Consider the following 57671-nt stretch of genomic DNA (forward strand, 5'->3'; position numbering starts at 1 on the left):
CTGGGCGCACCAAGAAAAAAAAGACGGGTGCTCCCGTCTTTTTCCTGCTCTGATATGGTTAGGCCCTAGTAGCCGCGTTTTGCGTTCTTTTTGTTGATCGTAGCAAGGTTCTCCTCACTGTGCTTCAACCATTTTTTCATCTTGTCCTCGAAGGAAGCTGCGCTATCGCGTCTTGAATTGCCCCCGCGGTCGCCTCCACGAAATCCACCCCCGCGACGCTCTTCACGCTCTGGACGCTCCGGCGCAGGCAGTGCGGCGCGAACCGAAAGCGAGATCTTACCTGCATCATCAATGGAGAGGACTTTTACTTTGACCTGATCTCCTACGGAAAAGTGATCGTTGATATCTTTGACAAAACCGTTTGCTACTTGGGAAATGTGGACTAGCCCCTGCTCGGTTTCGCTGACTGCTACGAACATCCCAAACGGTTTAATTGCTGTCACTTTTCCCTCGATGATGCTTCCCACTTGTACTGCCATTCAGTTTGCACTCCTTTTATCATTTCCCAAAAATGGTGAGAACCTCTACTAGAAGCCTCATTACATTAGTATAGCAGAGATAATCAATGACTGAAAAGCCTATTCTTTCTAGGAACGCTCTATTACCAGCTTACCCCGTCTGGGATGATCGGTAGAATGCTCCTGCTATTCCGATCTCCGCTATTTTTTTATTTGGCAGCAGATGCAATCATTGGTTCCACTCCCATCTTTTCCTCCAGTCTGTCCTTCATCCTAGGATGGATAACACTTTGCCATTTTATCACCTTGTTTTTCGGCTTCTCCAAAGCGACCATACGGCAATGATCAGCAGCATCGTACTCACGCCGATCCCATCCAGGACTACATCGGCGACCTGTCCGGTCCTGTCAGGGGTAAACGTTTGATGCCATTCGTCCAGCACGGCCACAGCCAGGCTTAAAAAAGCGCTCCAGGGCAAAGCCACCATAGCAGTCAAGCGCTGACGCAATACCCGATACCACGCCGCCGCCAAAATGGCAAATACAGAAAAATGCGTTCCCTTGCGGAGAAAGAACTCAATAACCCCTGCTACTCCATTATTGTCAATACTGATCTCTTTTTTTCCATACTGAAAGGAAAAATCCTGCCAATTTTCTGAAACCGTCCCTTCATCGACAAACTTTGAAATCGTACCGCGAATATCCTGCTTCCCGTACGGTGTCGATGATGAGATGAACAATCCCGCAAGTATGCCCACCAGCAGGATGATCTCAAGCACTCGTTTCGCTCTTCCCACTTGCCTCCTCCTTAACGCCGCTGCCTGTCTTATGCTGCTTTTCTTTCTTTTATCATAACAAAATATAGCAGCGGTCTGCCGCCAGCATGCAAGTTGTTTGTGAAAACGAGAAAATGCCAACCGCTATTGGTTGGCATCTCGCGGCGAAGCCGACAAGGGCAAGAAATCTTCTTTGGACAGCTCTCTCGGTCTCTCCGAAGCCGGCTGTTGCACCGAGTCTTCATACGAGTAAGGCTGCCCGTCCGGACTCTTTCGTTTCCGACCTCGGCTATCCAGACGGCGCACCTTTTCATTTTCCCACCAGGTGTGCAGATGCTGCCGGATGGCGGGAACGCTCAATGGCTGACTGTACAATCGTCGATACTCGGAACCGAGATAGATGGCCGGTGTCAGGACGATGACGGCGTAGATGGCCAATAGCGTTCCGATCAAAAGAGCAGCCGCGAAGGGCGCGTGCAGATCATCCCCGTTGCCAAGTCCGCAGGCAAACGGCAGGCAGGCAACTGTCAGCGCTGCGAAAACACTGATCAGACCCGGGACAGACCTCGCAGCCTGGGCTCTGATTCCATCCAGAAGCGTTTCAGCGTCCTCTTTTGTTTCAGCAAGCCGGTTCAGGAAGATCACGGCTTGCTGCACCATGATCGCGGCCGCGGCAGCAATGCCGTAAAAGCCCATCACGTTCAGCGGCCGGTCAAACAGCAACAGGCCGAACATCACGCCGCCGGACAGCACAGGCAAAAGGGCAAGCGCAATGATACCGTCACGCATTCTGCGCAGAAGCAGCATGCTTGCCACTAGTATCGTCGCGATGGCGGCAAAGCCGGCGAGGAAACGTCCGGTCGCGTCTGTGTCATTTGTTGCCTCTTCCTGCTCTTTTTTCAATTCGGAAGCGCTTAAAATGCGATACCCCTCCGGAATCGGCGTTTCTTCCTCCATCTGGTGCGAAATCGAGTACGAGATGCCCTCAATCCAACTCTGTACGGAAACGGCGCTGCTTACCAGAAATACGTAATCGCCGTCCTCTCGCTGATAAACAGGCGGTTCATCCGTAAGCGACCAGTCGGCCAGCTCCTGCAGGCGAACGGCTCCCGCCGGAGTGCGGATCAAGATGTTTTTGACCTGGTCGGCATGCTCCATCCAGTTGTCGGGAAAGCGGACTGTCACCGGAACGCTCTGGCTGTTCCAGGTCATATTTCCCGCCGTCTGCTTTCCAAGATAGCTCTCCATCTGCCGCCGTACTTCGGCCTCCGTCACGCGGTAACGGGCAAGCACATCCTGTTTCGGTTTGATCGCGATATACGTACCTGTCGTACCGGAACCGAGACGCTCATCCGTGATGATTTCCTTGCCGTCTTTATCCAGCCAGCGCATTTCCTGCAAAAAGCTGACGACCTGCATCGCGATGCCTTTGGTCGTATGGAGAGACGGCCCCTTTACCGTGACCTCCAGGCGGGTCTTTTGATCATCCGAGACGACCATGGCAAACGGATCGGTACGGGGAATCTCCCTCAAGCTTTTCTCCAGCTCTTTTTCCAGGTCAATGCGGGTCCGCGTCCATTCGTCCTTCTCTTCCAGCTGAAGATGGAAAATTAGATTTTCCTTGGACGCCACCGTATAGACATCCCGTACCTCCTCGAGAGCCAGCAGACGCTCTTCCGCTGCTTTGGCAGCCTGCATGGCTTCATCGATGGTGCTGCCCTTGATCATCGCCAGGGAGAGTGTCTTTTTATGTCCGTCTGTTTTGCTGTACGGATCGACCGGCACAAATGAATGGAACAGAACCACTGCAATCAAGGAGACAGCCAACGCTATTCCAAATGGCAAAAATCTTTGCCCGACGGTTCGCTCCCAGCGGGAAACCAGATACTTTGTCCACTTGCCGCCTCTCCCCTGACGTGCTGGTCCAAAACCTTCGGGAAGCCAGGCAGCAATCAGGATCGGAACGATAAAGCCGTAGACGCCCAGCATTACCACCGTACCAATCAGCGTTACCGGCAGCACGTCATGCAGGAGCGGCAGGTCAGCAGACTTCATGATATCTGTCGTCATCAGCCCGGTCAGGCAGGCTGCGAGAATCACAATCGCAAGCAAGACCGGCTTCATCAACTCTCTTGCGTGATTCAGGCAATTCTCCTGGGAAGGAACCCCTTCCTGTCCGATCCGGTGAAAAAGCGGTACGCCCGCTCCTGCAAACAAAACGGCAAACAGCGCAACCGGCCCGATCGAGGTGAGCGTGAGCGGTATGCCGCAAAGCCACATGCCTCCCAGCAAGGCTCCCGTGGCCATAAGCTGGGACAGAAGAGACAGGCTTCCTGCCATCAGGCTGCGGAGGATGATGCCCACAGCAAGCGCGGTGCCGAGTGTGAGCAGCATAACCAGCCAGCCTGTATCACGAACAGCCGCGGTCAATTTGGCGGCAAAGTCATCCGCCAGGTCAATCTGGTACCGCCCTTTCGCCGCATTGTTCAATTCGCTGACCGTATTCATCACTTCAGCCCGGATCGAGGGAAGCTGGGAGCCTGCTGCTCCGTACACCGTGATACCGACAGCAGGCTCTCCTCTGTATACGTACACGGATTCCCCCTTGCTTCCTCTGAGGTCGCGGATGTCAACGAGCGTCTTCAAGGGGATGTAGCCCCGTTCGGTAGAGATGAGCTGTTTCCCCAGTTCCTGTGGACTCGTCCACTCCGCAGACCATTGAAGGTGAGTCTGATCCGTTCCTGTTCCGACGCTGCCGACTTGTTCCCGGGCAGCTTTTCCCTGCATCTGGCCGATCACATCTCCGGGGGTCAGTCCGTATACCTGCAGCATCGATGGACGGAATACCAGCTCCATTTCCTGACGGAGGCTGGTATTGTCTACTTCCACACGCGCCACTCCCGGAATCGCCCCGATTTTTTCGGCCACTTCATACCGGGCCGCGTCAGAGATCGTTTGTACATCGGAGCCATGCACAAGATAGTAGCCAACGCGATCATCCGCCAGGTTGGACTGGCTAAGCTTCCAGTCGCTTACGGGGAGAGAGGCGGCCAATTCCCGCAGCTTGCTCTCCAGCTTTTCCCGGTCGTCCCCAAACAGACTGTTGCGTGTCTTGACCGTGATCATTGCTGAACCGGCCTGTGCTCTTGCCGATATTTTCAGGGCGAGACCTGTGGAGCGGATCGCCTCCTCAGCGGGTCTCGCCACTTTTTCATCGACCATCTCCGCGCTCATGCCTGAAGCGGTAAAACGAACCGTATACTCCGGCAGTGGCCGGTCGGGGAAAAGCCTGATCTCCATGCGGAGCGCGGCCCCCACGGCCAAAAGACAACAAACCAGCGCCAAAAGCTTGGCCAACGCAGGCCATGTAGAAGCAAACGTCCGGTTATTCATCTTCCACCTTCACCGCCTCGCCGTCCACCACGTAGGATAGTCCGGAGGAGACGATCTGATCCCCCTGCTGCAATCCTTCCAAGACCTCGTAATGGGTTCCGTACAAATTGCCAACCTTGACAGGCTGCTTTTTAATCGTGTTTTCTACAATTTTCATGACGTAGTAGGACTCCTCGGCAACACCTACGCTTGTGACGGGTACAAACAAGGAGTTGTTGGTCTTTACCTGGTAGACGCAGGTTACGGCCATTCCGCCTCTCCAGTGGTCCGCTTTTTCCCGGACAGTCACTTCCACCGGATAGGTGCCGGTCGCCGTATCCATCACAGGCGCGACAAAGGAGACGACCCCCTCCGCCTCCGTACCGTCCGCTGCCTTGACCACCACCGTCTTGCCTTTCTGCCAACTGCCGATCTGCCCGCTGTCCACTTGCAGCTTGACCAGCCACTGCGATGTATCCACCAGACGGATGACTTCGCTTCCCGGTCCGGTCTGCTCCGACTCGGTCTGCGCAATCGACGCAACCACTCCGTTAAAAGGAGCCTTCAGCACCGCGTCAGCCGCTTCCTGACGAGCTCGCGTCAACTGGACATTGGCCTGCTGGACTTCTGCGTTGGCCGCTTCGATCTCCAGCTTGTCGGCGCCTTTTTTCAGCTCGTCATAGCGAATCTGCTGTTCCTGGAAAGCAATTGCGGCCTGCCTGTCGGCAAGTGCCAATCGATCCAGCTCATCCTTGGCAATCGCGCCATTTGCATACAAAAGCTGTGCCTGGGCGTGCTCTTCGGCAGCCTTGGCAGCGTTCTGCTTTGCTTTTTCCACCTGCAGCCGCTGCGTCTCCAGCTCATGCTGCTCGGGTCCCTGCAAGGTCTTGGCGCGGCGGACGCTGGCACTGGCTACTTGCCCCTGAGCGGCAGACACTTCCTGCTGGAATACCGACGTATCGAGAGAAGCCAGGGTTTGTCCCGCTTTGACCTCGCTGCCCTTTTGCACAAATATTTGCGCGATTTTTCCCGAACGTGCAAATGAAAGCGAGAGTTCTTTCAAAGGCGAGATCACGCCGGAAATTTCCTGTGTCAATCCGTCTTGCGGCGGTTCAACTGTATAAGCGTTTACGGTCTTTACCTTGATGACTGTCTCTTCTTCCAGCCGCTTCAAACTTTGTACGCTCTCACTCAGCTTCCCGCACCCCGTCAGCAACAGCGCAACCAGCGTGAGCCCGATCCATTTTTTCATTCCATCAGCTCCTGCTCAAAACTTTTTTTCCCTAAAATGAACATAAAATGACAAAATATATTTTACAGAAGGGTCGGACTATTTGTACCACTTTTCTGTCATTTTTTATTTTTCTTTATTAATCTCCGGCTGCGTTCGTCACTCGTTTGTAACTCTTCCTGTTATTATAGTAGAAAAAGTGGAAATCCTCACGCTTTTCAGTTCGCAGCATCTCCGTTTTCAGAGGGATTCCATTTTTGACAACGCTTTCAGCTGTGTGCAGTTCAATTTTGATGGTGGGAGTGAGCTTCATGGCAAAAATCTACACGTCCTACGCGGACATCGTGGCTGACATCCACGACGGAGCCACCCTTTTGGTCGGCGGCTTCGGTCTCGTCGGAATTCCTGAGAATCTGATCATTGCTTTGCGAGACAAGGGCGTGAAGGACCTGACTGTCGTCTCCAACAACTGCGGCGTGGACGACTGGGGTCTTGGCCTTTTGCTCAAGGAAAAGCAGATCAAAAAGATGGTCTCTTCATACGTTGGCGAAAACAAGGAATTCGAGCGGCAGTTCCTCTCGGGAGAGCTGGAAGTGGAGCTGACGCCGCAGGGTACACTCGCTGAACGGATTCGGGCAGGCGGTGCCGGAATTCCCGCCTTCTACACCCCTGCTGGAGTAGGAACACCAGTCGCAGAGGGCAGAGAGACCCGCGACTTTGGCGGCAAGGAATACTTGCTCGAATATGGCATCACAGGCGATTTCGCCTTGGTCAAGGCGTGGAAGGCAGACAAGATGGGCAACCTCGTCTTCCGCAAAACGGCTCGCAACTTCAACCCGATGATGGCAGCTGCGGGGAAAATAACGATCGTCGAGGTAGAGGAAATCGTGGAGACGGGCGAGCTTGATCCCGATCACATTCACACGCCGAGCATTTACGTGCAGCGCCTGATCCAGGCCCCCTCTTTTGAAAAGCGGATCGAGCGCAGAACGGTGCGTCAATAACGGGAGCCACCCAGTATGAACGAAGGAGGACAACGCTATGTCTCTTACGCGTGAACAAATTGCGATGCGCGCCGCCCAGGAAGTGCAGGACGGCTTTTATGTAAATCTGGGAATCGGCATGCCGACGCTTGTGGCCAACTACATTCCCGAGGGGATGACCGTCGTGCTGCAGTCTGAAAACGGACTGCTCGGGATCGGTCCCTACCCCACTGAGTCCGAGGTAGACCCCGATCTGATCAACGCCGGAAAAGAAACGGTCACGGCAATACCGGGCGCCGCTTACTTCTCCAGTGCCGAATCGTTTGCCATGATCCGCGGCGGCCACATCGATCTGGCCATCCTCGGCGCGATGGAAGTATCCGCTGCCGGCGACCTCGCCAACTGGATGATCCCCGGCAAGATGATCAAGGGCATGGGCGGCGCCATGGATCTGGTGCACGGCGCCAAGAAAATCGTCGTGATCATGGATCATGTGAACAAGCACGGCGAGCCGAAAATTTTAAACGAGTGCGCCCTGCCATTGACCGGAAAAAGAGTGGTCAATCGGATCATCACCGACCGGGCCGTGCTGGACGTGACCCCGGAAGGTCTGCTGCTGGTGGAAGTAGCGGAAGGCTACACGCCGGAGGATATTCAGGCCTGCACGCAGCCAAAGCTGTTGGTGTCCAGCGTGTTAAAAACAGTCAAGGTCTAGGCAAAGTGAAAGCCGCCGTGAACATATCCCGGCGGTTTTTTCTTGGCAAAATGGATGCGATTTCTACGGGGCTGCCGCGCCGTCAGCGGGCAAACGGAAGAAATGAATCCGACCTTGTACTTACGCTAAACCAAAAAGCGGTTTTCCATTATGTGTATAATAACAAGAGAAAAACATTCGCTTTTTACCGGATCGGAAAGGAGAATTCCCGATGATGCCTGCTGTCGGTTGTCTTGTTTTGCACGGATTCGCTGGAGATATCCGCGATGTACTCCCCCTGGCCAACGCTCTGCGCGCCGAAGGGTATCACGTAGAATGCCCCACACTGGAAGGACACGGGCTGGACAGACGGGTACTTGCCAAAAGCACGCGCAAGGACTGGCTGCGTTCCGCAGACGAAGCCTACAAACGCCTTTCCCTGCGCGCCCAGGAGATCATCGTGATCGGTTTTTCCATGGGCGGCCTGCTCGCCATCAACCTCGTCCACCGCTATCCGGCGCGGCTTTTGATTACCATCAATACGCCTTACGCCTACTGGGATGTCGAACAGGCGCTTGCTTATTTGCGCGAGGATTTTTCTTCCCACTCGCGCAGGTATGTACAGGGACTGGTCAAAATTCCTGTCCGCAGCATGCTGCAGTTCCGTCAGTTGCTTGCCGAGACGAAAGCGATTCTGCCGCAGGTTTCGATCCCTTACGTCCTGCTGCAGTCGCGCCGGGATGACACTGTTCAGGCTCGCAGCGCCGAGCATTTGGCCAGCAGCGTTTCCCCCTCTTGCGCTCCACATATCACCTGGTATGATCGTTCCGGTCATATGATTTTTCACGATGCCGACCGGGATGACGCCATTGCCCGGGTTCTAGCTGCGGTACGCGAGCACTCTCCTGCTCCGCCACCCGAGGGAAACGAGAAGCAATGAGACGCCCATGCCCGTGAACAGCAACGGCAAGCCTGCCCTTTCCTCTACCCAGAAGGCAAGCATTGGCCCTAGCGCCGCCCCCAAATCGGTCATGACCGAATAGACCATCATCGCTGACGAACTGTTTTCCCGGCGAGACGCGTCATCCGCCGCCAGTGTGTCCATGACTGTGGTCAAAATGGTGGCGGTTACCTGTATTCCAAGCAGAGCCAGCAAAAAAAGCGGCAAGGAAAGGCCCTCTGCGACACAGATGAAAAGAATGGACGCTGCCAGCATCGAAATGACAAACAGCTTGCCGCGTCCGTATCGATCCGACAGCCTTCCAAACCAGGGCGCCAGCCACGGTTCCCACAGCCAGCGAGCTCCCTGCACCGCTCCGGAGATCACCGCCGAGCCGATCAGAATTCCGCCTATCACCATCGCCGGATGAAAAAGCTCAATCAGCCTGCTGAGGGTAGCCGTAAACATGCCCTGGTAGCACATCGCGACAAATAAGCCGGTCAACATCGTTGCCGCCATCCCCTTTGGCCAACGAAAAAGAGAGACAGCCTCAGACGATGGGGCCGAAGACATCCGCGGTTCTTTCACGAACGATGGCCGAATGGAGAAAAGCACCGGGAAAAACGCAAGCAATGAGGCACCTGCAAACACGAGCGCAGCCGTCTGAATGCCGCCCCATGCCGCCAAAATGGCTCCGAGGACCATCCCGACCAGACTGCCCAATCGATACAATCCGTTGTAAAGCCCCATGAAATGCCCTCTGTTGCCGTTATCTGCGACCTCCACGATGAGCGCAAATGCCCCCAGCCTCAGAAACGTCCAGGCAAGCCCCCATACCCCCCGCATGATCAGCCAGAGCCAAAAGCCTTGAAGCGAATAGGCAGCGGTGCTGACAAAGGTGAGCGCGACAGCCAGCAGCAAGCCGGAGCGTCCGCCGGAGCGCTCGTACCATTTGCTGACCAGCGGATTCAGCGGCACGCGCACCAGGCGATTGATCGAAAGAAGCACCCCTACTTCCCAAAGAGATTCCAGCCCTGCCTCTTTCCAATACAGCGGGAGAACGACGTACAGCATCGAGTCTCCCAACAAACAGAGAGCCGTCACGATTGAGAGCATGACGACTTCTTTTTTTCCTGTTTCTCTACTCCTTGAATGATCCATGCCGTTCCCCTTTACTTTCTCTGTCTTCTCTCTATACACTACGAGGTAGAATCAATCAGTTCCAATACATATTTTCGCCTGATTCATAAACAAAATGGATGATTGGAGAGAGAGCGTATGAATCTGCATGCCCTGCGCATCTTTGTCGAGGTGGCTTCCAAAGGAAACGTGACAACTGCGGCCGCTTCCCTGTCGATTAGCCAACCGGCGGTATCCGCACAGATTCGCAAGCTGGAAGCAGAGCTGGGAAAACGGCTCCTGGCCCCGAAAGGCAGAGGCATCGTCCTTACTCAGGAAGGACAATTTTTGTATGCGCGGGCACGCCGCATCTTTGATTGGGAAAAAGAGCTGGAAGCGGAGTGGGAAGACGTCAAGTCTGGCATGCGCGGCCGGCTGCGGGTCGCCTCAACCTTTCTGCCCTCGCTGTATTTTGTTCCCGCCTGGCTGGCCTCTTTTAAACGACGTTATGAGCAGGTGGAGGTGGAAATGCGCACGGGCAATTCCCAGCAATCGCTCCAGCGCCTGCTCCGCAATCAAGCTGACGTCGCCGTGATCACGAACGAGTCCTGGGACGACCACCCTGTCAGAAAAGAGCTGATCACGAATGTAGAATACTGGTTTGTCGTGCCTCGCGACCATCCTCTCGCCGGTCAGGAGGTTCCCCTGAAGGTTTTGATGCGGGAGCCGTTTCTGCTGAGAGAAACGGGCAGCTCTACACGCGAAAAGCTGTTCTCGCTCTGCCGGGAGCATGGGGTCGCCCCGCCGAGAGTCGGGCTGCAGTACCACGGCTTGGTTGAATCCATTCAATCCGTCAAGGCCGGGTATGGCGCCATGCTGGCACCAGAACCGGCTGTCAGCGATTTGGCGCAGCGAGGGGAGGTTGGCCGCGTCCGTATTACCGGCGTTGAGATCGAGCGTCCGGTATACATATGTACACGGCTGGAGGATGAAGAGATTGGTCCCATTGCTGCGCGCTTTCTTGACCTGGTTCTTGGCAGGAATGTTGACCACTAGCTTTAAGTTTGACTGAGCTGGATTTTGCAGGCACCACAAAAAGTTGCACGATGTTCCTTTCATCCTATTTATCGCTTTATGTACGGAGAGAGTTGCAAGCATATTTGAAAAAACTGCCAGGAAATCAACATAACAAAAAACAGGTCTATTATGGCGGTATCTGACCATCATTGACCTGTTTTTTGTTATGCTATTGAATAACTTTCTTTTGTTCTGGATTAAAATAGAACTTGTCAGCCACATCAATCGATCCTCCGGTTGCGGACCACTGGGAGGTCGTGTTGGTCACGACAGCAGGTGTCGCCCTCACGGTGGGCGGCGTGTTCTTTCCACCGCTGCTGCCGTTTGGCGTCTCGATCCTGGTCGGCGAAGGGATATCCGGTGTGATCGGGTACGCCTTTGGCATGCGCGGCGACGAGCTGCTGCCCCATTTTCCCGCATCGACGACCGCGTCAACGACGGTGGTAGTCGCGACGTCTTTCACAGTATCTACAACGGTGTCAATGGCCGCCGCTGAGCGAAGACAACAAAAACAGGTCTATTATTGCGGTATCTGACCATAATTGACCTGTTTCGTGTAACGCTATTACGTTAAATAGGGATACTTTTTCCAAACATTCTGTACGTACATCAATATTCGTGAATACTTCCTACAGATAGAACAAAGATTATGTTGGTGATGATGAGGTAAAGTGGTTCGTTCGGCACTGGGTAGCCGCCCCTCTATGCTAGGGAGTAATGATTATGACTCAAATGTAGCTTTATCTGGAAATACTCCCCCTTCTTTATACAAACATCTAGCCAGTCTTTGAGCCGCCCTGTCAAAATAAAATTTCGATTCGTGGGTTGAGTTTAATACTGGTTCAATTTCCCTAATAGTTTCGCTCTTTTTGTTCAATTCAATTTTTCCCAATATTTGCTCGTTCGGCCCAAAATGATAAACAACCTTCTCCTCATCCTCATAATCTTTCAGCAATAGTACAAATGACGCCATATTGATACCTCCTAAGGTCTCCATACTCTCCCTGATTTTTCAGCGGCAGAATGTGCTTTTTCGTAATCCGTCTTAAACATACCTTCAAATTTTGATTCAAAAATTTCGTGATTAAGTAGTTCAATATCCTTTTGAGTATGTGTACCATTCTGTAACCTCTGCCATGCTTGAGCAATTTCATAATCAGGGTCGAATCGTCCATACCCACTTGATTTTGCATGTTCTTTAATAAATACATGTTCCTTAATCCGTTGAATACGCCACTCCGGTATACCAGTATTCTTCGCAATGGTACTAACATCTGATGTAGAATTTCTTATTGAGTCATACATTTTGATAGCTTCTTCTTCTTGACGAAGCCATTCTTTCAGGGACAGTTCTCTACCACCAGTCTGAATTTCACTCGTCCCCTTGGAAGAAAAATACTGTAAATCAATAGGTAACAAGAATTTTGATCCACTCTGCTCAGCACCACTCTTCACCACAGCCTGCGCCGTTTCCTGCCCGGTAGAATACGCTTTGTTTAGTCCAATCGATCCGCCGGTCACCAGCAGCGCCCCGATGGCCGCAGCAATTACCGCCTTGCGGTAATTCACCTTTTCCCCACGCGCCCGGTCATCCATCACGCTGACCGCAAAGCCTTCGCCTGCTCCCGCCGTTTTGCTCCGCAAGACCGTCGTTGCCAAGCTGCGGGAGATCGCACTGCCGATTTGCAGGAAGCCCTGGCTGATTTGTGTGCCTGCTTTTCTCGTGAACCCTGCGACAGCCCGGACAGGTGCCGTCATATTTTTCATCGTCAAAAAATGGTGCATTTCGGTATAAAAAGAGGCTCATTCCTTCTCATTGTTCAAGTTGGAATGCGCCTTTGAAAATTAATCTGCATTTTCTTCCCCGTCTAGATATAGAAAGTATGAATTCACCAGTTCAGTTTAATTTATTTAGGGATTCTATTGCCGATCCAGCAACCTCTATAACATACCAATTTACAGCAATTAGGAAATCCGATTTTTCATTCGATACAAAGTACTCCATACCATATGAGTTTTCCATTAATTCTCCAACCAATTTGGCATCCTTTACTACAACAACTGTATTCCTATCACGACTTTCTTGATCAAAGAAAATGTAAGCAGGTTCACTCTTTAAGTATTTTGAGTATGAAAACTCGTTTCCCTCCAACGGAATAGTCAGAGTTTCTTTCCCAATCGATAAGTGTCCCGTAATTTTAAAAGGAGTAAAAATGTCTATTACTCTGTTAATGTATTGTTTAGAATCTTTCTCATCCAATATAACTACTTCTATACCTAAATTTTTACCAACTTCAGCTAATTCCTGAGTATTTGGTTTAACATTCATAAACTCATCTCCTTGTTGCTGGAACATCATCTATAAAGATATGTCCCCTAATTCTATTAGCGCCTTTTCCGGGTGTTTGATAACCTATGTGAGGTTGATGAGGGCCTTCCCCCAAAGCTCCATTAGGTTTAACATTATTCCATTCTGGTATATCCATGTTTACACTTGCACCTCCAGGTCCTGACCACTCTACAGGCACACTTTTTCCGTTTATATCTTTCCCCCACTTTGTTACTGTAAATTGATCTCTAGAAAGACCTGTACGCTTAAATGCTTCATCAAGTCCATCTTTATAAGTTTTGCCAGACCCACGTAAATCTACATCTTTTTCCGGATCAAACTTCCAGTTATTACCGGTTAAATCTTCCCCCGTCCCTTTGAGCTGCATCCGCAAATCCACAGCTCTTGCCGCCGCAATCTCTTCATCCGTCAAAGTCGTCGGTACGCCATGTTGTCTCAGAAGATCGTAAGGGTCGCCCGTTCCCTCACCTCGCAGCACAGCCTTCAGACTATCCTCGGCCTGCTCAGCACCACTCTTCACCACAGCCTGCGCCGTTTCCTGCCCGGTAGAATACGCTTTGTTTAGTCCAATCGATCCTCCGGTCACCAGCAGCGCCCCGATAGCTGCCGCAATCACCGCTTTGCGGTAATCCACCTTTTCCCCACGCGCCCGGTCACCCATCACGCTGACCGCAAAGCCTTCGCCTGCTCCCGCCGTTTTGCTCCGCAGGACCGTCGTTGCCAAACTGCGGGAGATCGCACTGCCGATTTGCCGGAAGCCCTGGCTGATTTGTGTGCCCGCTTTTCTCGTGAACCCTGCGACAGCCCGGACAGGTGCCGTCTTTTTCACTGTCTGCATGGATAAAAAACAATGGACAATATAAAAAAGAGGCTTTCCCCCTCATGGTGTAAGTTGGAATAAGCCTTTGAAAGTTTATTAAGTGTTTGGAAGTCTTTATGGTTTGTTAGTCGTATTGTATGATCTACCCTTAGTGATGTTAAGGGCTTGCGTATCTGAGTGTATTCCTTAAATTCTACTCTCATTATTCAAACTATTATCTTGTAGCCATTTCCTGGCTTCTTCACCTACTAGAATTACTGGTTGTTCTGGCGTCCCAATATTGATGCTTTTTATAAACGCCTCTTCTATTCCCCGAATTCCAGTTAATTTAGCTCCTTTTAATAATACTCTTTCAAACGTAGCTAATCTTATATCAGCATTACTTAAAATTGCGCTACGAAAATCCGTCTCATCAAAAAGACCAGCTATTAAATTAGCGTCTGATAAATCAGCTTTAACAAACAGCGTTTCAATACATTCACTATCAGCAAGTCTAGCAGCTTTAATATTGGCATTTGTGAAATTCACATACGAAACATTAGATTTACAGAAATCTGCTCCTTCTAAATTTGCTGATATAAAAGTTGATGAACATAGTAAAGATGATGAGAGATCTTTATGATTTAAATCCATGCCATCAAAGATACAAGCTGTAATATATGCTTGGTCTAGTGGGTACTGGGTTAAATCCATATTTCGCAAATCTATCTCATCCAAACCCAGTTTTTCACCTTGTTCTCCAATAGTTTCAATCCAAAGACGGTGCGATTCTAATTGAACGAGAATTTCTCTTTTATCAGTTGTCATACCTAACCTCCCTTATGGATACCAAATAATCCTATCTGATATTCCAGCTTCCTCTACTGCCCCTTTTAATTGCGCAACATGTTCGGGAATCATGTCACGCGTATCCACAATTACATTATAATTTTTATCCAGTTCTTTATTAATAGCCTTCATTCCGTTACTTACTGTAAATGCCCCTTTCTTAGGTGATGTATGACCATTCGGATAAGATACGAAACTTTTAACATCCCATTTTACATTATTTGTTATATCAATAAATTCTGCCCCACCATTACCTTGTGGATCACGTATAATCTTCCCTAATTTGCCTTGTTGCTCCAACTCGAGTCCTATCTCTCTTTCTTTCAAACCTTGATCCCTAATTTTACCACCATGAGAAGGATCGCCTGCTAAATCGTCAAGTTCCTTCTGAGTTCTTCCTCCGGTATAATTTCCAGCTTCATCATAAAGGCTTACCTTACTACCACCATTATCTGTCCCTTTAAGCTCCATCCGCAAATCCACAGCTCTTGCCGCCGCAATCTCTTCATCCGTCAAAGTCGTCGGTACGCCATGTTGTCTCAGAAGATCGTAAGGGTCGCCCGTTCCCTCACCTCGCAGCACAGCCTTCAGACTATCCTCGGCCTGCTCAGCACCACTCTTCACCACAGCCTGCGCCGTTTCCTGCCCGGTAGAATACGCTTTGTTTAGTCCAATCGATCCGCCGGTCACCAGCAGCGCCCCGATGGCTGCCGCAATCGTCGCCTTGCGGTAATCCACCTTTTTCCCGCGCGCCCGGTCATCCATCACACTGACGGCAAAGCCTTCGCCAGCCCCCGCCGTTTTGCTCCGCAGGACTGTCGTTGCCAAACTGCGGGAGATCGCACTGCCGATTTGCCGAAAGCCCTGGCTGATTTGTGTGCCCGCTTTTTGTGTGAAGCCTGCGACAGCCCGGACAGGTGCCGTCTTTTTCACAGTCTGGACGATGGACTGCATTTTGCTGCCCGTCGTCTTCGCTACTGTTCGCAAGCCGCTTCCCACGTTGCTTGCCAGCTTCCCGATGCCTTTCCCCGTATTTCGTCCGAGGCTGGCCACTGCCCGGTACACACTGCTGTTTTTCACGGCATTTCCTGCGCTGCTGGCGGCACTTCTTACATTCTTCGCCACAGACGCTGCGCTCTGGGCCAGGCGCGTTTGCCCGATGCGTGCTGTAACTGCTCTCAGAGCGCCGCCTGCTTGCTTCGCTGTGCTTGCCAGAGCGCTGCGAAGAGCATTCACCGCCTTGCCTGCCGCGCTCGTTGCCGACCGTACCGCATTTCCTGCTTGTGTTCCCAAGCGGGCTGCGGCACGGCCAACCGAGGTTTGCCGCACCCATCTGGCTGCCGCCCCTGCCGCTTGCGCTCCTTTGCCAACGGCGGTCCGGACAGCGCTGGTAGCCCGGCTCGTCAAGGCGGACGCTTTGCCAAGGGCATTTGCCACCGGTTTGAGGCGAGCGACTGCCGTGGCCGCTTTGCCGATTAAAGCGCCAGCACCAAAGCCCGCTGCCGACAGTACGCCGCCAAGCGCCATTTCCCGCAGCAGCTCATCGCCGCGCATGCCAAAGGCGTACCCGATCACACCGGATATCCCTTCGCCGACCAGGATCGAGACGCCAAACGGCAGCAGCGGCGGAAAGAACACGCCGCCCACGGTGAGGGCGACACCTGCTGTCGTGACCAACACGACCTCCCAGTGGTCCGCAACCCATTTTCCTGCATCGACGACCGCGTCAACGACGGTAGTCGCGACGTCTTTCACAGTATCTACGACGGTGTCAATAGCGTCCTTTACTGTTTCCTTTACGCTGTCCACGGTGGACTCCCAAAGCTCCAAGCCTTTGTCGAGCGCTTCGGAGGCTCCGCCGATCAGCCAGTCCCAAAAGCCTGGCTTGCCCTCTTTTGCTTTCAGTTCGTCGCCTTTCCCAACGGGGTCGCCGCTTTTTGGGTCAAGATCGCTGGCTGTAGGATCAAAAGGAGCGCGGGTGTTTTCATGGGCTGGAGTACCGTGCTCCGGGTCTCCGCCTTTGCCTCGGTCATCTCCACCTTTGCCTAGGTCGTCTCCACCTTTGCCCAGGTTGTCTCCACCTTTGCCCCGGTCGTCTCCGCCTCTGCCCAGGTTGTCTCCGCCTTTGCCCAGGTTGTCTCCGCCTTTGCCCCGGTCGTCTCCGCCTCTGCCTAGGTCATCCCCATCCCCGCGCAAATGGCCCGGTATCCGCCCGTCCCACATACTTTCCGCATATGTCGCGTACATGATCCTGAATCTCATCAGCTCGTCGGGAGGTGCCCCAGCTCTTGCTGTTCCGCCCGAAATCGCATCATTTCGCTCATCTGCGCGCAGCATGTTTGGCTTTGGCTTGTCTGCCGCATACGTGGCCAGCGGCAGACAAAGAATCATTGCCAGAATCAATAACAAATAGTGCTTCCGAATCACCAGTGCTCCTCCTTATTTCTCCGGACATTCCTTTTTCTGCAATCGTTTCTTTTCCATATGGTAGTATTTGGATGAAAAGGCCACATGCAGCAAAAGTATGAAAATCCAGTGGGTACAACGGAGCAAGAGGAGGGCTCTTATGCCTGCGAAACAGGAAAAAGGCCGGAGATTAGTCTAACGGGTTCGGTTTTGGGGTGCAAAAATAGAAATGACGTGGCTTTTGGTAATTCATTTGGTAGAATTGTTGGAGTGAATTTAAAGAAAAAAGCTCGGTAAATTGCCGAGCTTTTTGTCATATCAATGAGAGTCAGATAAAAACTCGTTGATTCTTTTCAATACCTTTTCTAAAGTTATGATGGAATTCAAAGTATTAGTTGGTTCAATGTCTAAAGAATGATTAGCATCGGGGATTCTTTCTATTTTAATATTTTGCTTAGTTTCAATTGCTTGGATTTTACTGGTAATAAAATGACTGTCTCTTTCACCTATGACAATAAGGGCAGAATGATTACTCATCAATAAAGCTTCAAAAATTGTATCCAGCTTTAATAATGGCGTAAGCAAAATCAATTTTGAATTCAAATAATTATCGTTTTTCATAAGCTTGTTGATGATAGGAATAGTACCGAGTGATTTTCCTAAAAAAACGGTATTTAGGTATTGTTGACTTTTAAGAACTTCGGTAATGACAGCAATTACATCATCATAAATAATATTTGTAATATCTTCCGTTGAAAGTTTGAATACATCTTGTCCGTAGGAATAATGGACGTGGACAACATCATACTGATTTTGAAGCATTGTCATTGTCGAATAGTAAAATAAAGGTTTCTCATACGTGTAACCTGTTCCAGAAAACATAAAGCAAACCACTGAACTTCCGTTTTCGATATGTGTGTATCGAACTTCTTTTTCATTTACAAATGTCGTTTTTCGATTAACCTTCATAATAGCTCCCCTTTTGTATCCTCTATTTGTTCTATTTTACTGTAAAATTGTATTTTTTCCTAAAAAAACCATCTAAACAATGCAAAGACGGTTTACTTGAAATAGATAATATCCTTCATGGAAAAGCTCTTATTCGTCAAACCCAAGCTTTGAGCAGGGGTTACTCTATTGTCTCCCCATTTATATGTCATACAGAAGTTATAGTACGTTCGAAGGATAGTGACAGCATACTGAGCATATTTCGGATTGAAGTTTGCATAGATATAGCTCTTCCCGTCTCCACGAGCAGTAACCAAAGGGCGTTCAAGGATTGAGATTCTTCTTCGCATCAGTTGCATGAAGTTATTAACTGCATAATCGTTGACCTTCATTAACATGTTGGCAACGTACTTCGTTTCTAATGTTGATATATCCGTTGTACAATCGACCCAACGATACCCTTGGTCTTTCGTGGCGAGGGGATGTTCCAAAGGATTCCTCGCCCAACGATAATAGTCATTACCACCGATATGAACCGTTTCGTGGAAATGATGATGTTTCAGGATTTCCACTAATTGATGATATGCCAATGCTGTAATAGAGCGGAACGTATAGCCCTTGCTTGTCCCCCAAGCCTTTAAGTCACGGATAGATTGTTCATATTCGGTATATGAGTCTCGAAGGCTTTTCCCTCGGTCAATTTTACATAAGAAATGGTGTGTTACTCCTTCTCTTATTTCTTTTGAAAACACTCGATATATGGCAGACATCAGTGAATAATCTTCATCAGTTACAAATCTCCATTTTTTTGTTTTTAGTATTTTTTGCAGATGCCAAAGCTGGGCAATCGCGGTGTATGTTGCGTTCACATGAAGTCCATCAATATACCTTTTTCGATTGTCAAACTCCTGTCGTTGACTCATGTATGCAGACGTTGATTCCGTATCATGCGGAGTGGGCGGTTGTGGTGCACAAGAGAAACGAAGCCGTGCATTTTTGCGAGCAAATTCGTGAAGGTGGTCTTCACATAGCTCTTTCGTATCTCGCTCAATGTCATCTAATGTAATGTCCCAATCATATGCAACATCTGCACGAAACACATATCGAGAGTCAACATCTGCGGTAACGACAATATTGGTTTGAGGCTTTTTCACTTCAATCATGTCGTAAAACTTTGAACCGTGTCCTTTTTTTCGAACATTATTTAGATTGTATTGCAACTTGTCGGTGTTGAGCCAAAGAGAATCAAATTGTTTGTTTTGAAGCGGTACTGATTCGTATCGCTCTAAGAACTCCAAGCACCTGCGATACATCCATTCCAACTTTCGGTAATAGGTATCAGAACTAATTTCTAATATCTCACAAACCCGTTTAACTGGCGTCCTGTTGAGTATGAGAGCTACGTAGGTGGGTAGGATATCGTTTCGCTGTTGATGATACGTTGTTGTTTCTCTACGTTCAGGAAGGACATTAGTTATCTTTTTACACGTCTTACACTGCCACTTCTGTGATTTTCCACTGCTTTTACCTCTACGATAAAAGTGATTGGGAGTGGCGAATGGAGTTATATCGTGTTTTAAGCATGAACCACGATGGAATTCATACTCTGGCTCCCAATCCTGAACACGGTCATGAGTAGCTAATCGTTTAATTTCCTCTGCGATAGACCAGTTGGACAGAGCATTCGTCGTACATTTCCATGTCATTTTTCCAATGGTAGTTGTCGGGTCTGGATTACACACAATAGCATGACTCGTACCTCCTTTTGCTCCTGAAAGTCGGTAACGAGACGGTTTCCCTTTCGCGGACTCGAATCGATGCTGTTCAAGACCAAACCATTTACAGTAGGGGTTGTCACAACGATTCATTTGAATGTTGTGATATTCTCCCTCATAGCCTAATGAAACCGTTCTAAATAAAACGTCCCTATATTTTTTCGCGAAATCAACAGGGGCGAGCAGGGGATAGTCTGCCTGTCTCGAATGTATTTCACTATCGGATATAGGACGTTGAATCTCTATAATACGGTCATCAAGCACCGCGAGACGTTTCAGTTTCGTCAAGTTCTAATTCCTCCGTTTCATCCAATAACAGTACCTTGGACAAGGCTCTCTTGTTTCGCCTTTTGCCATGTATCCAATCGATAAATTGCTCGTCCTTTAGGATGTTTTTCAAGAATTGGTCCACACACTCATCTTCTGAGTAGCCCGTGTATTCAGCATAGTATTTTACGATATCTTTTGTATGCTCTGATACTTTCCAGTTTGCTTTTATATCTAAATTTGGCTTTGGTTTTATAAATTCCATGTACGATTTCTCCTTTTAAAATGACATTCGAATTGACATAGATTTTGACATGAGTATTCCTCTCTTCATAAATTATTTCCAGTTCGTTAAAACTTATACATTTCCCTGCCAATATCCGTGTCATTTTTCAAAAAAATCCTTTGATAACAAGAAAAAAGGCGTGTTCGAACTATTGTCAGTTCGCACGCCATTTTGTGTTATTTTTTTGTTTTTGCACCTAAAAACCGAACCCGTTAAGATTAGTCTCCAGCCTTTTGGCTTGATACACACTTTCAGTTGTTGTTTACTCTTGTACCATCGCTTCGTATTTGTCTGCGTCCATCAGCTTTTTGAGCTCGCTTTCGTCAGACAGCTCCACAACGATCATCCATGCTTGCTCATAAGGAGAAGAGTTTACCAGCTCCGGCGCGTTTTCCAATTCGCCGTTTACTTCTACTACCTTCCCGCTGACAGGAGCATACAGTTCAGAAACGGTTTTTACCGATTCCACGCTGCCAAAAGGTTCGTCCTGTGTAATCGTGCTGCCCACCTCTGGCAGTTCGACAAAGACGATGTCGCCCAGCTCGGATTGAGCAAAAGAAGTAATGCCGATATACGCCTTGTTTCCTTCTACACGAACCCACTCGTGCTCTTCGCTGTAAAGAAGATGTTTAGGAAATTCCATCGTTCACGTATCCTCCTATCAGGTTCAATCAGGTACTCCATATTAATTGGACAGAGGGCCTAGGAATCCTCTTCAATCCCCAAAATTCGGTGGAGACGTTTTTTCACCAGGTTCAAGCCTTTTTCGCCAGCCTGGAAGTGGCGAAGCTGCAGGTTTTCATCGAACAGGTAGAAAGCCGGGACGTACTCATTCTGGAAGGCGTCTACGGTCTTCATTTCGTTGTCGATCGCGATCGGATGTGTCAGCTTGTGCTCGACGATCGTTTCCTTGATCTTTTGGATGTCTGTATCGGCCTCCGAGCGTGGCATGTGGATTCCGATCACCTTCAAGCCGTTCGCCGCGTATTTGTCGCGCCACTCCAGGATTTGCGGCATCGATTCCTTGCACATATAGCAGCTTACGGACCAGAAATGGATCAATACGGGACTTCCTGCCAAATCAGCTTTGCTCACCTGACCGTTTACCCATTCGGTAATCCCCGGGAAATCGGGCAATTCTTCGCGCAAACGCATCAAAAACAACCCCTTTCAAATGATCGTGGAACGAGAAAGACAGCAATCTTCCCGTCTTATTTGCCTCTTTTTTGTAAAAAAAGGGCCTAACAACTGGTTGTGTTAGACCCTTTTTCGTAAAGGGAGCAAGCTTTATATGGCTGCCCCGATCAATCGCGCTCCAATGCGGATGCTTACTTCGCAGTCAGGTGGCTTTGACCTGGACGCCAGTTAGCTGGGCAGAGACCGCCGGATTGCAGAGCTTGCAGAACGCGCAGTGTTTCTTCTACGGAACGGCCGATGTTCAGGTCGGTTACAACTTGGTAACGCAGAACGCCTTCCGGATCGATGATGAACAGACCGCGGAATGCTACGCCGCCTTCTTCATCCAGTACGCCGTAATCGCGAGCGGTTGTTTTCAGGAAGTCGGAAGCGAGCGGGTAGTTCAGGCCGCCCAGACCGTTTTGATCGCGAGGAGTGTTGATCCATGCGCGGTGGGAATGCTTGGAGTCTACGGATACACCGAGAACTTCCGCATCCAGGTCTTTGAAATCTTCGATCGAATCGCTCATCGCGATGATCTCAGTCGGGCAAACGAACGTGAAATCGAGTGGATAGAAGAACAGTACCAGCCATTTGCCACGGTAGTCGGAGAGAGATACCTTTCCGAAATCTTGACCATTGCCCAGAGCTGTTTCCATTGTGAAATCAGGAGCTGGAAGACCTACAAGACGTTGTGCCATATGTAAAACCTCCTTGGAATAAGTTTTTTCACCTACATGTTCCATCATAGCAACCTTGTTGTTTATAGTCAATACAATGTAGGAATCATTTTCAATTGATTGTCGTTTTTGTGGTGCCAGATGTATCCTTTCCGCTTTCACAGCACGATATACATCTGTTTTGCTATCTTCTGCCGTTCAACAGGCCGCTTTTTGCGATCCGCTTGGCCGCTTCCCGCAGCAGGTCCGGCGGCTGCACCAGCGCGATCCGCACGTACCCTTCTCCCTGCTCGCCAAAAGCGCTTCCAGGCACGACCACGACCCCAGCCTCCTCCAAAAGCGCAAAAGCGAATTCGCGGGAGTTCCAGCCAGACGGAATTTTTGCCCAGACGAACATCGTCGCCTTGGGCGGCTCGATGACCCAGCCTGCCTCTCGCAGGGCTTTGATCAGGACATCGCGCCGCTCCTGATAAATTGAAGCAACCGTGTTGTCCTCCCCCGCTTCCCGGTCGCGCCTGAGCGCGGCAACAGCCATTTTTTGAACCGGCAGGAAGACGCCGTAGTCTACATTCGACTTGACGACTGCCAGCGGCTTGATGATCTCCGCGTTGCCGACCACATAAGCGATGCGGCACCCGGCCATGTTGAAGCTTTTGGAAAAGGAATTGAATTCGATGCCGATGTCCTTGGCCCCATCTGCCTGCAGAAAGCTGGGCGGCCGGTAGCCGTCAAAGGCCATTTCGGAATAAGCGAGATCATGCACGACAATCACATCGTGCCGCTTGGCAAAAGCGACAGCCTCTTCAAAGAAGGAAAGCGTCGCGACCGCCGATACCGGATTATTGGGATAGTTCAGAATCATGAAGCGAGCGCGTTTGGCCACCTCTTCCGGTATGGCATTCAGATCGGGCAAAAAAGCGTTTTCTGCCCGCAGCGGCATGGGGTATGGCTCCGCACCTGCCAGATGAACGCTGCCGGCATAAATCGGGTAGCCGGGATCGGGCACCAGCACGATGTCTCCGGGATCGGACCAGGCCAGGGCAAAATGAGCAAGACCGTCCTGAGAACCCATCAGGGAGTGAATCTCCGAGCGCGGGTCCAGCTCGACGCCAAAACGGTACTGATACCAGCGGGCCACCTCCTGGCGAAACTCCTCTGTTCCGTCACTCATCGGGTAGCCAAACGCACCCGGCTCCCGGATCGCCTCGGCCAGCGCCTCCACCAGCTCCGGAGCTGGCGGCTGATCAGGGCTGCCGATGCTCAGATCGATCACTGAACGCCCCGTTGCAACGCTCTTTTTTCGTTCGGCCAGTTCGGAAAAGATTGCCGAAGAAAGCTGTTCAAGGCGCCTGGAAGGGGTACGCATCGTCAGCGTCCCCCCCAAGCCTTTTCGTACTCCTCTTCCTTGAACCCGACCGTAACTGTTTTTCCGTCAGAGACGAGCGGCCTTTTTAGCAGCTTCCCGTTGGAGGCCAGCAGCTTCAGCATCTCGTCTTCCGTCATCGATGGCAGCTTGTCCTTTAAGCCGAGCTCGCGGTAAAACTGGCCGCTCGTGTTGAAAAACTTGGTCAAGGGAAGTCCGCTTGCCTGCCACATGCTGCGCAGCTCGTCTTCTGTCGGAGGGGCATCCACGATCGGGATCTCCTCGATGGCGATATTGTGTTGGTTCAGCCATTGCTTGGCCTTTCGGCAGGTGCCGCATTTGTCGTACAGATAGGCTTTGATTGTCATGGAGCATATCCTCGCTTTCTTATCAAGCATAATGGTGTCTCGAATACTTGCTGTATCCCCAGTGTTTTCCTTTATTTTAACGCAGTTCCCGCGTTTATCAAACGGCTCCCTTAACAACGCGACGGCACATCGCCAGTCTGCCGGATCAAGACTTGTCCGTAAGAGCCTGTCTACCGAACAATCGACAATGTTTTCGTAAACTGGACCCCGTCCTTGGCTTCATACGGAATTTCCAACAAAGCGTAATCGTTTGCAAACGAGCGGTCTTCACTGTTTGCATAGTCGTACGTCTGGTACTTCACCGTTACTTCCTCTATCCATAGCGAAACATCCTCTACTTCCACCGAATCCGTCGGCGAAGACGACGTTTTGATGAGCACATACGTTTTTTTGCCATCGCGCAAGTATTCCGTTTTCCATTCCGGTGAGGCAAGCAGCGGCTCCAGCCAGTCCTGCACGTTTTTGGGCACTTCCTCCTTTTTCACCGCCTGATAGAGCGGAGCGACTGAACCGACATCTCCCGGGGACATGCCGTTAAAGCGCTCGACTGTCCAAATCTGGTCATAGGCTGGCCATTTTTTCATCTCGATTTCATACGCGGTGCCATCCGTAGTGGTTGCCAGCAGGATACGCGGGTTCACCGTCCGGCTGGTCGTCTGAAAGGTATTCAGCTTTTTTCCGAGCTTTTTCTCTACAAATGTGCGCAGCACCCATTTGTAATCCCTGCTGCGCGGTTCGGCCATCATTTCCTGCTTGTCTTTTTCCGTGATTTCAAAGCTTCCGCCTTTGTCGTCCGTCCGCCGAAAAGCATCCAGGATTGCATCGTGGTCGATGAAAGCGGGCTCCTTCGCGTTTTGCTCGGCCGCCTCAGCCGGTTGTTGAGCACTGTTTGCCGGAGGGGATGCTTCAGCGGCGGGAGCCTGATTCTGGAGCTTTGACCGCAACGCTTCGTTTTCCGCTATGACCCTGCCTGCCTGTTCCTCGTTTCTTTTGCTTTCCACATCAGTTCCTACCATATACCCGGCCCAAGCGCTTCCACAGATCAGCAACGCTGTCGCGACGGATAATGCCCATGTACGCATGAAGTGCCCTTCCCTTCCCCAATGGCTAGTTATTTGGATAAGAAAAAAGCAGCCGATCATGTCTGGCTGCCTTTTTCCTTCTAGACGTTTTTTATTCCGTTTTTGTTTCTGCCACATTCCCCGTACCCCGCTCGGCAGGATCTGCTTCCGCCCGGGGGTTCACCTGCCACGTCCTGGCAAGCGGCGAGTAGGGGATGCCCAGCGGATCGGCCTGGGCTGCTTCTGCCAAGGTACCCGTCAACGGTTCCGTATATTCAATGCGCTCCGGTGCCATGCCGATCGCCTCCTCCAGTCTTTTGTTTCAGTCTGGAGGAAAAGCGGCCGCTTTATGCAGAAGCGCTGACTTGCACCTGATAGCCGGCGTGCTTTCTCGCCTGGAAAACGCCGTTTTCAAAAATCAGGTACTGTGCCTTGACACCGATCAATTTGCCGCCGACGCTTTCCTGCTTGTCCAATGTGAGCGAGTTGATCTTGTCCAACGACTCAAGGATCGGATAGGTAATGTCTATCCATTCGTCCTCACGGTAGCGAAAGGCTTTGAACTCATCCGGGAAATGCGCGTACACCTCGTCTCTGAGGCTGAGCAGGTCCACCTCGCGGACATCGCCCTTGAGCATTTTTCTCCAGTTCGTCTTATCCGGCAAAAATTGGCTAAGATGGAATTCAAGCTCACCTGCCATGCGGCGTGTCGGTACCTCTGCGATCGGGATCGCGCGAATGGCCCCCTGGTCGACCCAGCGCTTTAGCTGATTGTTTTTCCTCGTCAGGCCGACTTTTACATCACTGGAAACAGCCAGATAAACGTAGTGCGGAATCATGCAATGAGTCTCGCCGAAGCTGGCATCCCGGCATGTTCCCTGATCATAGTGGCACTCGTGAGGCTTGACGATGCACAGATCGTTCTCCGGAAGCTTCGTAAAACAGGGATAGCAATATCCGCTGTTAAAGGTTTTGTTCGTTTTTCGTCCACAGGCGATACAGTTTTTCTCGCCCAGAAATGAGATCGTTATTTCGCTGCCCAGCAGCTCATTTAACGGCAGTCTCTCTTCGCCCAGCTGCAAATAGTAGTCAACAGGCTGATCCTTGCCGTGATACTGATGGGTCAACCCGTGCAAAATACCGCGGAGTTCCACCGTATTCTCTCCTCTCCTATGTACAGTCCTTTCATTTTACCATATCCCGCTCGCAGGCTGATTGCTGTTTTCTTTTGGCAGGATGATTTGAGTTGTGCGGGTGAAGCTAAAAGATAGTTACTTGGAAGGAGGGATTGTTCTGCGCTATCGAGCGTTCATTCTGTCTTTCATCGCCTGTCTGCTGTTCGGGGTGGTGCCGACAGATGCGGCAAGAAGCCCTCTTCCTGCCTATGAGCCGATTCACCGGATCGACACAACCAACAAAGTGGTTGCCCTTACTTTCGACGATGGCCCCGATCCCAAATACACGCCCATCATCCTGGAGGTTCTGCACCGCAACAAGGTTCCCGCCACCTTTTTTGTGCTCGGCTCTCAAGTAGACAAGTATCCCAAGATTATGCACTGGATCAAGAAAGCAGGGCATGAAATCGGCAACCACGGCTATCATCATGGCGATTTGAACAAATTGACGGAGCAGGAGATTTACGAAGAAATCAAGCTGGGGGAAAAATCGATTCTCCGTTCTACCGGCGTGCTTGCCCAATATTACCGGCCCCCGGGGGGAGTCTTGACGCATGACGTCATGAATGCAGTCCAGTCCTGCGGCTATGACATCATCCACTGGTCGGTCGACCCGCGCGACTGGTCTTTGGCCCGGACGGCTTCCCACATCGCCAAAAGCGTCAAGAACGACGTGGCTCCCGGAGACATTATCCTGTTCCACGACGGCGGGCTGAATCAGCGGGAAACGATTGCCGCGCTGCAGGAGTTGATCACCGATCTGCGGAGGCAGGGCTATCGGTTCGTTACGGTCAGTCAATTGCTCGATGTGAAAGGAAGCAAGCGAGACGCGAACAAGAAGTAAAAATGCCCCCTGTATCGGGGGCCGATTTTTTTATACCGGTCGCTATGCCGAGGTCTTGCGCAAAAATGCCCGCAACCGCTCGTTTTTCGGATTGGACAACAGGGCTTCGGGTGCTCCCTCCTCCATGATGACGCCTTGATCCATGAAAATCACTCTGTCGCTCACTTCCCGGGCAAATCCCATCTCATGCGTGACGACGATCATCGTCATGCCTTCCTTGGCCAGATTCTTCATCACTGTCAAGACTTCTCCGACCAGCTCCGGATCCAGTGCCGAGGTCGGTTCGTCAAACAGCATGACCTTGGGGTTCATCGCCAAGGCTCTGGCAATCGCCACCCGCTGCATCTGTCCTCCGGAAAGGCGATCCGGATATACATCGGCCTTGTCCTCCAGCCCCACCTTTTTCAGCAGCGCCAGGCCCTGTTTTCTCGCATCCTCGGGGGTCATCTTTTTTACTTTGATCGGCGCGAGCGTAACGTTTTCCAGAACCGTTTTGTGCGGAAACAGGTTGAAGCGCTGGAACACCATTCCTACCTCTTCGCGCACCTTGTTGATGTCCACCCTCGGATCGGACAGGTCGTGGCCGTCAATCACGATGCGCCCGGCCGTCATCTCTTCCAATTGATTCAAGCAGCGCAGAAACGTGCTTTTTCCCGAACCCGACGGGCCGATCACGCATACGACCTCGCGTTCCGCCACTTGTGTCGTGATTCCTTTGAGCACCTGCAGGCTGCCGTAATTTTTTTTCAAATCCGTTACTTGGATAATCACGCTTCCGTACCCCCCGAACATATTCTCTCTTGTCTTATGACCAATTGTACCGCAATTTTTAGAAAATTGCATGAGTTTGTGAAATGACAGGCATGCGTAACCGGAAAGAGAAGAGCAAATGCTACATCTGAGGTGGTTTTCCATGAACCGTAAAAGATGGACGGCACTCTTTCTTGTACTGGCTGTTTTTGTCCTTGGCATCGGCGTCGAAAGCATCTTTGGAGGCATGCGCAATCTGACCGACCATCCCGAGTATGCCTGGGATGAACATGTCGTCTCCGGCTCCGGTACGGCCAAAATCGTACAGCTTTACGTCAATGGCACGATCACCAGTGAGCGCTCCACTGCATCTGTCACACCGATGGCCGACCTGTTGACCGAACAAATCAGGCGCATCGAGGAGGACGAGCAAGTAAAGGCAGTCGTCCTGCGGATCGAAAGCCCTGGCGGAGAGGTAGTCGCTACGGATGAACTGCACCGCCGCCTGCTGCGGCTCAAGGAGCTTCGCCAAATCCCGCTCGTTGTCAGCATGGGCTCGACTGCCGCATCGGGAGGCTACTACTTGGCTACAGCGGGAGATGCCATTTTCGCCAATCCCAATACGCTGACAGGCAGTCTGGGCGTCATTTTTACCCTGACCAACTACAGCAATGCCATACACAAGCTGGGAATCCAGGAGTATGCGATCAAAAGCGGACGCTTCAAGGATATCGGAAGTCCTGCCCGTCCGCTCACAGAGCCCGAGCGGCAAATTTTCCAAACGCTGGTCAACCAAAGCTACGATCGCTTTGTCGATGTAATCGTAAAGGGAAGAAGCCTCCCCCGGGAGCGCGTCCTGCAAATAGCCGACGGCCGCATTTACTCCGGCGAGCAGGCGAAGCGGCTGGGACTGGTGGATCGCTTTGGCGATCTGGAGGATGCTACCCGCTATGCCTTGACCCTGACTGGACTGCCGGAAGCGCAGATTGTTCGGTTTACCGAAAACATATCGCTTGGCAATCTGATCTTCCGCATGCAGCGTTACTGGTCCAACCCTGATCCGCTCGGCCTTGAGCGCATTTTGCAGCAGGGCTCGACGCCCAAGCTGTTGTACCAGTTTATCCCGTAACCATTTCTAATGGAGGTGTCCGCCATGCGGGACCAATCGTCGTCTGAAGCTGATTTTCCCGAATCCCTGCTCTCCGCTGATGCCGCCGCACGGACCGCGCTTGTCCAAGGCTTCGCAGGAGCCGAGCCGTCCGGAAGCGAGGATGCCTCCCAGGAGGCCAGCTATGCGTTTGCCGGCTTCTGGATTCGGGTCGGGGCTGCTCTGCTGGATGGACTTTTTCTCACCGGCATCAGCTTTTTGATCTTCAATCCGCTCCGCCGGGCTTTCGCTGCCGGGCCGGACGTCTTTTCGTACATCGACTTGCTGGAAATCGTATTCGACTTCGCCTATGCCATCCTGCTGACCTGGTGGACGGGACAGACACTCGGAAAGCTCATCACCGGCATCCGCGTGGTCAATGCCCGCCAGCACCGCAGCCAGTTGACGCTGGGGCAGGTATTGCTGCGAGAGGTTGTGGGCAAATTTCTCTCTGCCCTGCCGCTGGGACTGGGGTATTTGTGGGCAGGGTGGAACCGGAAAAAGCAAGGCTGGCACGATCTGATTGCCAGGACGTATGTCATCCGCGACAGCAAACGTACGTAAGCCGAAGCAAAAGAAAAAGACTCGCCTTTATGGAAACAGACGAGTCCTTTTTGCCCGGGTTTTACCTGCTTGCATTGTTCACAGTCGGAGCAGGCGTGGATGGCGTGTCATCGGAAAAGAACGGGATCACGATCAGACTGATGATAAAAAACAGAATCCAGATCATTCCCCGCTTGAAAACACAGGGCGTCATCATCAGGCAAACCCCTTTCTGGGAAAGATGACTGTATCCCTACGCTTCCCCTCTCTTCACATTTTTATGCTTATGACGCCACCGCGGTCTCCTGAGAAGAGCGGGTCGTGCGGAAAAACAGGCAAGCAGCGGCAAAACCGAACAGCAAAAGCCCCATCAGCCAGAAGATGCTCCGCGGGTCCCAGAGCTGGATCAACAGGCCGTTTACATTGGGGGCCAGGATGCTGGCGACGCCGAAATTCATGCTGGCAATGATCCCGGCTGTAGGGACCATCGCACCCGGCAAAATATCGGTCGCAAAGGCAAGACCGAGCGAGTAAAAGGAACCGACAGCCGCACCTGCAATCGCCAGCAGGAACATCATCATCCAGACGTTGTCGCCGCTGAGCGGGAACAGGATGAACGCCACGGCTCCGACGAGCGCACAGGCAAACATGACCCGCTTCCGGCCGATCCGGTCACTTAATGAGCCCAACGGAATTTGCAAAATGATGCTGCCCACTACAAAGGATGGCAGGATAACCGATACCCACTCGATGGAAATGCCGGTCCGCAAAGCGTAAACCGGAAAGCTTCCGTTTAAAGACGTTTCCATAAATCCGTACAAAAACGACGGGATCAGCGCCAGCCAGCTTAACCGGAATACAGTGGTGTATTTGTTCTGTTTTTTCACACCGGCTTCAGTTGCCTTGATCTCTTCGGGAAAATCATTGCGGATGCGCGCCAGCAGAATAAACGCTGCCGCATACAACACGGTCAGTGCGGCAAACGGCGCCCAAAATCCTATCGGAAGCAGGTTGATCCCCAGCGGCCCTATGCTGAATCCGATGCCGTAGGCCAGACCGTAGAGCGACAAATCCCGTCCGCGCCTCTCCGGAGCGGCGATCTTGGTCACCCACATTTGACTGGCGTAGTGAAGACCGGAGTCGCCGATTCCCATCAGCATGCGGAGAACAAACCAGACCGCCAGATGGGAAAACACCGGAATCAGGACGGTGGCTGCGGTCACCATTAACAGCCCGCACAGAATCGTCGACCGATAACCGATCCGGCGCAGCGGGATTTCCAGCCAGGGTGACACAAGCAATATACCGATATACAAAGCGGCTGCATTCAACCCATTGGCGACCGATGAAACTCCCTGCTGCTCCAGCATCACGGCCAACAGCGGAATCGTCAGCCCCTGGCTGGCTCCCGCAATGACTACGACCAATATCAGCACCCAAAAGGTAAAACGTGTTGAAGACATGATGTATGCGTTCTCCTCTCCTGCACTCACTCTCTCTATTCATAATCTCCCCCTCACCCGGCGGCAAGGTCAAGATCAATCGCTATTGTTCTACTGTAGCAGAGATTTGCCCCTGCTGTAGCTGGTACATTTTTTGATACAGGCCATGCTGCGCCATCAGCTCGTCATGCGTGCCCCGCTCGACGACTTCGCCGCGGGACAGAACGAGAATCTGGTCGGCATGCTGAATCGTAGACAGGCGATGCGCGATGATAAACGTCGTGCGCCCCGCCGAAAGCACGTGCAGCGCCTCCTGGATCGCCGACTCTGTCTCGCTGTCGATGCTCGCTGTCGCTTCGTCCAGGATCAAAATAGCCGGATCGGCTGCGAGCGCCCGGGAAAACGAAATCAACTGCCGCTGTCCGGCAGACAAGGTCATCCCCCGCTCCACGACGGGTTCTTCGTATCCTTCGGGGAAGTGGCGTATAAACTCATCTGCCCTGACTGCCTCCGCCGCCTGTTTTACATCGTCATTCGTAAGCTTGTCATTGTACAAGCGAATGTTGAATCCGACACTGCCGGTAAACAAAAAAGGGTCCTGCAGCACCAGCCCTACATGGCGGCGAAGCGTCCGCGTATCCATTTCGCCCATGTCCATGCCGTCGATCAGGATGCGCCCTTTCGTCACCGGATAAAAGCCGAGCAACAGATTCATCAGCGAGCTTTTTCCCGACCCGGTGTGGCCGACCAGCGCTACCGTCTGTCCCGGCTTGGCCGTGAACGACACATCTTTCAAGACGTATTGATCACCCTGATAGGCAAAAGAAACGCGGTCAAAGACTACCTCTCCGCGCGGGCGCTCGATAGCCTTGCCTCCCTTCTCCTCTTCAGCCGGCGTATCGAGAATGTCAAACACGCGCTGCGAGGAGATGGCAGCCTGCTGCAATTGCGAAAGACGGTTCATAATCATGCTGATCGGCTCGAAAAAGCGTCCCATGTAATCGACGAAGGCAAACAGCGCGCCGAACGAAATGGCGCTGTGAAACGAAGTCGAGCCGAAATACCAGACAATCACCGTGAGAGAGATTTTCCAGATGAGATCAACAGCTGGTCTGAGCAAAAGCGACTCCAGGTTGTTCTCCTTCAGACGAACCCGAAAATACTCTTCGTTTACCTTGGCAAACTCCTCTTGAACCCCTGACTCTCGGCGAAACGCCTGGACGATCGTCATGTTTTGAATCATCTCGTTGATCGTGGCGTTCATATCGCTCAGCCTGCTGCGGATGACCGCATAATAGCGCGAGCTGAAGCGATGGTAAACGATAATGAGCGCGACGATCAACGGCACGCTTAAAAAGCAAAACAGGGCAAGCTGCGGCTGCAGGACAAAAAGCGCGATCAAAATCCCCACGAGGTATACCCCGTTCTGCACAAAAGTTGCCAGAACGCTGACGTACAGTTCACGAATGGCCTCCGTATCGTTGCTCACGCGGGAGACGATCTGACCGACCGGTGTCTTGTCAAAAAAGGAGACCGGCAGCTTCTGCAGGTGGGTGAACAAAATCATCCGCATGCGCTGGATGATGCGTTGAGCTGTCATCTGCAGCGTCAAAATTTGCGTATAGTTGCATGCCGCGCTGATCAGGATCAACAAGGCATAGCCGCCTGCCAAAAGCAATATCGGCGCAATCTCCCTGCTGTACAGCGCCTTCACCTCGTCCGCCGTCAAGCGGATTCCCTCCGCCTGATCAACCTCCTGCCCCGAGCGAACGAGCGTCGCCTTGACCCGCTCCCTTCCCTCGACGGCCGGAAGCGGCAAAAGCTTCGGCTCCCCGTCCTCGGACAGCTCACGGTCCAGCATATAGTAGGTCGTTCCCTCGGTCACGACCTGTGTCTTTTTCGCCTTTTGTGCATCGTCCGGAGGCAAGGACGACAGCCAATCCTCCCGGACGTAATACTCATCCGCCAGCCGGATCGCGATCTGGTTTCCTTCAATGGTAAGCGGTTCCTTTTCAAAGCGATACCACGTCTTCTGAACCGCCAGAATGTGATTGTCAATCATCACTTTTGCCAAAAAGGGGCCGGCCAGTTCCGCGGCAGTACCGAGCAGGAGCAGCAGCAGGGCCCCTGCGATCTGTCTGCGAAACGGCATGGCGTACTCTACAAGCCGCTTCCATACTTGTTTGCCGTTCATTACACGTTCCCCTCTCTCCCCTTAACCCGCGACGTCTTGTTCCATCTGCTGCCTGCGGTACTGCTCCGCATACCAGCCGTTTTGCGCCATCAATTCATCATGCGTCCCCCGCTCCACGATCCTGCCCTCGTCCAGCACCAAAATCAACTGGGCATGCTGGACCGCAGAGAGCCGGTGGGCGGTGATGATCGTCGTCTTTCCTTTGCGTTCATCGCGGAGGTGGCGAAGAATGCTTTCCTCCGTCCTCGCATCGACTGCGGACAGACAGTCATCGAGAATGAGGATGTCAGCGTTCATCAGCAGGGCACGGGCAATCGAGATGCGCTGCTTCTGTCCCCCTGAGAGGGTGACCCCTTTTTCACCGACCATGGTTCCGAGCCCTTCCGCGAATTGCGCTACATCGCCTTTCATTTCGGCCAGGGAGAGCGCATGCCACACTTCCTCTGTAGTCGCCTGCGGCGAGCCGAAAGCGACGTTCGCTTCGATCGTTCGGGAAAACAGCAGATGCTCCTGGGGAACGTAGGCGATTTTCCCGCGCAGGGCAGACAGCGAAATCCGTTCTACCGGCTTCCCTCCGACAAACAGGGCGTCCGACTCTACCGGGTACTGATGCAACAGAGTCCGGCAAAGCGTTGACTTCCCGCTTCCCGTCCTGCCCACGATCCCCAGCGTCTCTCCTTCGTGCAGCATGAAGCTGATATCCGACAAGGCGTCCTTCTCTGCCTGCGGATAGCGGAAGGTAAAGCCTCTCGCCTCGACAGTATTGTCCGGAACATCTTCCACCACAGTTTCGCTGTCCACCACGTCAGGCCGTTCGGCGAACAATTCCGACAACCGCTTTTGCGAAGCGCTCCCCCGCTGAAGGATGTTCATCAGCCAGCCAAAGGCAAACATCGGCCAGATGAGCAGCCCGAGGTAAAGGTTGAATGCGACCAGATCGCCCAGGGAAATCGCGCTGGAAAAGACAAGGTAGGTCCCGTAGCCAAGCCCGATGAGAAAGCTGAAGCCGATGATAATGCCGATCGTCGGTTCGAACAGGGCGTCGATCCGGGAAACGCTGATATTCCGCTCCATCGTCTTCTCACTGACCCGGCGAAACGCCTCCACATCCTCTTTTTCCTGTACAAAAGCCCGCAGGACCCGGACGCCTGAGACGGACTGCTGCACATGGTCGTTCATCTCGCCAAACGCTTCCTGGGCCAGGTAAAACCGGTCGTGCAAAAGCTTGCCGTAATAAGCGGTCGCCCAGGCCAAAAACGGCATCGGAATAAGTGCCGCCAGCGTCAACTGCCAGTCGATGGCCACCATCATGACAGCCAAAGTCAACAGCGTGGCGAACAGGGAGTCGACCAGCGTCAGTACGCCCATCCCTGCTGTCTGTTCGATTGCGGGAATGTCGTTGGTAGCCAGCGCCATCAAATCACCGGAACGACGGCGCGAGTAAAAGGACGGCGACATCCGGGTCAAATGGCCAAACAGCCGCTCGCGAAGCGTCCGCTCCAGCATCAGCGAACCGCCGAACAGCAGGTACCGCCAAAAGAAACGGAGCCCGTACAAGATAAGGCCAATCAAAAGCAGCGTGACAATCGTCGTCGCCAATCCAGATGTCGTCAGCGATCCATTGCGGATTTGATCCACCGTTTGCCCGATCAGCCGGGGAGGCCACAGCATGAGCAGATCAATCAAAAACAGAAAAGCAATCCCTACTGTATATCGTTTCCAATATTTTCTGAAAAACCAGGACAATTGCCGCAAAATATACACGCCGTCCGTCCCTCCTTCCTTATCCTATTAGAAAACTTGGCTCCGCCATGATTGTGGCGGAGCCTCCGTAATCCGGTTATCAACAGGGACGACTTTGACCCTGTCGATCAAAAGAAAGGGATGCGATATACGCAATCCCTTTTCCAATATCTTCATGGTAGTTTACACAAAATTTCTTGTCAATCCAGCTTTTTCTATCGGCAGCAAAAAACTGAAGGACTCAACGCCACTCTGACGCCAGCATGCCGTAGACGGCGTGATCGACGTAATGATCGTAGAGAAATTCGTTGCTTCGCAGGATTCCCTCCAGCTTGAACCCGAGGCGCTCCGGAATGGCCCTGCTCTTTTTGTTCTCGGTAGCGGCGTGAATGGCGACCTTTTGCAAGTCCCACTCGCCAAAGATCAAGTGATCCAGATAGGCCGAGACGGCGGCCGTCATCAGTCCGTGCCCGGTGTACTGGGCTCCGAGCCAATACCCGATGGACGTCTTCCGGTTTGTCCAGTCGATATGATGTACGCCCACTGTTCCTGTCAGACGACCGTTGTACCAAATCCCGAAATGGGTGCCCTGCCTGCGGCTGTCCTGATCCAGAGTGGCAGAGATGAACCTTCTGGTATCCGCCACGTTTGTGACGATATCCAGCCACGGAAGCCATTCGCGCAGATGGAGACGATTGGTATCGGTCAGCCAGAACATTTCCTCTGCATCGGCAAGCTCCAAGCGCCTCAACGCTGCATGCTGCGTTATCGGAATAACCTTCATGTCATCTCTCCCCTTCTTCAAAAGTGAAAAAGAGCGCCCGAGGGCGCTTTTGTTATACAGCCACGATTTATTGCTTGGAATTGCGGATATCTTCCGGCTTGAAAATGCCGGTTTCGGTGACGATTGCCGTTATATATTCCGCTGGCGTTACGTCGAATGCCGGGTTGTAGACCTTGATGCCGTCCGGAGCCACCTGCTTGCCCAAGCCGTGCGTGATTTCCTCCGCCGGACGCTCCTCGATCGGAATGTCCGCTCCCGTCGGCGTTTCCAGATCGACAGACGACAGCGGTGCAGCCACGTAAAACGGGATGCCATGGGCTTTCGCCAGCACGGCAACGCCATACGTTCCGATTTTATTGGCGACGTCGCCGTTCGCCGCTACGCGGTCGGTTCCTACGATGACAGCCTGCACTTTTCCCTGCGCCATCACCATGGCCGCCATGTTGTCGCAGATCAGCGTGACGTCGATTCCCGCCTGCTGCAGCTCGTAGGCGGTCAGCCGCGCTCCCTGGAGCACCGGCCTCGTTTCGTCAGCGTATACCTTCAGGTTCCAGCCGCGTTCCTTGGCCAGATAGAGCGGAGCTGTCGCCGTCCCGTAAGCGGCGGTAGCCAGCGCCCCTGGATTGCAGTGGGTCAGGATGCCCATTCCATCCTGCAGCAAGGTGAGGAGGTGTTCGCCTATCGTCCGGCATACTTCGGCATCCTCGCGCTGTATCGCGAGAGCTTCGTCCAAAACCGCCGCTTTCAACGCGTCTACCGGTTTTTCTCCCTCCTGCTGGACGCGTGCTTTGACCCGATCGATCGCCCAGAACAGGTTCACCGCTGTAGGGCGTGCTGTCGCCAGGTAGTCAGCCTGCTCGAGCAATTGATTCCAGAGGGCTGACGAATCTGCCGCTTCGCTGTTCCGCACGCCGAGGTAAAGCCCGTATGCCGCAGCCATCCCGATCGCAGGGGCGCCGCGAACCTGCAGGTGGCGGATTGCCGCCCATACTTCCTCAGACGTATGGAGGGAAAGAAAGACTGTTTCTACCGGTAAACGCGTCTGGTCGAGCAGAAGAAGAGAGTCTCCTTCCCACTTTACAGGTGCGAATGCTTCATGAATTGTGGTCATACCGCTGCTGCCTCCTGATCAAATCTTGTTGTCGCATTGCGAACGATGTCTGTGATGTCGGTCGAATCTTCGATGCCGCCCCGCTTCAGGATCAGCTCCTGACCGATCAGCAGTGCCAGCCGTTCCGCTTCGGCACGGGTTTTTTCGTCGCTGATGCTGTTCAGATCGGCGACACCCGCCAGCCCGATCACGCGGCGAAGGATTTTACAGCCTGCAAACCCGGCCGTATCCTGGATCAATCGCTTCACGTAGCTCTGCCAGAGCCCTTCTACATGTGCGCTGCGCTCTTTCGCCTGCTTGTGCCATAGCTGGACGAACTGGGAGACGAACTCGTTCCAGACGTCTTCGACAGTTGTAAGCAGGTATTCGCGATAAGACTCCCGCTTTCCTCCATCCTTCTCCAGTCCGTGCTGGCCGGCATAATTCAGGAGCAGATTGGCGATTACCGCGCCGATGTCAAAGCCGATCGGGCCGTAGTAAGCGAATTCCGGGTCGATGACCTTGGTCGAGGTTTCGGTGACGAAAATGCTGCCTGTATGAAGGTCGCCATGCAGCAGCGCCTCTGCACGGGTGAGGAAATCGTACTTCAGCTTGGCGATTTCCAGCTTGAGCGGCTTGTTCTTCCAGATTTCCTCCACTTCCCGCCGAATCAGCGGGTTGAAGCTGTTGGTCGGCGCATTTTCGTAAGGATCGGTAAACACCAAGTCTTCCGTAATTTTGCACAATTCCGGATTCAAGAATGTTCCGACAAGCGCTTTTTTCTCGTAGGGATGCGCTCCCAGATCAGACGTGAAAAAGAGCGTGTGGGCCATGAAACGTCCGATTTGCTTCGCGAAATTTGGATAGCGTCGCCCCTCGATCAATCCTTTGCGCATCAGGATGTGATCGCTGAGATCCTCCATGACGGTCAAGGCAAGCTCCTGATCGTAGTGGTACACCTGCGGCACGAGGTCCGGAACGTATTTGTACTGGATGCGCAGCGCTTCACTCTCGATGCGGGCGCGATCAAGCGTCAGCGGCCACGACTCGCCTACGACGCGGGCATAAGGCAGAGCCTGCTTCACAATCACGCTTTTGCCGGTCGCTTCATCGCGGATGTGAAAGACAAGATTCAGGTTGCCGTCGCCTATCTCGCGGGAGGACAGGACAGCCCCTGCTTCAAACAGGCCGGGCAGCTCTTTTACATACTGTACTGCTTCTTGTTCACTCAAAGCACGATAAGCCATAACTTGTTTCTCCCCTCACGTGAATCGATTTGGATCTTTCCAGCGGCTTTCCCGGCCCATTCAGCAGGGGATAATTCCGCACGGTATGTTGCAGGCTGCGCCTCCGATCAAGCCGTTTTTGCAGCCAGACATGCAAAAAGACCTCTTTTCCCGAAGAAAAGAGGTCGTATACGTACGCGGCAGGGCGTGTCGTCTCCCCCTTATCTTCCAGAATACTTTTGCTTCTGCAGGAATTAGCACCGTGCACATCGCTTGTAATCGCGCCGTCAGTCTAGCTGACAGGCAAGCGCTGTGTCGGTTGCCGGGTATCATCGGGCCAGTCCCTCCACCTTCTCTGGATAAGGTATCCAACGTATGCTGTTTTGATTAGTTTGAATCATACACGCGGCTATGCACGCTGTCAACACTCTTTTTTGTTTTTTGCCAGTCGGCTGATCCTCGGCCTTACCAGCTGTTTTGCTGTCCGCTTGCACTCGGACGATTCCAGTTCCACCAGTCGATTTGTCCTAAGAATGCGGCGGTGATGGCAGCTTCCTGCTTCAGCTTGAGCAGTTCCTTGGTCGGACCGGTGACGACGATTCCGTACGTTTTGATACCGTTTTTCTCCAAATACCGATAGCGCTCGTCGATCTTCAATCCTGATCTGCTGTTGAACAGGCTTTGTCCGATCGATCTGCTCAGCCTCTCCTGCTCGGCGAGGTATTTCATCTCCTCCACGTACGCCCGGGTGCGGCGATCTGCTTCGCCATTTACCTGAATCGGTCCCGGTCCATAGTCCAGCCCATGTTCGGAAAAACCCCAGACGTCACCGGCCGAAAGCAGCAGCACGCCTTCTTTGGCATCCTCATGCAGCACCTCCTGTCCGGTATCCACGGCCAGCCAGGTAAGGTCCAAATTATACGGAGCCAGGAAAGCGTACATTTCCTCCAGGCTCATAAACCGGTCAAAGGAAATCGCCAGTTGCGATACCGTCCCCTCCGGCAGCATTTCAAGCGTCTTCCACGCGGGCTCTCGTCTGAAAGAGGTATCCTCCTGCAGCTTCGTCTGAAGCGGGAACAGGAAAAACAGATTTTTCTTCCGAACGCCGTCGTTCCATACCGGGCGGGAGGATACTTTGGTAAACACATTCGTAGTCTCGAAATACCCTGGCTGCTGACGGTCGCCCCCCACCTTTTCGCGCAGCTCCATTTGAATGCTGCCATAAAAAAGGCCAACCTGCGCGCCGCTGCTGCCTGCTACGATCCCCGGCTGAGTGAAATTCACCAAATCCTTGGAGACGCGAAACATATCTTCATACAGCGACCGGCCAATCCAATAGTTGACAAACAACAGGACAAAGCCGATCAGCAGCGAGATCCCCACCGTGTAGGCGGCGTTGGACAGCCTGCTCTTCCACTTTCCCCAGCGGATGATGGAGCGCTGCTTCTCCTCCGGCAAAAAATCCGCGGCTTTGTCTTCCGGTTCTGTCTGCATCAGCCCGCCTCCCAGCAAAAGCTCCTCCAGTCGCTCCGCATACTCCGGGTCGTCTGCGAGACGCTGCCTCAATCGCGCTGTCTCCTCAGCGCCAAGCTCCCCCCGCAGATAAGCGAGAAGGAGCTGATCGCGCTCCCGGCTTTTTTGCTTATGATCCTCCAGCTTGCCGTTATCCGCCATGTTGACCGTCCCCCCACCATTTTCGCATCTTCAATCGTCCCCGGTAGATCGACCGCTTCACATCGGCCACATCGATGCCGAGGACGTCGGCTATTTCCGCATAGCTGAGCTTTTCCGCATGAAGCAGCAGCACCTGTCGCTGTTTTTCCGGCAGCCCCCGGAGAACAGTCTGCACGAGGGCCGCCGTCTCCCTAGCCAGTGCCGCCGATTCCGGACTGACCGCCGCCTGATCCGCCTGCTCAGGCAAGGTGTCGATCAGTTGAACAGGCCTGCGCTTTTGCTTGCGGTGCCAGTCGATAAACGCGTGGTACGCTACCTTGAACAGCCAAGGACGCACTTTTTCTCCCCGATAGGTATCCAGGTGCTGAAAGGCACGGAAAAAGGTCTCCTGCGTCAGATCCTCCGCCCAGCCTGCATCGCCGGTGAGCTTGCGGAGGTAGCGGTATATGTCATTGACGTGCAGGCGGTACACATCCTCCACTCCTGCCTTTCCCATTCCTTCACACCCTTTCACCTGATACCACGCCTTTTTTTAGAAAAAGTTCCACCTGCAGCAAAATTTTTAATGCTCAAAACAAGGGTTGACTCCCGAAAAGGAACAGCATATCATGGGGTTATCGCAAGTCAAATGCATACTGTACATGAAACTCTTATCGCGAGCTGGCTGAGGGACTGGCCCTATGATGCCCGGCAACCGGCGCTTACCCTGCAAGGGGGGCGAAACGGTGCTAATTCCAACGGTGAGAGTCGAAGCCGCTGACGAAAGTCTGCCACTTCGACCCTGAACCGAGAGATGAGAGGAGACGAAAACGTTATCGGACGAAAGCGCCTCCCCTCTCGAAGGGGAGGTTTTTTTGCGAGAAAAGGAGGTTTCCTCATTGAGCGAACAACGCATCCTCGTCACCTATTTGACTCAGGCAAAGGACTTGCAAAAAAAGGCGGAAGCGATCGCCGTCGGGATGACTGTCGGCAGTTGGACCGATCTGCCCGCAGCCAAGCAGGCAGATTTGAAGCCCTATTTGGGTGAAGCTGTCGGCGCCCAGGTGCTCGATACCCTGGAAAACGGCGAAAGCCGCGGATTGATTACGATCAGCTACCCGGTTCGCAACTTTACCGCTGACATTCCGTCCTTGTTGACAGGCGTCTTTGGGAAACTGTCCATGGACGGAAAAATCAAGCTGATTGACATACAGTTTCCGGAAGCGTTTTTGGCCGCTTTTCCCGGCCCGAAATACGGCATCTCAGGCATCAGAGATCGGCTCGGAGCGCATAATCGCCCACTCTTGATGAGCATTTTCAAATCCTGCCTCGGCCTGCCGTTTGACGATCTGAAAACCCAGTTTCGGGCACAGGCTCTGGGCGGCGTTGACCTAGTAAAAGATGACGAAATTTTCTTTGCCGATGACCGTGCTCCCTTTCTGGAACGAATCCGGGCGTTTAAACAGATTGCCCGGGAAACAGAAGCGGAAACAGGGAAACCGGTTCTGTATGCGGCCAATCTGACCGGGCCGGTCACCGACTTGACCGAACGTGCCAAGAGAGCTGTGGAAGCCGGCGCAGACTGCCTGCTGTTTAACGTGCTTGCCTTTGGCTACGATGCCCTGCACCGACTGGCTGCAGACCCGGATGTTCAGGTGCCGATTATGGCCCACCCGGCGCTCGCCGGAGCCTACTATCCGTCGCCCGACTACGGTATTGGGACACCGCTGCTCCTGGGCAAGCTGATGCGCTTGGCTGGCGCAGACCTGGTGCTCTTCCCATCGCCGTACGGAAATGTGGCGTTGAACAAAGAAGAAGCGCTCAAGCTGGCGGAGCATTTGACCGAACCGACCGGAACTTTGCGCAAATCATTTCCGGTACCGTCTGCGGGCATCCATCCCGGCCTTGTCCCGCAATTGTACGAGGATTTTGGCCTGGACCAGGTGGTCAATGCCGGTGGGGGCATTCACGGCCATCCAGGTGGTGCGACGGCAGGCGCCCGAGCGTTTGTCGCAGCGATCAACGCAGTCGTGGCAGGACAAACGCTGGAGGACGCTTCCTCCGAATCTGCTGAACTGTCACAGGCTTTGCAGAAATGGGGAACAAAATGATGACCAAGCCACTCGTGCTGTTTTGCGATTTTGACGGAACAATTACGGAAAAAGACAATATTGTCGCGATTATGCGACGTTTTGCTCCGCCTGAGCGGGAAGAGTTGATCGAGCAGATTCTCACCCAAAAGGTGTCGATCCGCGAAGGTGTCGGCGCGTTGTTCAAGCTGATCCCATCCGAGAAAAAGCAGGAGATCATAGACTACATCGTCAAAGAGGCGACGATTCGCCCCGGATTTGCCGAATTCGTCCGCTTCTGCCGGGAGGAAGGCATCGAGCTGTTGATCACCAGCGGCGGCATTGACTTTTTTGTCGAGCCGATCCTTGCCCCGTTTGCACTCGATGTGCCGATCTATTGCAACGGCAGCGACTTCAGCGGACCGCGCATCACGATTACCTGGCCGCATGCGTGCGACGAGCATTGCGACAACAACTGCGGCATGTGCAAAACAGCCATTATCCGCCGCTACGATCCAGAGCGCTACTACCGCGTCGTCATCGGCGATTCGATCACCGATCTGGCCGGAGCCAAAATCGCCGACTTTGTCATTGCCCGTTCGCTCCTGGCTCAAAAAAGCGAGGAGCTGGGGCTGCCCTTCAAGTCGTTTGCGACGTTCCACGACGTCATCGCTATCTTGCAGGAGCTGAAACGCAGGCAGGAGGTACCATCATCATGACGATTACACTTGAACAGCGCTTGGACGCTTTTCGCCGCCTGGACGAAGCCAAGCTGACCTTTGCCCGCCGGGACTGGTTTCCCGGCACCAGCGGCAACCTTTCGATCAAATTGAGCGACGAACCCTTGCAATTTGCCGTGACTGCCAGCGGCAAGGACAAGACAAAGCTCTCGCCCGAGGACTATCTGGTCGTAGACGGCAACTCTCAGCCGGTAGAACCTACAGCACTCAAGCCGTCAGCAGAGACGCTGGTCCACGCTGTCGTCTACCGCGTCATTCCTACGGCAAAAGCATGCTTCCATGTCCACACTGTCTGGAACAACCTCATCTCTGAGCTGTACTTCGGCCAGCGAGCCTTTTCCATACAAGGACAGGAATTGATCAAGGGGCTCGGCATCTGGGAAGAAAACGCCCGCATCACCGTCCCGATTGTCGAGAATTTTGCCGATATTCCGACGCTCGCTTCCGCCATCGAAAAAGTCATTACGCCCGAGGTTCCCGGCGTGCTGATCCGCAACCACGGCATTTACGCCTGGGGCGACAGCGACTTTGCGGCGAAGAGGCACCTGGAAGCATTTGAATTTCTGTTTGAATACCACGCGCGCTGGCTGCAGCTTCGCCAAGCCGCTGTGGCTGCTCCATAAACAACCACCCCAAGGAGGCCTGTAACATGGCAAAAGTACGCTTTCACGACAACAACGAGTATTTGACCGGCGAGAGTGTCATCTCGTTTTTGGACACGCAGGGAATCATTTACGAGCACTGGGGCGTTGACCGTCTCGACGAACAGCTCAAGAGCAACTACAGCCCGACCGATGAAGAAAAGCAGCAGATCCTCGACGCTTTTAAACCGGAAATCGATGCGATCAGCGAGCGCCGCGGCTATTTGACCGCTGACATCATTGTCCTGTCCGACAAGACGCCGAATCTGGATGAATTGCTGGTCAAATTCAAGAACGAGCATCACCACACAGATGACGAATGCCGTTTTTGCGTAGACGGCCACGGCATTTTTGCCATCAAAGGAAAAGACGACCGCTACTTCGATGTGGAAATGGAGCCGGGCGACCTCATCTCCGTTCCTCCGAACTATCGCCACTACTTTACATTGATGGACGACCGCAAGATCAAGGCGATCCGCCTGTTCGTCACTCCTGCAGGCTGGGAAGCGATTTATTAATTTACGGATAACAGAAAGAGCCCTCTCTTGAGCTTGGCGGATTGGCCGCATCCGGCATTTCCGCCTGGCTCAAGAGAGTTTTTTTATTCCGTAATGCCAATTCCTTTGATAGAGATAACAGGCTTGACCCGCACCTCTGCTTTGGCAAATGCCGCCGGCCAATCATCCTGAACCTTTTTCCATTCCTTGTACTGGTACGCCCGGGCGTACACCCCGAAGCCGACAGGATCTACCTTTTGTTTTTGAAATTGTTTGATCAGGTCGGCGTACTTTTGGGCCAACTGCTTCTCAATCAACTGTTCCAGTTTCTTGTATTGCTTTGCCGGTTCAACCGGGAACATTTGCTCCGCCAGGGAGATTTCCATTTGCAATTCTACATCAAATCGAAAACGGTTGTCGCGGTATCCGGTTTTTACTGTTCTGGTTACATCCTTCACAAAGAAGGAGACCCGCGGCTTGATTACTTTCTGCTGATCTGATTGCCCTGGCAACGGCACTGTCAGCGTCATTTCTCCCTGCAATTTGTGGATGAGAATCTGAAGCAGAATGGTATCTTTGGGAAGGAGCAGCGTGACGTATTTCCCTTGGTGGTCCAACAGAGCCGTACCCATGACCTCTACAACGCTATTTCGCTCTTTGAACTCCGTTATAGAGGGCGTCATTCCCTTCTCAGCCATCATGCGGTGAAACTCCTGCGTCGTTGTCTTGACCGTCAAATTCCGGCGGTTGGCCGTATCGAGCAATTGGGTTAAATGAAGTGGCAGCCGCGGTTTATCCGCAGGATTCAAATGAAAGACGGAATGCACGGGACCATCTACTACCACGACGCGAGAGTTAACCGTCATTCGCCCGTCCCTGTAGAGAGTGTCGAGCAGCGAAAACCAGTCGGGATGCTGCAACAGCCGCTTGCCCAGAACGATGAGCTGGATTTTTCCTCCTACCGTCAGGGCCGTCACGAGCGCATCAAACCTTTTGGTCGACTGGCGGATACTATCGGCTCTTACTCCGTACTCCTCTACCTTCTTTTTCGCGTCTTTGCTGAATACAGGACTTGATACGTAGAACAAGAGCTCATTTTTTTCGCTCAGGTCTATCCCCGCCATGAGCGCCAAGGTGACATCCTCCAGATTTCGCAAATCAGCGCACCCCGGCAGTATGGCCAACAGCATTGTCAGGATCAGGAAGTGCAATCGCCGGATCATGGCATCCTCCTCTGCCGGTATTTGTGAAACAGGCGCTCATACCCCCACAAGAAAAAGGGAACAGCATATCCGAAAATCATCCCTGCTTTGCTCCATGTTTCCCCCAGCTTTCGAATATCGAAAAAGGAAGGGGTGTAAAACATTGTCACTGCTACGAGCAAAGCCATAAAGCCAAGCAGGTATTTTTTCTCATTGGACTTTTTGAACAACCGGCCTGCTCCAAAAACCGTAAAGTACATGTACGGCATCCAGGTTGTCGAAATGATAAACAGATAGAAAGCAAGAAACAGGATGTCGATCCTTTCCAGAAACCGGTATTCTACCCCTTTCCACATGCTTAAAACAGGCCAGATAAACTTTGTGATTTGATCCGGGCTGAAGATGACATAAGCAATCAGGGTGACGAACAGAAACAGAAGCATCGATAGCGTATTGGCAATGACAATTCCAACAGCGGCAAACTGTTTCTTTTGCAGATGCGGGTACAGAAAAAAGGCCAGCTCAAAGCCTAAAAAGGAGAGAATCGTGGTTGGCACAGCCTTCAGAACAGGTCCCCAGCCCTCCTTCAAAACGGGCAGAAGATACAGATACTGAGGCTCCTTCAGAGAAACGATCAAAGCGATCGGCACCCATAGGCTTAAGTAAAAAATCAATTCCGCATACCGCGCCAACGTCTTTACTCCTTTGCCGACCAAAAACAGAACAGGAATCAAAAGCAAAATCATGATCTGATAAAAAGGAGTGAGCGGCAGGAGCCAAACCTTCAAGATGCCGCCCGTATTGGCCAACACAGTAGTGGCAGCGTATGCGCAATAGAGCACAATCACCGCGATCAGGCACTTCCCCAGCCATTTTCCAAAGAATAGTGGCATCAGGTCAATGATGGTGCATTCCGGATACCTCTTCATCGTGTTGACAATGATCAAGCTGGCCATAATCGCGGCAAGCCATCCGAGAATAATCCCGATCCATCCATCCGTACCGGCAATTTCCGCTACATCGCGAGGGATGGTCAAAATGCCGATTCCTACCTGGGCTCCATGGATAAAAAAAATGTATTGGAGGACAGTAATCTGTCGGGTCGCGTATGGGTTCACTGTCCTTCCTCCCCCGAGCCGGATGTACCCTGCCTTTTGGTCTGGACCGCTCTGGCGCTGACCGGCCGCTTGTCCATATCCCACAAGGGGATCCGGAGAATCAGGTCCTTCCAATCGGCAAATCTCGCAGGCGCCAGCGGAGCCCCATAGGGGACGCCAAGGCTTTCCAGCGCAATCATATGCCCGATCAATCCCATCAAGCCGATGACAATCCCCACGATGCCGAACATGGCCGACAGCCCCATCATCAAAAAGCGAACCAGGCGGACGGCGGAAGCCATATCGTAATTGGGGATGATAAACGAGGCAATCGCCGTGAACGCGACGACGATTACCATGATGTTGCTGACAATCCCCGCTTGTACGGCGGCTTGGCCGATCACGATCCCCCCGACAATGCCGACGGTTTGCCCGATCGGGGCAGGCAGGCGTATCCCCGCCTCCCTGAGCATTTCCAGCGTAATCTCCATCAGCATCGCCTCCAAAAGCGGCGGAAATGGGACGCGTTCCCTCGACTCCCCGACAGAAAGCAGCAAATCCAACGGGATGATTTCATAATTGAAGGAAACAACCGCGATGTACAAGGCTGGCAAAAAGGTGGCAACCAAAAAGGCCATGAACCGGAGTGTCCGGATAAAGGTAGCGACAGGCCAGCGCAAATTATAGTCGTCCACGTTTTGGAAATAGGTAACGAAGCCGGCAGGTCCAATCAATACTTTGGGCGTCCGGTCCACGACGACCGCAACTCTCCCTTGCAGGATATGGGAGGCAGCCGTATCCGGCCGCTCGGTCGTGATCAGTTGAGGAAACGGAGAGTACCTGCTGTCTTCGATGATTTCCCGCAGTTCCCCTGTGTTTAGGATCGTGTCGATATTGACTTGTTGAAGCCGGTCTACCATCTCTTTGACTACTTCCGGCTTTGCCACGTCAGCCAGGTATAGAACGGAGGCTTTGCTGATCCCTCTACTCCCGAGGGTATACTCCTGAATTTTCAACTCGCGGTTGGGAATATACCGGCGAATCATCGCTATATTTTGTATGCTCGTTTCCACAAAGCCTTGGTGGGCACCCAGGAGCGATGCTTCGGACTGGGGGTCTTCAATAGCCCGCTGCGGCCAGCCGCGCGCTTCGATCACGAAAACCTTGCTTTGCCCCTCAAGGAACAACAAGCTGTTCCCCAACAGAATCGAGGATTCGACGTCATTCCAGTCTGTGATGAAATCCATGTTCCCCACTGTAAGGACATTGAAAATACTGCTTTCTCTCGACCGCCGCTTGTCCAGAAACGGCCGGATGACGTTGTTGTTAATCGCGTTTCTATCCACCAATCCGCTCAGATAAACCAGTATGGCCCGCTCTCTCGTCACAGGATTGTCCATATGGCGAATGATCAAATCTGGTGTTAAGGGAAATCTCTTACGAAGTTCTAGCATATTATCCGACAGACTCGTACTTATGGGCTTTGCTGAAGGTGAGCCAGGTTGTCTAACCTGAGCATCCCCGGCCTGTTGTAAAAACGATTTCTTGCCACGCAGCCAGTCTCGCAGATTTCTCATGAGATCCTACCCTTGAGCAAAAATGTATTCTTTCGTATAGAGTGAGGAAACTGCTGTAAAAATATGCACGTCCTGACAGCGCCCAACCTTCGCCCCCACATGGACGGAACTTTCGGGGGTGCCGTATACTCCCCCATCAATTGCTCATACTTTAGGAGAGATCAGGAAAAGTCTGGCGGGAAACCTATGAAAAATGGCATTTCGTTTATTCAGTTGATCTTTATTCTCATGCTCTCCAACGGATTGATGAACCACGTGATTGTCATTCCGATACTTCTGGATGCAGCGAGACGAGATGCCTGGATCTCTGTTATCACTGTAGTTCCGCTGTACCTCCTATTGATTTGGATGATTTCCTACGTTTATCGGAAAACCGGGAACGAGCCTTTGCTCGTATGGATGAAAAGGAAGTACGGAACCGGTGTCACACGGTTTCTCTCTCTTTTGTTGGCCTTGTATGTGGTGGGACTGGCCGTAATCACGATAAAAGACACGATTACCTGGGTGAACCTTACGTTCGCTCCACAAGCCCCTATGTTTATTCATGCGCTTTTTTTTGCTCTTGTCTGTCTCATCAACTCTCTCTTTGGCATACGCTCGATCTCGATGGTATCTGTCTTTCTGCTGCCGATCGTCGTTCTTCTGGGTTTTTTCGTGATGAGCACCAACCTGCAGTACAAAGATTATTCTTATCTGTTCCCCGTACTGGAGTATGGGTGGGAGCCCGTCTTGAGGGGAATGGTGTACGCTGGTGCGGGATTTTCGGAATTATTCCTGCTCTTGCTGATCAAGCATCACGTCGGGGTAAAGGTGCCGTTCTGGAGGCTGGCCATCCTTGGCCTCATCATGGTATAGCTTACAATCGGGCCGCTTACCGGTGCCATTACCGAATTTGGACCTGCAGAAGCGGCGAAGCTGCGTTATCCCGCTTTTGAGGAATGGCGGCTGGTGAAAATCGGCCTGTATATCGAGCACGTCGATTTTCTCAGTATCTATCAATGGTTTAGCGGAGCTTTCATCCGCGTATCTCTCGCCTTTTATTTGCTCGTCGAGATATTCAATTTTCCGGACGGCCGCAAGCGGGTTTGGGTCCTCGTTTTCGCCTGTCTGGTGAGCATGTGTTTGGCATTGTGGCCCTATGACGATATCGGGTTCTATTTGTCACTGACCAGATTTTTGCTGCCCGGCCTGCTCATTGCCGCCTTGCTCCTGACTTTGACACTTACGTTACTGGCGTTACTCTCCAGCAAGAAGGAGGATCTCCATGAACAATAAGACGCGAGAGCACCCTTCCGATCAAGTGAATTCCCCGGGTGAGATTCCCCATCTGGACAGCCTCCGTCCTGAAGCGATCCGCCAGCTTTTTTCAGGCTGCCACGATGTCTCTGTGGAACACTACGGCATGCTCCCTCATTTGCAAGACGTCACTGTATATCTGATCTATGCGGAAGGCCTTTGTGACAAGCATATCCTCATGGAGTACATCCTCCCGGAAATGAGTGAACTATTTCGCTCCGGAGAGATCACCGAAGAGCAAGATTTGCAGCAGAAACGCCCCTTTTTTCTAAGGAAGTTGACTCAGGCCAATGCAGACGAGATCGTAAACCATGTGTTCGAGGGAAAATTGCTGATCTTGTTCAACGAGTGGGGAGCACTGTACAGCATAGATGCGGATAATCGTCCGCAGCGCTCCCCCGAAGAACCGAATACGGAAGTTTCCATTCGCGGACCTCGCGACGGCTTTACCGAAGATATCACGACGAATGTCGCGCTGATCCGCAAGAGGCTGAAAACTCCGCTCTTGCATTACGAGTCGTACATTCTGGGAAGCCAGACACGGACGAAGGTCGGATTGTTGTACCTTCACCACACGATTGACCAAAAGCTTGTCGATGAAATCCGGCTCAAGCTCTCCTCGATCAAAAGCAATGGGATCGTAACAAGCACCCAACTGGAAGAGCTTTTGCTGGATACCCCGTTTACGATTCTGCCGTTGTATGAGCATACGGGAAGACCCGATTTCGTGGTAAACAGCCTGTTGACCGGGCGCTTTGCCATCTTGGTTGACGGTTCTCCGACCGCATTGGTCGCACCGGCCAACTTTACGTATTTGATCAACACGTCGGAGGATGCCAACACCTCGATCTACATGGTCGTGTTTGTCCGCATCATTCGCCTGTGCAGTGTGTTCGCGGCCTTGTTTTTGCCCGGATTTTGGGTGGCATTGGTAACATACCATCAGGACCAGCTACCTTACACCATGATCGCCACCATGGTGATTTCCCGTCAAGGAGTGCCGCTTCCGGCCGCCTTGGAAGCATTGTTCATGCTTCTGCTTTTTGAGTTGTTTCGCGAAGCGGGTTTGCGTATGCCGATGGCCATCGGACAAACACTCTCTGTCGTCGGCGGACTGATCGTCGGACAGGCAGCCATTTCTGCCGGTTTGACTGCTCCCGGCAGCCTGGTCATTATCGCCATTTCCATTATGGCTACCTTTACCATGGTGAATCAGAGTGTAGTCGGGACCCTCAGTCTCCTCCGCATTGCCGTTCTTATCATTTGTTCGGTCTTCGGGATATTCGGATTCATGATGGCGCTGATTGGCGTACTCCTCTTCTTTGCCAACTCCCGTTCCTTTGGCGTCTACTACCTGACACCGCTCTCTCCCCCTGTCCTGCGAGACATGGCCAAGGTCCTGATTCGCATGCCATGGCGGTTATGGGAAGGAAAAGCAAGCATTTTGAAACGCTCTTCGCGCAAGGAGAACGATTCTTAGGATGGAACGAACAAAGCGGATGATAGCCGTCGTGTTGGCTGCTTCGATCCTGCTGGGCGGCTGCTGGAACGCCCGGGATATCGAACAGCTTATTTACATCGATGCGATTGGAGTCGATTACGTCAATCACAAGGTAGTCGTCTATCTGCAAATTCTCGGCTTTTCCAACATCGCCAAAAAAGAAAGCAATACACAATTGACGAGAGAACCAGTCTCCGTTGCAAAAGGCGAAGGCGACACCTACGTTTCAGCCATCTATCAGATTTATACGACCACTCAGCAGCGGCTCATATGGAGCCACGTGCACTCCATTGTTTTCACTGAACGGGCCTTGAAGCACGGAAAGTTTGATCAGGTCATGGATGCGCTAGACAGGTACCAAGAATTTCGTTATTCCGTATGGTCCTTTGCCACGAAAGAATCGCTTGAGGACGTCTTCAACGCCAGGCCGATACTGGGAATATCCGTCCTTTACTCCCAACTGGCCGACCCCAAAGACATTTACGGCCAATTTTCGTACATTCGGCCCCTATTATTGTTTCGAGTCATTTCCGAGAGAAACGAGCCGAATGGAGTAGTCCGCCTTCCCTTCCTGTCAGTGGAAAAAAAACCGTGGACCGAAAACAAAAAGCCACTTCCGCAGTTGAAGATTAACGGAATCTGCTTCCTGCAAAACAAAGAGCTGAAGGGGTGCTTGCCCCACGAGCAGGTCGCAGGCGTACGGTGGCTGGAGAAAGAGACGCGGCGGACTCTTCTTAAGTCGGGAAAAAAATCGGCTCTGCTGGTGATGGAGTCCCCACGCCCCAAAATAATACCGGGATTGGAAAAAGGCCGTCCCATCTTTCGCATATCCATCAAGACAACGGGCTACGTGACTCAATTGTTTCAGCCAACCCGTATAGCGCTCTTGGAAAAGGATGCAGCCAGACAGATTGAAGCCGAGGTCCGCTCGCTCTATGACCGCGGGCTGAAGCTGGGAATCGATACGCTTGAATTGGGACATTCCTTTTATCGAAAATTTCCCCGCGAGTGGCATCACTTGAATCAGGAGGGCGTGCTTCCTTTGACACCAGACTCTTTGAAATCGATTGAGGTCGAGGTCAAAATAACCGATGGAGGCATTTCGAAAGTGCGTCAGCGGAAAACAGGCGCGGATGACAGGAGATGAAAGGGCTGAGCCGCCGATGGAGCGGCTCGCTTCGGACAGCGGATATATACGCAGAAAAAGTAGCCGGAACATAACAAAGCAGATCACCAGGCCAGGCAGCCTTTCGTGATCTGCTTCTGTTTTGCCAATAGTCGACGTGGTCAGCGCCGCATGTTGTTACATTGAAATGGCCTTCCCCCGACTCTACAGCACATATCCGCCGGCTTCGATGACACGATCAGCGATGACACGCTTCATCTGAACCGTGTTGATCGGAGTGCGGCGCGTCAGCTTTTTCAAAATCGAGAGGCGGATTCTGAGATCGTCGCCTTCCTCCATCGCAGCCAGCGCTTCCTTCGCCCATGCTTCAACCTTGTCAAACGCATCGCTCACGTAAACGGTCGTCAGATCCAGCTTTTGCTGCTCCTTCTCAACGCCGTTTTTGGCAATGGCTTTCTCTGTCCGCTTGACGACGCTGTCCATCGCGTACAGCTCGATCAGCATGTCTGCCGCGAGAGCGAGCAGCTCCTGCTCTTTCGCAATCGCCTGTTGATACTTCATCAAGGCGGAACCGGCCACCATCAGGATGATTTTGCGGGTCATATCGATCAGGTGCTTCTCCTGAGCCAGCGGTGCGTCTTCGATCTCCTCCGGATAGTAGCTCATCAACTCTTCCTGCAGGTTGGCTGCCGCTTGCAGCAGAGGCAACTCTCCTTTCATCGCTTTCTTGACGAGCATGTCAGGGATCAGCATGCGGTTGATTTCGTTTGTCCCTTCAAAGATCCGGTTGATCCGGGAGTCGCGGTACATGTTCTCGATCTCGTACTCCGACATAAAGCCGTAGCCCCCGTGGATTTGCACACCTTCATCCACGCAGTAGTCGAGTACCTCTGTAGCAAACACCTTGTTGATTGAGCATTCGATTGCGTATTCGGCGATTGCCTTCGCCACCTCGCGCCCGTCATCTTGCTTGTCGCCGAGGCTGGAGAGAGCGGTGTCGAACAAGCCGACGGTCCGGTACACGGAGCTTTCCGATGCGTATGTTTTCAGCGCCATGTTGGCCAGCTTGTTTTTGATCAGCGTAAAGTTGGCAATCGGCGTCTTGAACTGCTTCCGCTCTTTTGCGTAGTTGGTCGCCAGCTCCAGCGCCCGTTTCGCGGAGCCGACCGCTCCTACGGCCAGCTTGTAGCGGCCTACGTTGAGGATGTTGAAGGCGATGACATGGCCTCTGCCCGGCTCGCCCAGCAGGTTTTCCACCGGTACCGGAACATCCTCCAGAATGACAGTGCGAGTAGAGGAACCCTTGATGCCCATCTTCTTTTCCTCCGGTCCAAATGACACTCCGGGGAATTCGCGCTCCACGATAAAAGCGGTAAAGTGCTCGCCATCGATTTTTGCGTACACGATAAAGACATCGGCAAAGCCTGCGTTGGTGATCCATTGCTTCTCGCCGTTCAGAATATAATGCTTGCCGTCCTCGGACAGTTTGGCCGTCGTCTTTGCACCCAGCGCATCTGAACCGGAGCCTGGCTCGGTCAAGCAATACGCAGCCAGACGTTTGCCGGAGGCGAGATCGGGCAGGTAGCGGCGCTTTTGATCGTCATTGCCGAAGTAGACGATCGGCAGGGAACCAATGCCCACATGGGCTCCGTAGCTGAGCGCAAAGCCGCGTGCCAGCGAAAACTTCTCTGTCACCAAAGCCGTGCTCACTTTGTCCAGACCCAGGCCGTCGTATTTTTCCGGCACGTCGCCGCCCAGCAGGCCCAGCTCGCCGGCTTCCTTCAGCAGGCGGACCGAGATGTCGAAGTTATGGTTTTCGATCTCTTCCAAATGGGGGCGAACTTCACCGACGACGAACTCTTCTGTCGTTTTGGCGATCATTTTTTGTTCTTCCGTGTATTCCTCAGGAACAAACATCGAGTCGGCGCTGCCTGCGTCAATCAGAAAGCTGCCGCCGCGGATCAATTCTTTGGTATCAGCCATTGCCATTCTCTCCTTTAGCTTTTCGATTGAATAACGTCAATGCGCTTGCCTACACCATTTCAAATACGCCTGCGGCTCCCATTCCGCCGCCGATGCACATCGTCACGACGCCGTATTTGCCGTCGCGCCGTTTCAGTTCGTTCAGGAGGGAGACGGTCAGCTTGGCGCCTGTGCAGCCGAGCGGATGGCCCAGCGCGATCGCTCCGCCGTTTACATTCACCTTTTCCTCGTCAAGGCCAAGCTCTCGGATAACTGCCAGCGACTGGGAGGCGAACGCTTCGTTCAGCTCAAACAGGTCTACATCGGCAATGCTCAGTCCCGCCATTTTCAGCGCCTTCGGAATGGCCACCACCGGTCCGATCCCCATCACGTCCGGATCGACACCGCCGACCGTAAACGATCTGAACTTGGCGATCGGCTGGACACCCAGCTCTGCCGCCTTTTCTGCCGACATGACCAGAACGGCCGCGGCGCCATCGCTCGTCTGCGAAGAGTTGCCTGCCGTGACGCTGCCTTTGACGTGGAAGACCGGCTTCAATTTGGCCAGCGCTTCCAGCGAAGTGTCTGCCCGGACTCCTTCGTCCGTATCAAAAACGCGCTCTTGCACGTGCAGCTTGTGATTTTCATCGAGATAATGCGACTTGACAGTGATCGGGACGATTTCTCCGCTGAATTTGCCTGCTGCCAGTGCGGCTGCCGCACGCTGGTGACTCCTCAGCGCGAAAGCATCCTGGTCCTCGCGGCTGATCCGGTAGCGCTTCGCCACCTCTTCGGCCGTATGCCCCATGCCCATGTACGCCTCCGGCATGGTCTCGACCAGCGTCGGGTTCAAGGCTACCTTGTGACCGGTCATCGGCAGCAGGCTCATGCTTTCTACACCGCCAGCGACGATTACGTCAGCCCCGCCCACCATGATCTGATGGGCCGCATAGGCGATCGTCTGCAGACCGGATGAACAGAAACGGTTGACCGTAATGCCGGATACGTTCGTCGGAAGCCCTGCCCGCAAACCGATCAGACGGGCCATGTTCATTCCTTGTTCCGCTTCTGGAACAGCGTTGCCGATAATGATGTCCTCGATGTCAGCCGGATTCAGCTGCGGCACCCGGCCGAGCAGATTGCTGACGACTGCAGCGCCCATATCAACGGGATGAACGTCCTTCAGGCTGCCCCGCTTGGCTCTGCCAACAGCAGTGCGGGCACCTGCGACGATTACTGCTTCCTTCATGGCTCTTCCCCTCTTTCTGGCGATCTTCCTGGGATCTTCCCCTTTTGCCTATCACTATTACAGGTGCAGACGCGCTCCCGCAAAAGCTCGTTATGATCAGTTCCGCAGCGGCTTGTTCTTTGTCAGCATGTGCTGCATCCGCTGCTGTGTTTTTGGCGTTTTGATCAGCTCCAGAAACGCCTGCTTCTCCAGCTCCAGGATGTACTCCTCGGACACCTCTGTGCCCGCAGGAACGCTTCCGCCCGACATCACATAGGCGATCTTGCTGGCGATCAGCTCATCGTGGTCGCTGATGTACCCGCTCTTTTTCATCGAGTAAATATTCTGGCGCAGATTGGCGTAGCCGCTCTCTCCAATGACGCGGATTTTGCGCGGCTTGGGCGGCGTATAGCCTTCCCGGTCCATCGCCAGCACCAGTTGCTTGGCATCGTAGAGCAGGTGGTCGGAATTGATGCTGATCCGGTCAGTGGAGCGCAAATAGCCGAGGTTGATCGCTTCCTTGCCGCTGGTCGATACCTTTGCCATGGCAATCGCTTCAAAAGCCCGGGCCACAAACGGGAACGGGTCTACCGGGACAGTGCCTCCCTCCGGTACGTGCTCCATGGCGCGGAACAGCATTTCCTTCGTGCCGCCGCCCCCCGGCAAAAGGCCAACGCCGACCTCGACGAGTCCGAGATAGGTTTCTGCCGACGCCTGAACGCGGTCTGCGAGGTAGCAGATCTCCACTCCGCCGCCGAGCGTCATCCCGAATGGAGCCGCAACGACCGGCCTGTGCATGCTTTTCATCGCATTGCCTACCTTGTGGAAGCGGCTGACCAGCATATCCAGCTCAAACCAGTTTTCATCCTGGGCTTCCATCAGGGCGTAGCCGAGGTTCATGCCGACGCAGAAGTTTTTCCCCTGATTGCCAATGACCAGGCCGAGGAAATTGCGCTGCACTTCTTCCACGGCGTAGCCGGCCAACTGCAGGACATCCATGCCCAAAGCGTTGTGCGGCGATGTAAACTCGAGGCAGGCTACGCCATCGCCCAGATCCACCAGAGCTGCGCCGGCGTTTTTCTTGATCAGCTTGCCTTGCTCCTTGAGCGCGGCCAGGTTGATCTTTTCCTTTTTCTCCTCTATGTCTTTATAGGCGCCGCCGATTGCGAATGCTGCCCGGCGTCCCTCCTGTTTTTGATAGAAAGACGTTTTTCCGCTTGCCAAAAGCTCCTCTACCAGTGCCGGGATGCTCTCTCCTTCTTCGCGCATCCGGGCCACCGATTTTTCCACCCCGATGGCGTCCCAAGTCTCAAACGGTCCCAGCTCCCAGCCGAAGCCCCACTTCATCGCCTGGTCGACAGAGACGATGTCATCCGCGATTTCATGCGCTTTTTCAGCCGAGTAGAGCAAGACCTTTTTGAAGACGCTCCAGACAAATTCGCTTCCCTTGTCTTTTCCGTATACGAGAGCCTTCAGCTTTTCCGGCAGCGTTTTGGCTGTCTTGGCCGCCTCCAGCGAAGCGTATTTTGCCTTCGCCCGCGGGCGGTACTCCATCGTATTGTAGTCCAGCGCAAGGATTTCCTTGCCTTCCGCTGTTTTCACCTGCTTGAAAAAACCTTGTCCGGCTTTTTGGCCGAGCCAGCGTTTCTCCACCATCTCCAGGACAAAGGTCGGGACCTCGAACACGGCGATCTCCTGCGCGTCCGAACTTTTTTGTTTGACGTTGTTTGCAACGTGCACATAGGTGTCGAGACCGACGACATCAAGCGTGCGGAATGTGGCGCTTTTCGGACGGCCGATCGCCGGACCCGTCAACGCGTCTACTTCGTCCACGCCAAGCCCGAGCCGAACCATTTCCTGAATGGAGACCTGGAGGCCGTATGTGCCAATCCGGTTGGCGATAAAGTTGGGCGTATCCTTGCAAAGAACCGTCCCTTTGCCGAGGACAAATTCTCCGAAATGCATCATGTAGTCGACAATCGCCGGATCGGTATCCTGCCCCGGAATAATCTCCAGAAGCTTCAGATAACGAGGCGGATTAAAGAAGTGGGTGCCCAGGAAATGCCGGCGGAATTCCTCGGAGCGACCCTCGCTCATTTCGTTGATGGAGACACCGGATGTATTGGAGGAGACGATCGTTCCAGGCTTTCTATGGGCTTCTACCGTTTCAAACACCTTTTTCTTGACGTCGAGGTTTTCGACGACGACCTCGATGATCCAATCCACTTCACCCAGATAGGACAGGTGATCCTCCAGGTTGCCGACGGTGATCAGCTCAAGATTGGCCTTGTCGTAGAGCGGAGCCGGTTTTTCCTTCAACAGCCGCTCTTTGCCGCTTTGCGCAATCCGATTTCGAACGGCAGGGTCTGCCAGCGTTTTCCCTTTTTTACTCTCTTCTTCCGTCAATTCACCCGGCACGATGTCGAGCAGATAGACAGGGATACCCACATTGGCCAAGTGAGCGGCGATACCTGCTCCCATCACGCCGGAACCGAGAACAGCCGCTTTGCGAATTTTGCGTTCCATCCAATACCCTCCCTCATGTAAACTAGAATCTCGCGGTAAATACGAAATAGTCTGAACAAAAAATCCTTGCTTTCTGATTTCTACTCGTTCAAAAATATTCCTGTATTCCGCTTTACATGTCTCCTTTGAATGAATGCTCATTCATTTTTGTTTTGTAAAAAAACATCTCACCACTTTTTGCTTGCGCTTTCGTGAGATGTCTGGCAGTTCAGCCGACACTGAATCACCGTTCAGTTTTTATTGTAATCGAAAAGAGAAGCCGTTGCAATCTCCATTTGCCGATTTTTTGCAACAGCAAGACTGTACGCTTTTTCATCTTTTGGGACAATCAATCAAAAAAGGAGGGATGCCGAACGTTTCTGTCGGCTGCTCCCTTCCCTTCCCTTCTCTTCTTACCGCTCTCTGTACGCAATCGACGTAATCTTATGTCCAAACGGATTGGATTCGTCTTTTTCAAATAGGAACTCCAGCTCATAGGGTCCCACCTGGCGATGCTCGTACTTGCCGGTCACCCATAATTTATCGGAACTGTTTTCGTCCCTTTTGAGCTTCAATTCCGCCATGTAACTATGCAGCGGCAAAGCTGCTTGCAATTTGGTCAGACTCTCTATGGCAGCTTCGCTTACATAGGAAGACAAGCG

The 57671-nt window shown here is 52.6% G+C and carries 53 protein-coding genes, 1 pseudogene and 2 riboswitches (1 of these 56 running past the window's edge); of the genes and pseudogenes, 14 read left to right on the top strand and 40 right to left on the bottom strand.

The features are described 5' to 3' along the window. Positions 1-65: 65 nt before the first annotated feature. From EDM54_RS03300 to EDM54_RS03315, 4 genes are all read right to left on the bottom strand, one after another. A complete protein-coding gene (locus EDM54_RS03300; RefSeq protein WP_003391231.1) occupies positions 66-479 on the bottom strand; it encodes a S1 RNA-binding domain-containing protein in 414 nt (137 codons plus the stop codon). A gap of 280 nt (positions 480-759) precedes the next feature. Beyond that, the gene (locus EDM54_RS03305; protein WP_122957763.1) at positions 760-1254 is read right to left on the bottom strand and encodes a VanZ family protein; all 495 of its coding nucleotides are present in this window, start codon (positions 1252-1254) and stop codon (positions 760-762) included. Between the two features lie 123 nt (positions 1255-1377). Beyond that, entirely contained in the window at positions 1378-4626 is a 3249-nt protein-coding gene (locus EDM54_RS03310) for an efflux RND transporter permease subunit (RefSeq protein ID WP_039071021.1), read from the bottom strand. Next, entirely contained in the window at positions 4619-5857 is a 1239-nt protein-coding gene (locus tag EDM54_RS03315) for an efflux RND transporter periplasmic adaptor subunit (RefSeq protein WP_024985369.1), read from the bottom strand. Before EDM54_RS03315 ends, EDM54_RS03310 begins: the two co-directional genes overlap by 8 nt. Positions 5858-6147: 290 nt before the next feature. Here EDM54_RS03315 and EDM54_RS03320 point away from each other — a divergent pair, with 290 nt between their 5' ends. From EDM54_RS03320 to EDM54_RS03335, 3 genes are all read left to right on the top strand, one after another. Then, the gene (locus tag EDM54_RS03320; protein ID WP_003391224.1) at positions 6148-6840 is read left to right on the top strand and encodes a CoA transferase subunit A; all 693 of its coding nucleotides are present in this window, start codon (positions 6148-6150) and stop codon (positions 6838-6840) included. A 37-nt stretch (positions 6841-6877) separates the two neighbouring features. Then, positions 6878-7534, top strand: coding sequence for a CoA transferase subunit B (locus tag EDM54_RS03325; RefSeq protein ID WP_024985370.1), 657 nt, complete (start codon positions 6878-6880; stop codon positions 7532-7534). 211 nt (positions 7535-7745) lie between these two features. Next, positions 7746-8453: an alpha/beta hydrolase gene (locus EDM54_RS03335; RefSeq protein ID WP_003391219.1), complete on the top strand. Its 708-nt coding sequence runs from the start codon at positions 7746-7748 to the stop codon at positions 8451-8453. Here EDM54_RS03335 and EDM54_RS03340 read toward each other — a convergent pair. Next, positions 8394-9614: an MFS transporter gene (locus EDM54_RS03340; RefSeq protein WP_122957764.1), complete on the bottom strand. Its 1221-nt coding sequence runs from the start codon at positions 9612-9614 to the stop codon at positions 8394-8396. The genes EDM54_RS03335 and EDM54_RS03340 overlap by 60 nt on opposite strands. A gap of 117 nt (positions 9615-9731) precedes the next feature. On the opposite strand from EDM54_RS03340, the gene EDM54_RS03345 reads away from it, so the two are divergent. Continuing rightward, entirely contained in the window at positions 9732-10628 is an 897-nt protein-coding gene (locus tag EDM54_RS03345) for a LysR family transcriptional regulator (RefSeq protein ID WP_122957765.1), read from the top strand. 190 nt (positions 10629-10818) lie between these two features. On the opposite strand, the gene EDM54_RS26180 is transcribed toward EDM54_RS03345, so the two are convergent. From EDM54_RS26180 to EDM54_RS03435, 18 genes are all read right to left on the bottom strand, one after another. Continuing rightward, positions 10819-11112 carry a hypothetical protein gene (locus EDM54_RS26180; RefSeq protein ID WP_141334292.1) on the bottom strand — a complete coding sequence of 98 codons (294 nt, stop codon included), beginning with the start codon at positions 11110-11112 and terminating at the stop codon, positions 10819-10821. A 258-nt stretch (positions 11113-11370) separates the two neighbouring features. Beyond that, positions 11371-11622 carry a hypothetical protein gene (locus tag EDM54_RS03355; protein ID WP_003391210.1) on the bottom strand — a complete coding sequence of 84 codons (252 nt, stop codon included), beginning with the start codon at positions 11620-11622 and terminating at the stop codon, positions 11371-11373. Between the two features lie 11 nt (positions 11623-11633). Then, complete coding sequence (locus tag EDM54_RS26745) at positions 11634-12407, bottom strand: hypothetical protein (protein WP_148040226.1); 774 nt, start codon at positions 12405-12407, stop codon at positions 11634-11636. A 139-nt stretch (positions 12408-12546) separates the two neighbouring features. Next, entirely contained in the window at positions 12547-12978 is a 432-nt protein-coding gene (locus tag EDM54_RS03365; protein WP_024985374.1) for a hypothetical protein, read from the bottom strand. A gap of 4 nt (positions 12979-12982) precedes the next feature. Next, positions 12983-13633 carry a polymorphic toxin type 47 domain-containing protein gene (locus EDM54_RS03370; RefSeq protein ID WP_171505715.1) on the bottom strand — a complete coding sequence of 217 codons (651 nt, stop codon included), beginning with the start codon at positions 13631-13633 and terminating at the stop codon, positions 12983-12985. A 372-nt stretch (positions 13634-14005) separates the two neighbouring features. Continuing rightward, a complete protein-coding gene (locus tag EDM54_RS03375; RefSeq protein ID WP_122957766.1) occupies positions 14006-14626 on the bottom strand; it encodes a pentapeptide repeat-containing protein in 621 nt (206 codons plus the stop codon). 12 nt (positions 14627-14638) lie between these two features. Then, positions 14639-17074 (bottom strand): hypothetical protein, encoded by a 2436-nt coding sequence (locus tag EDM54_RS03380; RefSeq protein ID WP_122957767.1) that lies wholly within the window; start codon positions 17072-17074, stop codon positions 14639-14641. Between the two features lie 297 nt (positions 17075-17371). Then, a complete protein-coding gene (locus EDM54_RS03385; RefSeq protein WP_122957768.1) occupies positions 17372-18022 on the bottom strand; it encodes an alpha/beta family hydrolase in 651 nt (216 codons plus the stop codon). Between the two features lie 92 nt (positions 18023-18114). Further along, the gene (locus EDM54_RS03390; RefSeq protein ID WP_122957769.1) at positions 18115-20064 is read right to left on the bottom strand and encodes an insertion element protein; all 1950 of its coding nucleotides are present in this window, start codon (positions 20062-20064) and stop codon (positions 18115-18117) included. Beyond that, a complete protein-coding gene (locus tag EDM54_RS03395; RefSeq protein ID WP_122957770.1) occupies positions 20033-20308 on the bottom strand; it encodes a hypothetical protein in 276 nt (91 codons plus the stop codon). The genes EDM54_RS03390 and EDM54_RS03395 overlap by 32 nt, the downstream gene beginning before the upstream one ends. 283 nt (positions 20309-20591) lie before the next feature. Continuing rightward, a complete protein-coding gene (gene gcvH / locus EDM54_RS03400; protein WP_003391386.1) occupies positions 20592-20972 on the bottom strand; it encodes a glycine cleavage system protein GcvH in 381 nt (126 codons plus the stop codon). Between the two features lie 59 nt (positions 20973-21031). Continuing rightward, positions 21032-21484 carry a redoxin domain-containing protein gene (locus EDM54_RS03405; protein WP_003391383.1) on the bottom strand — a complete coding sequence of 151 codons (453 nt, stop codon included), beginning with the start codon at positions 21482-21484 and terminating at the stop codon, positions 21032-21034. Between the two features lie 173 nt (positions 21485-21657). After that, positions 21658-22206 (bottom strand): peroxiredoxin, encoded by a 549-nt coding sequence (locus tag EDM54_RS03410; RefSeq protein ID WP_003391382.1) that lies wholly within the window; start codon positions 22204-22206, stop codon positions 21658-21660. A gap of 163 nt (positions 22207-22369) precedes the next feature. Continuing rightward, a complete protein-coding gene (locus EDM54_RS03415; RefSeq protein ID WP_035990293.1) occupies positions 22370-23551 on the bottom strand; it encodes an LL-diaminopimelate aminotransferase in 1182 nt (393 codons plus the stop codon). A 2-nt stretch (positions 23552-23553) separates the two neighbouring features. Continuing rightward, complete coding sequence (locus tag EDM54_RS03420; RefSeq protein ID WP_003391378.1) at positions 23554-23916, bottom strand: arsenate reductase family protein; 363 nt, start codon at positions 23914-23916, stop codon at positions 23554-23556. 170 nt (positions 23917-24086) lie between these two features. Then, the gene (locus EDM54_RS03425; protein ID WP_122957771.1) at positions 24087-24998 is read right to left on the bottom strand and encodes a hypothetical protein; all 912 of its coding nucleotides are present in this window, start codon (positions 24996-24998) and stop codon (positions 24087-24089) included. 91 nt (positions 24999-25089) lie between these two features. Beyond that, a complete protein-coding gene (locus EDM54_RS03430) occupies positions 25090-25272 on the bottom strand; it encodes a hypothetical protein (protein WP_003391375.1) in 183 nt (60 codons plus the stop codon). Positions 25273-25324: 52 nt separating this feature from the next. After that, on the bottom strand, positions 25325-26131 hold the full coding sequence (locus EDM54_RS03435) for a DUF2797 domain-containing protein (protein ID WP_003391373.1): 807 nt from the start codon (positions 26129-26131) through the stop codon (positions 25325-25327). Between the two features lie 178 nt (positions 26132-26309). Here EDM54_RS03435 and EDM54_RS03440 point away from each other — a divergent pair, with 178 nt between their 5' ends. Beyond that, entirely contained in the window at positions 26310-26996 is a 687-nt protein-coding gene (locus tag EDM54_RS03440) for a polysaccharide deacetylase family protein (protein WP_227278116.1), read from the top strand. A 42-nt stretch (positions 26997-27038) separates the two neighbouring features. On the opposite strand, the gene EDM54_RS03445 is transcribed toward EDM54_RS03440, so the two are convergent. Beyond that, the gene (locus EDM54_RS03445; RefSeq protein WP_003391369.1) at positions 27039-27767 is read right to left on the bottom strand and encodes an amino acid ABC transporter ATP-binding protein; all 729 of its coding nucleotides are present in this window, start codon (positions 27765-27767) and stop codon (positions 27039-27041) included. Positions 27768-27909: 142 nt separating this feature from the next. Between EDM54_RS03445 and sppA the strand changes: the two genes are divergently transcribed. Next, complete coding sequence (sppA, locus tag EDM54_RS03450; RefSeq protein WP_024985564.1) at positions 27910-28875, top strand: signal peptide peptidase SppA; 966 nt, start codon at positions 27910-27912, stop codon at positions 28873-28875. Between the two features lie 24 nt (positions 28876-28899). Then, positions 28900-29457, top strand: a complete 558-nt coding sequence (locus EDM54_RS03455; RefSeq protein WP_122957772.1) for an RDD family protein — start codon at positions 28900-28902, stop codon at positions 29455-29457. 61 nt (positions 29458-29518) lie between these two features. On the opposite strand, the gene EDM54_RS26870 is transcribed toward EDM54_RS03455, so the two are convergent. The 9 genes from EDM54_RS26870 to EDM54_RS03495 all read right to left on the bottom strand — a co-directional run bounded on the left by EDM54_RS26870 (position 29519) and on the right by EDM54_RS03495 (position 40085). Beyond that, positions 29519-29653, bottom strand: a complete 135-nt coding sequence (locus EDM54_RS26870; protein ID WP_255320332.1) for a hypothetical protein — start codon at positions 29651-29653, stop codon at positions 29519-29521. A gap of 67 nt (positions 29654-29720) precedes the next feature. Then, a complete protein-coding gene (locus EDM54_RS03460; RefSeq protein ID WP_122957773.1) occupies positions 29721-30899 on the bottom strand; it encodes an MFS transporter in 1179 nt (392 codons plus the stop codon). Between the two features lie 82 nt (positions 30900-30981). Next, complete coding sequence (locus tag EDM54_RS03465; RefSeq protein WP_122957774.1) at positions 30982-33072, bottom strand: ABC transporter ATP-binding protein; 2091 nt, start codon at positions 33070-33072, stop codon at positions 30982-30984. A gap of 21 nt (positions 33073-33093) precedes the next feature. Next, complete coding sequence (locus tag EDM54_RS03470) at positions 33094-34836, bottom strand: ABC transporter ATP-binding protein (protein WP_003391357.1); 1743 nt, start codon at positions 34834-34836, stop codon at positions 33094-33096. Positions 34837-35056: 220 nt separating this feature from the next. Continuing rightward, positions 35057-35599 (bottom strand): GNAT family N-acetyltransferase, encoded by a 543-nt coding sequence (locus tag EDM54_RS03475; protein WP_003391355.1) that lies wholly within the window; start codon positions 35597-35599, stop codon positions 35057-35059. 67 nt (positions 35600-35666) lie between these two features. Further along, positions 35667-36710, bottom strand: coding sequence for an S-methyl-5-thioribose-1-phosphate isomerase (mtnA, locus tag EDM54_RS03480; RefSeq protein WP_003391354.1), 1044 nt, complete (start codon positions 36708-36710; stop codon positions 35667-35669). Then, positions 36707-37936 carry an S-methyl-5-thioribose kinase gene (gene mtnK, locus EDM54_RS03485; RefSeq protein WP_031931602.1) on the bottom strand — a complete coding sequence of 410 codons (1230 nt, stop codon included), beginning with the start codon at positions 37934-37936 and terminating at the stop codon, positions 36707-36709. Before mtnK ends, mtnA begins: the two co-directional genes overlap by 4 nt. 197 nt (positions 37937-38133) lie before the next feature. Then, positions 38134-38281, bottom strand: a riboswitch (SAM riboswitch). Between the two features lie 99 nt (positions 38282-38380). Next, complete coding sequence (locus tag EDM54_RS03490) at positions 38381-39589, bottom strand: anti-sigma factor (RefSeq protein ID WP_052259701.1); 1209 nt, start codon at positions 39587-39589, stop codon at positions 38381-38383. Continuing rightward, positions 39579-40085, bottom strand: coding sequence for an RNA polymerase sigma factor (locus EDM54_RS03495; protein ID WP_003391347.1), 507 nt, complete (start codon positions 40083-40085; stop codon positions 39579-39581). Before EDM54_RS03495 ends, EDM54_RS03490 begins: the two co-directional genes overlap by 11 nt. Before the next feature lie 151 nt (positions 40086-40236). Then, positions 40237-40389: riboswitch (SAM riboswitch) on the top strand. A gap of 78 nt (positions 40390-40467) precedes the next feature. Here EDM54_RS03495 and EDM54_RS03500 point away from each other — a divergent pair. From EDM54_RS03500 to mtnD, 4 genes are read left to right on the top strand one after another with little or no spacing between them, the layout of a single operon-like run. Continuing rightward, positions 40468-41679, top strand: coding sequence for a 2,3-diketo-5-methylthiopentyl-1-phosphate enolase (locus EDM54_RS03500; protein WP_003391345.1), 1212 nt, complete (start codon positions 40468-40470; stop codon positions 41677-41679). Then, positions 41679-42356 carry a 2-hydroxy-3-keto-5-methylthiopentenyl-1-phosphate phosphatase gene (locus tag EDM54_RS03505; protein WP_003391343.1) on the top strand — a complete coding sequence of 226 codons (678 nt, stop codon included), beginning with the start codon at positions 41679-41681 and terminating at the stop codon, positions 42354-42356. The genes EDM54_RS03500 and EDM54_RS03505 overlap by 1 nt, the downstream gene beginning before the upstream one ends. Further along, positions 42353-43000, top strand: a complete 648-nt coding sequence (locus EDM54_RS03510) for a methylthioribulose 1-phosphate dehydratase (RefSeq protein WP_003391341.1) — start codon at positions 42353-42355, stop codon at positions 42998-43000. The genes EDM54_RS03505 and EDM54_RS03510 overlap by 4 nt, the downstream gene beginning before the upstream one ends. Positions 43001-43026: 26 nt before the next feature. After that, positions 43027-43536, top strand: a complete 510-nt coding sequence (gene mtnD, locus EDM54_RS03515; RefSeq protein WP_024985571.1) for an acireductone dioxygenase — start codon at positions 43027-43029, stop codon at positions 43534-43536. 83 nt (positions 43537-43619) lie between these two features. Here the strand turns inward: mtnD and EDM54_RS03520 are convergent, their stop codons facing one another. From EDM54_RS03520 to EDM54_RS03530, 3 genes are read right to left on the bottom strand one after another with little or no spacing between them, the layout of a single operon-like run. Continuing rightward, on the bottom strand, positions 43620-44738 hold the full coding sequence (locus EDM54_RS03520) for a Ger(x)C family spore germination protein (RefSeq protein ID WP_003391334.1): 1119 nt from the start codon (positions 44736-44738) through the stop codon (positions 43620-43622). Beyond that, positions 44735-45835: a GerAB/ArcD/ProY family transporter gene (locus EDM54_RS03525; protein ID WP_003391332.1), complete on the bottom strand. Its 1101-nt coding sequence runs from the start codon at positions 45833-45835 to the stop codon at positions 44735-44737. The genes EDM54_RS03520 and EDM54_RS03525 overlap by 4 nt, the downstream gene beginning before the upstream one ends. Then, positions 45832-47391 (bottom strand): spore germination protein, encoded by a 1560-nt coding sequence (locus EDM54_RS03530; protein ID WP_081607824.1) that lies wholly within the window; start codon positions 47389-47391, stop codon positions 45832-45834. Before EDM54_RS03530 ends, EDM54_RS03525 begins: the two co-directional genes overlap by 4 nt. 186 nt (positions 47392-47577) lie before the next feature. Here EDM54_RS03530 and EDM54_RS26875 point away from each other — a divergent pair. From EDM54_RS26875 to EDM54_RS03550, 3 genes and pseudogenes are all read left to right on the top strand, one after another. Further along, positions 47578-48666: pseudogene (locus EDM54_RS26875) on the top strand (GerAB/ArcD/ProY family transporter). Beyond that, positions 48656-50167, top strand: coding sequence for a spore germination protein (locus tag EDM54_RS03545; protein ID WP_024985574.1), 1512 nt, complete (start codon positions 48656-48658; stop codon positions 50165-50167). The pseudogene EDM54_RS26875 and the gene EDM54_RS03545 overlap by 11 nt, the downstream one beginning before the upstream one ends. Before the next feature lies 1 nt (position 50168). After that, positions 50169-51335: a Ger(x)C family spore germination protein gene (locus tag EDM54_RS03550; protein WP_031931610.1), complete on the top strand. Its 1167-nt coding sequence runs from the start codon at positions 50169-50171 to the stop codon at positions 51333-51335. Positions 51336-51518: 183 nt separating this feature from the next. Here EDM54_RS03550 and EDM54_RS03555 read toward each other — a convergent pair whose 3' ends face one another. The 4 genes from EDM54_RS03555 to EDM54_RS03570 form a co-directional block, all read right to left on the bottom strand. Next, positions 51519-53297, bottom strand: coding sequence for an acyl-CoA dehydrogenase FadE (locus EDM54_RS03555; protein ID WP_024985576.1), 1779 nt, complete (start codon positions 53295-53297; stop codon positions 51519-51521). A 49-nt stretch (positions 53298-53346) separates the two neighbouring features. Beyond that, positions 53347-54525, bottom strand: a complete 1179-nt coding sequence (locus tag EDM54_RS03560; RefSeq protein ID WP_122957777.1) for an acetyl-CoA C-acetyltransferase — start codon at positions 54523-54525, stop codon at positions 53347-53349. Positions 54526-54621: 96 nt separating this feature from the next. Beyond that, positions 54622-57030, bottom strand: a complete 2409-nt coding sequence (locus EDM54_RS03565) for a 3-hydroxyacyl-CoA dehydrogenase/enoyl-CoA hydratase family protein (protein WP_122957778.1) — start codon at positions 57028-57030, stop codon at positions 54622-54624. Between the two features lie 392 nt (positions 57031-57422). Continuing rightward, positions 57423-57671: the end of an S-layer homology domain-containing protein gene (locus EDM54_RS03570; RefSeq protein ID WP_003391313.1), read on the bottom strand. The gene runs 873 nt beyond the window's last position; 249 of the gene's 1122 nt are visible here — the last part of the coding sequence; the start codon falls outside the window, past its right edge — the gene reads right to left on this strand; it ends in the stop codon at positions 57423-57425.

This window comes from Brevibacillus borstelensis (assembly GCF_003710865.1).
GTDB lineage: Bacteria > Bacillota > Bacilli > Brevibacillales > Brevibacillaceae > Brevibacillus > Brevibacillus borstelensis.

What these genes read in the sequence shown, in the direction of transcription:
- EDM54_RS03300 (WP_003391231.1), bottom strand. Translation starts at nt 479, where the DNA reads ATGGCAGTACAAGTGGGAAGCATCATCGAGGGAAAAGTGACAGCAATT.
- EDM54_RS03310 (WP_039071021.1), bottom strand. Translation starts at nt 4,626, where the DNA reads ATGAATAACCGGACGTTTGCTTCTACATGGCCTGCGTTGGCCAAGCTT.
- EDM54_RS03315 (WP_024985369.1), bottom strand. Translation starts at nt 5,857, where the DNA reads ATGAAAAAATGGATCGGGCTCACGCTGGTTGCGCTGTTGCTGACGGGG.
- EDM54_RS03320 (WP_003391224.1), top strand. Translation starts at nt 6,148, where the DNA reads ATGGCAAAAATCTACACGTCCTACGCGGACATCGTGGCTGACATCCAC.
- EDM54_RS03325 (WP_024985370.1), top strand. Translation starts at nt 6,878, where the DNA reads ATGTCTCTTACGCGTGAACAAATTGCGATGCGCGCCGCCCAGGAAGTG.
- EDM54_RS03335 (WP_003391219.1), top strand. Translation starts at nt 7,746, where the DNA reads ATGATGCCTGCTGTCGGTTGTCTTGTTTTGCACGGATTCGCTGGAGAT.
- EDM54_RS03340 (WP_122957764.1), bottom strand. Translation starts at nt 9,614, where the DNA reads ATGGATCATTCAAGGAGTAGAGAAACAGGAAAAAAAGAAGTCGTCATG.
- EDM54_RS03345 (WP_122957765.1), top strand. Translation starts at nt 9,732, where the DNA reads ATGAATCTGCATGCCCTGCGCATCTTTGTCGAGGTGGCTTCCAAAGGA.
- EDM54_RS03355 (WP_003391210.1), bottom strand. Translation starts at nt 11,622, where the DNA reads ATGGCGTCATTTGTACTATTGCTGAAAGATTATGAGGATGAGGAGAAG.
- EDM54_RS26745 (WP_148040226.1), bottom strand. Translation starts at nt 12,407, where the DNA reads ATGACGGCACCTGTCCGGGCTGTCGCAGGGTTCACGAGAAAAGCAGGC.
- EDM54_RS03365 (WP_024985374.1), bottom strand. Translation starts at nt 12,978, where the DNA reads ATGAATGTTAAACCAAATACTCAGGAATTAGCTGAAGTTGGTAAAAAT.
- EDM54_RS03375 (WP_122957766.1), bottom strand. Translation starts at nt 14,626, where the DNA reads ATGACAACTGATAAAAGAGAAATTCTCGTTCAATTAGAATCGCACCGT.
- EDM54_RS03385 (WP_122957768.1), bottom strand. Translation starts at nt 18,022, where the DNA reads ATGAAGGTTAATCGAAAAACGACATTTGTAAATGAAAAAGAAGTTCGA.
- EDM54_RS03395 (WP_122957770.1), bottom strand. Translation starts at nt 20,308, where the DNA reads ATGGAATTTATAAAACCAAAGCCAAATTTAGATATAAAAGCAAACTGG.
- gcvH (WP_003391386.1), bottom strand. Translation starts at nt 20,972, where the DNA reads ATGGAATTTCCTAAACATCTTCTTTACAGCGAAGAGCACGAGTGGGTT.
- EDM54_RS03405 (WP_003391383.1), bottom strand. Translation starts at nt 21,484, where the DNA reads ATGCGTTTGCGCGAAGAATTGCCCGATTTCCCGGGGATTACCGAATGG.
- EDM54_RS03410 (WP_003391382.1), bottom strand. Translation starts at nt 22,206, where the DNA reads ATGGCACAACGTCTTGTAGGTCTTCCAGCTCCTGATTTCACAATGGAA.
- EDM54_RS03415 (WP_035990293.1), bottom strand. Translation starts at nt 23,551, where the DNA reads ATGCGTACCCCTTCCAGGCGCCTTGAACAGCTTTCTTCGGCAATCTTT.
- EDM54_RS03420 (WP_003391378.1), bottom strand. Translation starts at nt 23,916, where the DNA reads ATGACAATCAAAGCCTATCTGTACGACAAATGCGGCACCTGCCGAAAG.
- EDM54_RS03425 (WP_122957771.1), bottom strand. Translation starts at nt 24,998, where the DNA reads ATGCGTACATGGGCATTATCCGTCGCGACAGCGTTGCTGATCTGTGGA.
- EDM54_RS03430 (WP_003391375.1), bottom strand. Translation starts at nt 25,272, where the DNA reads ATGGCACCGGAGCGCATTGAATATACGGAACCGTTGACGGGTACCTTG.
- sppA (WP_024985564.1), top strand. Translation starts at nt 27,910, where the DNA reads ATGAACCGTAAAAGATGGACGGCACTCTTTCTTGTACTGGCTGTTTTT.
- EDM54_RS03455 (WP_122957772.1), top strand. Translation starts at nt 28,900, where the DNA reads ATGCGGGACCAATCGTCGTCTGAAGCTGATTTTCCCGAATCCCTGCTC.
- EDM54_RS26870 (WP_255320332.1), bottom strand. Translation starts at nt 29,653, where the DNA reads ATGATGACGCCCTGTGTTTTCAAGCGGGGAATGATCTGGATTCTGTTT.
- EDM54_RS03460 (WP_122957773.1), bottom strand. Translation starts at nt 30,899, where the DNA reads ATGTCTTCAACACGTTTTACCTTTTGGGTGCTGATATTGGTCGTAGTC.
- EDM54_RS03465 (WP_122957774.1), bottom strand. Translation starts at nt 33,072, where the DNA reads ATGAACGGCAAACAAGTATGGAAGCGGCTTGTAGAGTACGCCATGCCG.
- EDM54_RS03475 (WP_003391355.1), bottom strand. Translation starts at nt 35,599, where the DNA reads ATGAAGGTTATTCCGATAACGCAGCATGCAGCGTTGAGGCGCTTGGAG.
- mtnA (WP_003391354.1), bottom strand. Translation starts at nt 36,710, where the DNA reads ATGACCACAATTCATGAAGCATTCGCACCTGTAAAGTGGGAAGGAGAC.
- mtnK (WP_031931602.1), bottom strand. Translation starts at nt 37,936, where the DNA reads ATGGCTTATCGTGCTTTGAGTGAACAAGAAGCAGTACAGTATGTAAAA.
- EDM54_RS03490 (WP_052259701.1), bottom strand. Translation starts at nt 39,589, where the DNA reads ATGGCGGATAACGGCAAGCTGGAGGATCATAAGCAAAAAAGCCGGGAG.
- EDM54_RS03495 (WP_003391347.1), bottom strand. Translation starts at nt 40,085, where the DNA reads ATGGGAAAGGCAGGAGTGGAGGATGTGTACCGCCTGCACGTCAATGAC.
- EDM54_RS03505 (WP_003391343.1), top strand. Translation starts at nt 41,679, where the DNA reads ATGACCAAGCCACTCGTGCTGTTTTGCGATTTTGACGGAACAATTACG.
- EDM54_RS03510 (WP_003391341.1), top strand. Translation starts at nt 42,353, where the DNA reads ATGACGATTACACTTGAACAGCGCTTGGACGCTTTTCGCCGCCTGGAC.
- mtnD (WP_024985571.1), top strand. Translation starts at nt 43,027, where the DNA reads ATGGCAAAAGTACGCTTTCACGACAACAACGAGTATTTGACCGGCGAG.
- EDM54_RS03520 (WP_003391334.1), bottom strand. Translation starts at nt 44,738, where the DNA reads ATGATCCGGCGATTGCACTTCCTGATCCTGACAATGCTGTTGGCCATA.
- EDM54_RS03530 (WP_081607824.1), bottom strand. Translation starts at nt 47,391, where the DNA reads ATGAGAAATCTGCGAGACTGGCTGCGTGGCAAGAAATCGTTTTTACAA.
- EDM54_RS03545 (WP_024985574.1), top strand. Translation starts at nt 48,656, where the DNA reads ATGAACAATAAGACGCGAGAGCACCCTTCCGATCAAGTGAATTCCCCG.
- EDM54_RS03550 (WP_031931610.1), top strand. Translation starts at nt 50,169, where the DNA reads ATGGAACGAACAAAGCGGATGATAGCCGTCGTGTTGGCTGCTTCGATC.
- EDM54_RS03555 (WP_024985576.1), bottom strand. Translation starts at nt 53,297, where the DNA reads ATGGCTGATACCAAAGAATTGATCCGCGGCGGCAGCTTTCTGATTGAC.
- EDM54_RS03560 (WP_122957777.1), bottom strand. Translation starts at nt 54,525, where the DNA reads ATGAAGGAAGCAGTAATCGTCGCAGGTGCCCGCACTGCTGTTGGCAGA.
- EDM54_RS03565 (WP_122957778.1), bottom strand. Translation starts at nt 57,030, where the DNA reads ATGGAACGCAAAATTCGCAAAGCGGCTGTTCTCGGTTCCGGCGTGATG.